This is a genomic window from Stenotrophomonas sp. C9D9, from assembly GCF_056491205.1.
The window spans coordinates 1403730-1461400 of the sequence record NZ_JBSZIF010000004.1 but is presented as its reverse complement, the minus strand read 5'-3'; the positions used below and the strand labels follow the sequence as shown (position 1 = coordinate 1461400).

At 66.7% G+C, this 57671-nt stretch carries 44 protein-coding genes and 6 pseudogenes (1 of these 50 only partly in view); 32 read left to right on the top strand and 18 right to left on the bottom strand.

Annotated elements, in window-relative coordinates:
* Positions 1 to 536, top strand: partial view of an FUSC family protein gene (locus tag ACXI0D_RS12100; protein WP_049446856.1) — the 3' portion only. 1504 nt of this gene lie to the left of the window's left edge; 536 of the gene's 2040 nt are visible here — the last part of the coding sequence; its start codon lies off the left edge, out of view; its stop codon occupies positions 534 to 536.
* 93 nt (positions 537 to 629) lie between these two features.
* Entirely contained in the window at positions 630 to 1025 is a 396-nt protein-coding gene (locus ACXI0D_RS12095; RefSeq protein WP_049446855.1) for a hypothetical protein, read from the top strand.
* A gap of 109 nt (positions 1026 to 1134) precedes the next feature.
* On the opposite strand, the gene recD is transcribed toward ACXI0D_RS12095, so the two are convergent.
* The 3 genes and pseudogenes from recD to recC all read right to left on the bottom strand — a co-directional run bounded on the left by recD (position 1135) and on the right by recC (position 10036).
* Positions 1135 to 3015 (bottom strand): exodeoxyribonuclease V subunit alpha, encoded by a 1881-nt coding sequence (gene recD, locus ACXI0D_RS12090; RefSeq protein WP_101766342.1) that lies wholly within the window; start codon positions 3013 to 3015, stop codon positions 1135 to 1137.
* On the bottom strand, positions 3012 to 6692 hold the full coding sequence (gene recB / locus ACXI0D_RS12085; protein WP_479642603.1) for an exodeoxyribonuclease V subunit beta: 3681 nt from the start codon (positions 6690 to 6692) through the stop codon (positions 3012 to 3014). The genes recD and recB overlap by 4 nt, the downstream gene beginning before the upstream one ends.
* Positions 6689 to 10036 (bottom strand): annotated as a pseudogene (recC, locus tag ACXI0D_RS12080) (exodeoxyribonuclease V subunit gamma). The gene recB and the pseudogene recC overlap by 4 nt, the downstream one beginning before the upstream one ends.
* 188 nt (positions 10037 to 10224) lie before the next feature.
* On the opposite strand from recC, the pseudogene ACXI0D_RS12075 reads away from it, so the two are divergent.
* From ACXI0D_RS12075 to ACXI0D_RS12050, 6 genes and pseudogenes are all read left to right on the top strand, one after another.
* Positions 10225 to 11010: pseudogene (locus tag ACXI0D_RS12075) on the top strand (ABC transporter ATP-binding protein).
* Positions 11010 to 11766, top strand: a pseudogene (locus ACXI0D_RS12070) (ABC transporter permease). Before ACXI0D_RS12075 ends, ACXI0D_RS12070 begins: the two co-directional pseudogenes overlap by 1 nt.
* 59 nt (positions 11767 to 11825) lie before the next feature.
* Positions 11826 to 12352 (top strand): annotated as a pseudogene (gene mlaD / locus ACXI0D_RS12065) (outer membrane lipid asymmetry maintenance protein MlaD).
* Positions 12349 to 13012, top strand: a pseudogene (locus ACXI0D_RS12060) (MlaC/ttg2D family ABC transporter substrate-binding protein). The pseudogenes mlaD and ACXI0D_RS12060 overlap by 4 nt, the downstream one beginning before the upstream one ends.
* Complete coding sequence (locus ACXI0D_RS12055; RefSeq protein WP_014039022.1) at positions 13002 to 13313, top strand: STAS domain-containing protein; 312 nt, start codon at positions 13002 to 13004, stop codon at positions 13311 to 13313. The pseudogene ACXI0D_RS12060 and the gene ACXI0D_RS12055 overlap by 11 nt, the downstream one beginning before the upstream one ends.
* Before the next feature lies 1 nt (position 13314).
* Positions 13315 to 14343, top strand: a complete 1029-nt coding sequence (locus ACXI0D_RS12050) for an MlaA family lipoprotein (RefSeq protein WP_119007397.1) — start codon at positions 13315 to 13317, stop codon at positions 14341 to 14343.
* A gap of 106 nt (positions 14344 to 14449) precedes the next feature.
* Here ACXI0D_RS12050 and ACXI0D_RS12045 read toward each other — a convergent pair whose 3' ends face one another.
* From ACXI0D_RS12045 to ACXI0D_RS12035, 3 genes are all read right to left on the bottom strand, one after another.
* Positions 14450 to 14995, bottom strand: a complete 546-nt coding sequence (locus ACXI0D_RS12045) for a glutathione peroxidase (protein ID WP_049446843.1) — start codon at positions 14993 to 14995, stop codon at positions 14450 to 14452.
* 137 nt (positions 14996 to 15132) lie between these two features.
* Complete coding sequence (locus ACXI0D_RS12040; protein ID WP_479642602.1) at positions 15133 to 15522, bottom strand: hypothetical protein; 390 nt, start codon at positions 15520 to 15522, stop codon at positions 15133 to 15135.
* 61 nt (positions 15523 to 15583) lie between these two features.
* On the bottom strand, positions 15584 to 17152 hold the full coding sequence (locus tag ACXI0D_RS12035) for a DNA recombination protein RmuC (protein ID WP_049446840.1): 1569 nt from the start codon (positions 17150 to 17152) through the stop codon (positions 15584 to 15586).
* 55 nt (positions 17153 to 17207) lie between these two features.
* Between ACXI0D_RS12035 and ACXI0D_RS12030 the strand changes: the two genes are divergently transcribed.
* The gene (locus tag ACXI0D_RS12030; protein ID WP_049446838.1) at positions 17208 to 17813 is read left to right on the top strand and encodes a glutathione S-transferase family protein; all 606 of its coding nucleotides are present in this window, start codon (positions 17208 to 17210) and stop codon (positions 17811 to 17813) included.
* Positions 17814 to 17880: 67 nt separating this feature from the next.
* Here the strand turns inward: ACXI0D_RS12030 and ACXI0D_RS12025 are convergent, their stop codons facing one another.
* Positions 17881 to 18888, bottom strand: coding sequence for a zinc-binding alcohol dehydrogenase family protein (locus tag ACXI0D_RS12025; RefSeq protein ID WP_049446836.1), 1008 nt, complete (start codon positions 18886 to 18888; stop codon positions 17881 to 17883).
* 91 nt (positions 18889 to 18979) lie between these two features.
* On the opposite strand from ACXI0D_RS12025, the gene ACXI0D_RS12020 reads away from it, so the two are divergent.
* Both ACXI0D_RS12020 and leuE read left to right on the top strand, forming a co-directional pair.
* Complete coding sequence (locus ACXI0D_RS12020) at positions 18980 to 19951, top strand: LysR family transcriptional regulator (RefSeq protein WP_049446833.1); 972 nt, start codon at positions 18980 to 18982, stop codon at positions 19949 to 19951.
* Positions 19952 to 19966: 15 nt separating this feature from the next.
* Positions 19967 to 20596, top strand: coding sequence for a leucine efflux protein LeuE (leuE, locus tag ACXI0D_RS12015; protein WP_101766349.1), 630 nt, complete (start codon positions 19967 to 19969; stop codon positions 20594 to 20596).
* A 124-nt stretch (positions 20597 to 20720) separates the two neighbouring features.
* On the opposite strand, the gene ACXI0D_RS12010 is transcribed toward leuE, so the two are convergent.
* On the bottom strand, positions 20721 to 21623 hold the full coding sequence (locus ACXI0D_RS12010) for a LysR family transcriptional regulator (protein ID WP_101766350.1): 903 nt from the start codon (positions 21621 to 21623) through the stop codon (positions 20721 to 20723).
* A 100-nt stretch (positions 21624 to 21723) separates the two neighbouring features.
* Between ACXI0D_RS12010 and ACXI0D_RS12005 the strand changes: the two genes are divergently transcribed.
* The 3 genes and pseudogenes from ACXI0D_RS12005 to ACXI0D_RS11995 all read left to right on the top strand — a co-directional run bounded on the left by ACXI0D_RS12005 (position 21724) and on the right by ACXI0D_RS11995 (position 24928).
* On the top strand, positions 21724 to 22806 hold the full coding sequence (locus ACXI0D_RS12005) for an aldo/keto reductase (protein WP_197621986.1): 1083 nt from the start codon (positions 21724 to 21726) through the stop codon (positions 22804 to 22806).
* Between the two features lie 44 nt (positions 22807 to 22850).
* Complete coding sequence (locus tag ACXI0D_RS12000; protein WP_479642745.1) at positions 22851 to 23291, top strand: hypothetical protein; 441 nt, start codon at positions 22851 to 22853, stop codon at positions 23289 to 23291.
* A 208-nt stretch (positions 23292 to 23499) separates the two neighbouring features.
* A pseudogene (locus tag ACXI0D_RS11995) lies at positions 23500 to 24928 on the top strand (amino acid permease).
* A gap of 93 nt (positions 24929 to 25021) precedes the next feature.
* Here ACXI0D_RS11995 and ACXI0D_RS11990 read toward each other — a convergent pair.
* Together ACXI0D_RS11990 and ACXI0D_RS11985 are read right to left on the bottom strand one after the other, a co-directional pair.
* The gene (locus ACXI0D_RS11990; RefSeq protein WP_049446826.1) at positions 25022 to 26263 is read right to left on the bottom strand and encodes a dipeptidase; all 1242 of its coding nucleotides are present in this window, start codon (positions 26261 to 26263) and stop codon (positions 25022 to 25024) included.
* Positions 26264 to 26440: 177 nt separating this feature from the next.
* Positions 26441 to 27610, bottom strand: coding sequence for a class I SAM-dependent rRNA methyltransferase (locus tag ACXI0D_RS11985; protein ID WP_049436108.1), 1170 nt, complete (start codon positions 27608 to 27610; stop codon positions 26441 to 26443).
* A 348-nt stretch (positions 27611 to 27958) separates the two neighbouring features.
* Between ACXI0D_RS11985 and ACXI0D_RS11980 the strand changes: the two genes are divergently transcribed.
* A complete protein-coding gene (locus ACXI0D_RS11980; RefSeq protein WP_010487446.1) occupies positions 27959 to 28921 on the top strand; it encodes a TerC family protein in 963 nt (320 codons plus the stop codon).
* A gap of 107 nt (positions 28922 to 29028) precedes the next feature.
* On the top strand, positions 29029 to 29799 hold the full coding sequence (locus ACXI0D_RS11975; protein ID WP_014039034.1) for a rhomboid family intramembrane serine protease: 771 nt from the start codon (positions 29029 to 29031) through the stop codon (positions 29797 to 29799).
* Between the two features lie 108 nt (positions 29800 to 29907).
* Here the strand turns inward: ACXI0D_RS11975 and ACXI0D_RS11970 are convergent, their stop codons facing one another.
* The 6 genes from ACXI0D_RS11970 to rpmH form a co-directional block, all read right to left on the bottom strand.
* Complete coding sequence (locus ACXI0D_RS11970) at positions 29908 to 31023, bottom strand: glycerophosphodiester phosphodiesterase (RefSeq protein WP_101766354.1); 1116 nt, start codon at positions 31021 to 31023, stop codon at positions 29908 to 29910.
* A gap of 100 nt (positions 31024 to 31123) precedes the next feature.
* On the bottom strand, positions 31124 to 32473 hold the full coding sequence (gene mnmE, locus ACXI0D_RS11965; protein WP_119007393.1) for a tRNA uridine-5-carboxymethylaminomethyl(34) synthesis GTPase MnmE: 1350 nt from the start codon (positions 32471 to 32473) through the stop codon (positions 31124 to 31126).
* A gap of 3 nt (positions 32474 to 32476) precedes the next feature.
* Positions 32477 to 35149, bottom strand: a complete 2673-nt coding sequence (locus ACXI0D_RS11960; protein WP_049446820.1) for a polysaccharide deacetylase family protein — start codon at positions 35147 to 35149, stop codon at positions 32477 to 32479.
* A 115-nt stretch (positions 35150 to 35264) separates the two neighbouring features.
* Positions 35265 to 36980 carry a membrane protein insertase YidC gene (yidC, locus tag ACXI0D_RS11955; protein WP_049446817.1) on the bottom strand — a complete coding sequence of 572 codons (1716 nt, stop codon included), beginning with the start codon at positions 36978 to 36980 and terminating at the stop codon, positions 35265 to 35267.
* Positions 36980 to 37474: a ribonuclease P protein component gene (gene rnpA / locus ACXI0D_RS11950; RefSeq protein WP_014039039.1), complete on the bottom strand. Its 495-nt coding sequence runs from the start codon at positions 37472 to 37474 to the stop codon at positions 36980 to 36982. The genes yidC and rnpA overlap by 1 nt, the downstream gene beginning before the upstream one ends.
* A gap of 5 nt (positions 37475 to 37479) precedes the next feature.
* Complete coding sequence (gene rpmH, locus ACXI0D_RS11945; RefSeq protein ID WP_005411729.1) at positions 37480 to 37620, bottom strand: 50S ribosomal protein L34; 141 nt, start codon at positions 37618 to 37620, stop codon at positions 37480 to 37482.
* A gap of 255 nt (positions 37621 to 37875) precedes the next feature.
* Between rpmH and dnaA the strand changes: the two genes are divergently transcribed.
* From dnaA to ACXI0D_RS11865, 16 genes are all read left to right on the top strand, one after another.
* A complete protein-coding gene (gene dnaA, locus ACXI0D_RS11940) occupies positions 37876 to 39207 on the top strand; it encodes a chromosomal replication initiator protein DnaA (RefSeq protein ID WP_005411730.1) in 1332 nt (443 codons plus the stop codon).
* Positions 39208 to 39482: 275 nt separating this feature from the next.
* Entirely contained in the window at positions 39483 to 40583 is a 1101-nt protein-coding gene (dnaN, locus tag ACXI0D_RS11935) for a DNA polymerase III subunit beta (RefSeq protein WP_005411731.1), read from the top strand.
* 980 nt (positions 40584 to 41563) lie between these two features.
* The gene (gene recF, locus ACXI0D_RS11930; RefSeq protein WP_014035415.1) at positions 41564 to 42658 is read left to right on the top strand and encodes a DNA replication/repair protein RecF; all 1095 of its coding nucleotides are present in this window, start codon (positions 41564 to 41566) and stop codon (positions 42656 to 42658) included.
* A 112-nt stretch (positions 42659 to 42770) separates the two neighbouring features.
* Entirely contained in the window at positions 42771 to 45230 is a 2460-nt protein-coding gene (gyrB, locus tag ACXI0D_RS11925) for a DNA topoisomerase (ATP-hydrolyzing) subunit B (RefSeq protein ID WP_014035416.1), read from the top strand.
* A gap of 67 nt (positions 45231 to 45297) precedes the next feature.
* A complete protein-coding gene (locus tag ACXI0D_RS11920) occupies positions 45298 to 46146 on the top strand; it encodes a CPBP family intramembrane glutamic endopeptidase (RefSeq protein ID WP_049446813.1) in 849 nt (282 codons plus the stop codon).
* Positions 46147 to 46217: 71 nt separating this feature from the next.
* Positions 46218 to 47024 (top strand): M48 family metallopeptidase, encoded by an 807-nt coding sequence (locus ACXI0D_RS11915; RefSeq protein WP_049446811.1) that lies wholly within the window; start codon positions 46218 to 46220, stop codon positions 47022 to 47024.
* 132 nt (positions 47025 to 47156) lie between these two features.
* Entirely contained in the window at positions 47157 to 48350 is a 1194-nt protein-coding gene (locus tag ACXI0D_RS11910) for a tetratricopeptide repeat protein (RefSeq protein WP_014035419.1), read from the top strand.
* 143 nt (positions 48351 to 48493) lie between these two features.
* Positions 48494 to 49162 carry an energy transducer TonB gene (locus tag ACXI0D_RS11905; protein ID WP_008265902.1) on the top strand — a complete coding sequence of 223 codons (669 nt, stop codon included), beginning with the start codon at positions 48494 to 48496 and terminating at the stop codon, positions 49160 to 49162.
* A 94-nt stretch (positions 49163 to 49256) separates the two neighbouring features.
* A complete protein-coding gene (gene exbB, locus ACXI0D_RS11900; protein ID WP_005411738.1) occupies positions 49257 to 50018 on the top strand; it encodes a TonB-system energizer ExbB in 762 nt (253 codons plus the stop codon).
* 61 nt (positions 50019 to 50079) lie between these two features.
* Positions 50080 to 50505: an ExbD/TolR family protein gene (locus tag ACXI0D_RS11895; protein ID WP_005421196.1), complete on the top strand. Its 426-nt coding sequence runs from the start codon at positions 50080 to 50082 to the stop codon at positions 50503 to 50505.
* 3 nt (positions 50506 to 50508) lie between these two features.
* A complete protein-coding gene (locus tag ACXI0D_RS11890) occupies positions 50509 to 50922 on the top strand; it encodes an ExbD/TolR family protein (protein WP_005411740.1) in 414 nt (137 codons plus the stop codon).
* 159 nt (positions 50923 to 51081) lie between these two features.
* A complete protein-coding gene (gene cls / locus ACXI0D_RS11885) occupies positions 51082 to 52542 on the top strand; it encodes a cardiolipin synthase (RefSeq protein ID WP_042358375.1) in 1461 nt (486 codons plus the stop codon).
* Between the two features lie 40 nt (positions 52543 to 52582).
* Positions 52583 to 52852, top strand: a complete 270-nt coding sequence (locus ACXI0D_RS11880; RefSeq protein WP_049446808.1) for a hypothetical protein — start codon at positions 52583 to 52585, stop codon at positions 52850 to 52852.
* A 9-nt stretch (positions 52853 to 52861) separates the two neighbouring features.
* A complete protein-coding gene (locus ACXI0D_RS11875; protein ID WP_014035423.1) occupies positions 52862 to 53605 on the top strand; it encodes a pyridoxine 5'-phosphate synthase in 744 nt (247 codons plus the stop codon).
* A gap of 144 nt (positions 53606 to 53749) precedes the next feature.
* On the top strand, positions 53750 to 54841 hold the full coding sequence (locus ACXI0D_RS11870) for a PA0069 family radical SAM protein (RefSeq protein WP_197622038.1): 1092 nt from the start codon (positions 53750 to 53752) through the stop codon (positions 54839 to 54841).
* Between the two features lie 42 nt (positions 54842 to 54883).
* Positions 54884 to 55504, top strand: a complete 621-nt coding sequence (locus ACXI0D_RS11865) for a hypothetical protein (RefSeq protein WP_479642601.1) — start codon at positions 54884 to 54886, stop codon at positions 55502 to 55504.
* Positions 55505 to 55515: 11 nt separating this feature from the next.
* On the opposite strand, the gene ACXI0D_RS11860 is transcribed toward ACXI0D_RS11865, so the two are convergent.
* The gene (locus ACXI0D_RS11860) at positions 55516 to 56226 is read right to left on the bottom strand and encodes a 2OG-Fe(II) oxygenase (RefSeq protein ID WP_014035427.1); all 711 of its coding nucleotides are present in this window, start codon (positions 56224 to 56226) and stop codon (positions 55516 to 55518) included.
* A 107-nt stretch (positions 56227 to 56333) separates the two neighbouring features.
* Positions 56334 to 57350 (bottom strand): class 1 fructose-bisphosphatase, encoded by a 1017-nt coding sequence (locus tag ACXI0D_RS11855; protein ID WP_014035428.1) that lies wholly within the window; start codon positions 57348 to 57350, stop codon positions 56334 to 56336.
* Between the last annotated feature and the right edge of the window lie 321 nt (positions 57351 to 57671).

Here is a 57671-nt window from a genome sequence, read left to right as displayed (position 1 = left end):
TGATGACCCGCCTGTTCCGTTCGGTGGGTGCCGAGTGGACCGCGCGCCGGCTGGTGCGGCAGGGCTGGACCACGCTGGCCGAAGCCGCCGAAGGACGTGGCCAGCAGGACCGCCAGCGCTTCGCCGCACGCATGCTCGACCTGCTGGGCCTGCTCGCCCCGCGCCTGGCGGCAACGCCGGAGGGCAGCGACATCGCCTCGGTGGACATGCTCAATGAAGCGCGCATCGGCCTGAACATCCTGCAGCTGCGCCGCGCACGATTGGAACTGCCCGAGCGCAGCCGCGAAGCGGTCGAGCACATCCTGGAAGAGATCGCCGCGCACTACCGGCGGCAGATTGCCGCGCGCAAACCGATTGTGGCCGCCGAAGCGCTGCGCGAGCGGCTGGATACCTCGCTGGGCCGGGTCGGCAGCGTGGCCGCGTGCAAGGCGCGCGACGAAGCGCTGATGGGCCTGATCGGCCTGCGCTTCGCGCTGTTCCCGGAGGCCAAGGCATTGGCGCCGGGGTTGGCGATGAGCGCGGCCGCGCAGCCGTAGCGCGATACCCTGTGCGTCCACAGACTCCGCGCCGGGGTCGGATCCTTTGCCCCCGGCGAAGGCTCTGACCCCCGCCCCGCACAGGAAGCCCCAATGAGCTACGACATGATGGTGTTCGAGGCCAGCGCCGCCCCGCGCGAGGCCGCGGCTTTCATCGCCTGGTTCGAGAAGCAGACGCAGTGGAACGAGCGCCACGAGTACGACGACCCGGCGGTCAGCAGCCCGGCGCTGCAGGCGTGGTTTGCCGAGATGGCACAGGAGTTCCCGCCGATGAACGGGCCGCTGAGCAACGACGACGATGATCGTGCCGAGGTGACCGAGTACAGCATCGGTAGTCAGGTGATCTACGGTGCGTTCGCCTACTCGGTGGCCGAGCGCGCACACGGACGGGTGCAGGACCTGGCCGAGAAGCACGGCGTGGGCTTCTTCGATGTGAGTGCCGATGAAGCAGCGATCGTGTTCCCCGATGGGCTGGTACTGATCGCGTAATGACGCAGGGTCGGATCCCTCCCGGAGGGAGGGCTCTGACCCGGAGCATGCGTGCCTCGGCGACGGGGGCCGGATCCCGTTCCCATTGGGAACGGGATCCGACCCCTCTTCAGAACAGCGTGCCCTGCACCGTGGGCTGTTCAATGCGCGCCGGTGCTTCGGCGACCGCTTCCGCACCCAGCCGCCAGGCCAGGCCACCCAACCGGCTGGCGTGGCGCTTCAGCGCGGCCTGCAGCACGTCGGCGCTGCCCGCCACATGCAGCACCTGGCGGGCGCGGGTCAGGCCGGTGTAGACCAGTTCGCGCGACAGCACGCGGCTGTCCTGGCGTGGCAGCTGCAACCATACTTCGTCGAACTCCGAGCCCTGTGCCTTGTGCACGGTCATCGCGAAGGCGCTTTCGTGCGCGGGCAATGCGGCCGGGTGGAAGGCGCGCGGCTGATCGACGCTGTCGCCGGGGAACCAGGCCACCATCGCGCCGCTGCCATCGCGCAGGCAGATGCCGATATCGCCGTTGAACAGGCGGTGCCGGTAGCTGTTCTCGGTGACCAGCAGCAGGCGCCCCTGGAAGTAGCCCGGGGTGTTGCCGGCCAGCAGCTGTTCGATGCGGCTGTTGAGCCCGCGCGCGCCCTGCGGGCCTTCGCGCAACGCGGTCAGCACGCGCAGGCGCCCGGCCTGCTGCAGGGCAAGCACTGGATCGGCTGCGTCGGCCAGTGCACGCCAGTGGCCCAGCAGGTGCTCACGCTGGCCACGCAGCGGATCGGCTTCGCCTTCGTGGAAATGCACGCCGGCCAGTTCACCACTGCGCAGCAGCTGCAGCGCGGTACTGCTGTCGCCCTCGCGCACGGCATGGGCCAGTGGTGCCAGGTCCAGCGCATTGCTCTGCCGGTAGCCGCGCTGCAGCTGCACGCGGCGCCCGGCGAAGGCGCGTGGTGTGGCCTGCGGCTGCAAGGTAGCCGGTGCCAGCAGGCCATGCAGTGCCTGCGCGTCATCGGCGCGGGTGCCGATGCCATCACCGCTGGCGCGCAGGATCGCACTGAGCACGTCGCCGGCCTCGACCGAGGGCAGCTGGTCAGGATCGCCGAGCAGGATCAGCCGGGTACCGCTGGCAATCGCGTCGACCAGCTTGGCCATCATCGGCAGATCGATCATCGAGGCTTCGTCGACCACCACCACGTCCACCGGCAGCGGATTGTCGGCGAGGTGACGGAAGCGCGGTGAATCGGGAATCACCCCGAGCAGGCGATGCAGGGTGGTGCCGGTACTGGGCAAAGTCGCGCATAGCGCCGGGTCCAGTCCTTGTTCCTGCAGGCGTTGCACGGCGACGCGCAGGCTCTCGGCCATGCGCTCGGCGGCGCGCCCGGTGGGCGCGGCCAACGCCACCTCGGGCAGCGCCTGGCCGGCATGCCGGGCCTGTGCAGCCAGCAGCAGCAACAGGCGCGCGATGGTGGTGGTCTTGCCGGTGCCGGGGCCGCCGGTGACCAGTGCCAACGGATGGCGCAGGGTCACGCCGGCGGCGCGTGCCTGATGATCCTCGCTGCCCGATGCCTGCGGGAACAGCTGCGCGAACAGCGGTGCCAGCGCGGCCATGTCCGGTGCCGGCAGCGGATGCCGACCAATGCGCTGCAGGCCGGCCGCCAGCTGGCGCTCGTACTCGCGATAGCGGCGCAGGTAGAGCAGCCCGTTTTCCAGCACCAGCGGTGCATCCTCGGCGATGGCATCGGCCTGCTCCGGCGTCGCCACCCACGGCGATGCGCGCAGCTGCGCCAGCCAGTCCTGCGCGGCAGGCCACTCGGGCACGCCTTCCAGCAACCGCTGCGGTTGTGCCGGATCGAACGCAGCGTGGCCCTGCGACACCGCCAGCGAGGCCAACGCGGCCGCCAGCGCCACGCTTTCCGGGGTGTCGTCACGCAGCCGCTGCAGGCTGGTCGCCAGTGCATGGTCGAGGGTGCGCAGCTGTCCCTTCTGGTGCAGTTCCTTCAGCAGGCTCATGCGCTGGCTCCACGGGCACGTGCGGCCAGTTCGGCCTGGGCCTGCTCGCCACCGGCGAACAATGTATCCAGCGCATCCACCAGCGCCAACGGGAAGCGGTCCACATGCACACCGTTGCCGGCGGCATCCAGGCCGCGACAGAACAGGTAGCGGATGCCGCCCATGTCGCGCTCGTAGTCATAGGCCGCGCCCAGGCGGAAACGCAACCAGCGATGCAGAGCCACCGTATAGATCAGCGCCTGCAGGTCGTACTCGCTGTGGCGCATGGCAATGGCCAGCAGGTCCGGGCTGTAGCCCGGCAGGCGGTTGGATTTGTAGTCGAGCACGTACCAGCGCCCGTCGCGCACGTAGGTCAGGTCGATCATGCCGGTCATCAGCCCTTCCAGGCGGCGGCGCTGGCCGAAGCCGCGACGCGTACTGGAAACCCCATGTGCATGCAGCACCTGCAACAGCGCCGGTACCGTGGTCGGTTCGATGGCGAAATGGAAGTCGATTTCCGCGCGGCGCTCGCCTTCGCCCAGGCTGTGCAGCGCACCGCCCTCGGGCAGCGGCACGGTGAGCGTGTGGCCCACCAGCGGCACCAGCACCGCCACGCCATCGTCCAGGTCGACGTCGGCATAACCTTCGTCGTGCAGCGCCTTGCGCAGCACCTCGGCCTGGCCCTCTGGAGCTTCCAGACCCGGCTGCCAGTCAGCCCAGGCAGCGAAGTCGACGTTCTCCATCGCTTCGTGCAGCACGTTGCCGAAGCGACTGCCCATGAAGCGCGGGTCGACCGCTGCGCTGTCCTCGGCCGCCGCAGCGGGTTCCGGCAGCGCCGGTTCCAGCGGCAGTTCCGGACCTGCGGGTTCGTCGGCGGCGGGCGCCGGCAGCTCGGTGGCGGCGGCTTCGATATCACTGCCAGCACCCGCGTCGGCATGTGCCAGCTGGGTAAAGCTGTACACCCACCAGTCGTGGGGTACGCGCCGGGTCAGGGCACGCACCGCCGGAAGGTCACCTTCCACTTCAGCTGCCAGCTGCGGCAGCGCAGCCGGTGTCTCGCTGTCATCGATGTGCACGTCGGCCTGGGCGCGCAACGCCTGCAGGTCACCCAGCAGCGGTGCCAGCCGTGTCCTGCCCAGCCCGGCCAGATCACCCACCGCGATCCACAGCGCGTGTTCGGCGCGGGTCAGGCCAACATACAGCAGGCGTGCATCCTCGGCGCGCTGCTCGCGCTCGCGCTGGGCACTGGCCGCTTCCCAGGCTTCGTCCTTGTCCAGCTTCCAGTGCAGCTGGCGCTGGCCATCGACGTGCACGGTGCAGTGCGAAGCGGTGTTCGGCGCGCCGCCGTCGATGCCGACGAAGGGCAGGAACACCAGCGGATACTCCAGGCCCTTGCTCTTGTGCAGGGTGATGATCTGCACGCGGCGCGCATCCGATTCCAGGCGCAGCAGCTGCTGCTCGTCATCCTGGTCGGCGCTGGCCATCTGCCCCTGCAGCCAGTCCAGCAGGCCATGCATGCCGAGCGCCTGCGCCGAGGCTTCCTGCAGCAGTTCGCCCAGCTGCAGGTAGTTGGTCAGGCGGCGCTCGCCATCGATCAGCGCCAGCAGGCGTTCGCCCTGCGCGGCACAGACATCGGCGATCACCGCGAACGGTCCGCCGCGCTGCCAGCGCTCGCGCCAGTGCAGCAGCTGTGCCTGGAAATCGCGTTGCAGGTCGCCCTCGCGTTCCATCGCCGCGATCGCGCTGGCCCGCTGGCCCAGCAGTACCGTGGCCAGCGCTGCACGCAGGCGGCCTTCGTCGGCCGGTTGCAGCAGTGCTAGCAGCAGCGCACGAAGATCGCGCGCTTCAAGGGTGGAAAACAGGCTCTGCTTGCCGGCCGCCACCGCAGGAATACCGACCGCGGCCAGCGCCCGTTGCACCAGCGTCGCTTCGCGATGCGAGCGCACCAGCACCGCGATGTCACCCGGCCGCACCGGATGACCACGCAGCACGGCACTGCCCGCACGCGCCTCGACCAGGATCCGGTGGATCGCCGCCACGCAGGCCTGGGTCGCTGCCTCACGCGAGGCGTCCGCACTCATCGCCTTGTCACCGCCACTACGCAGCACGCGCAGGGTAAGTGCCGTGGCGGCGTGGCCGTCGCGCAGGTAGTCCTCATCGCTGCGCACGCCACCGGGACGCACCGGCTCGAACTGGATGTCGCGTTCGAGGAAGGCGTCTTCACCACCGTTGTCGTACAGCGCCTGCAGCGCACGCAGCACAGCCGGCCGCGAGCGGAAGTTCTGGTCCAGCACCGGCGCCTGCCGCGCCACCTGCTTGGCCTTCAGGTAGGTGTGGATGTCGCCACCGCGGAAACCGTAGATCGCCTGCTTGGGGTCGCCGATCAGGAACAGCGCCGGTGCCAGGCCGAGTTCGCGCACCTCCGGCGAATCGCCGAACACGGTGTGGAAGATGCCCCACTGGCGATCATCGGTGTCCTGGAACTCATCGACCAGTGCGATGCGATACTGCGCGCGCAGCTGCCTGACCAGCGCCTGCCGCTGCGGGCCTTCCAGGGCCAGCGCTACGCCATCAATCAGATCGTCGTAGGTCTGTACCCGGCGGGTGCGCTTCAGCGCCTGCAGGCGCTGCGTGGCTTCGGCGCGAAGCGCGTGCAGGAAATTCAGCGCGGTGGCACGCAACCAGGCATCGCGTTCGGCCAGCAGCGCGACATAGCGCGCCAACGGCGCCTGCACTGGCGACGACGGCGTGCGGTCGGGGAATTTCTTGTTGGTCTTGTCGGCCAACACGTCCGGCAGCAGTGCCGGCAGGCGTTCGCTGGCCAGCAGCTCGCGCGGGTCGGCGCGCCCGGCCCAGGCCAGCAGCTGCCGCCCCAGCGTGTGCAGCCAGCCCAGCTTGTAGGACACCCCGTTGATCCACTTGTTGTCGACGGCATCGCAGAGGTCGATGAAGAACTGCTCGCCATGCTCGCGCAGCGCCAGCTGCAGTTCGGCGGCGGTGGCCTGCAATGCCGGGTGTGGATCGGCCAGCGCCACCGGCCGTGGCAACGGGTGCAGAGGCGGCGCAGCCAGCAGCGCGCGCAGATCGGCGGCCAGCGCGTCCGGGTTGGACCACAGCCAGGTCAGCGGTTCCAGCGTGGCCGGGTCGTTGGCGTGCACCCGCCACAGATCGGCGGCCAGCTCCTCCAGCAGCTCACGGTCGCTGGCCAGCAGTTCCGGCGGATCGAAGGTGTGGCCGCTTTCCAGCGCGTGCTCGCGCAGCACCCGGGTGCAGAAGCCATGGATGGTGAAGATGGACGCCAAGTCGATTTCGTCGGCGGCCACCTGCAGGCGGCGCTTCAGTGCGGCAGCGCTCTCGGTGCCCCCCTGCAGATGGCGCTGCAGCACGTCGCGGGTCAATCTCGCGTCCGGTGCTTCGCCCTCGGCCGGTTCCAGATCGACCAGGCGCGCGGCCAGCGCCAGGCGCTCGCGGATGCGCTTGCGCAGTTCCTGGGTGGCGGCATCGGTGAAGGTCACCGCCAGGATCTGGCCGATGCGCAGGCCCTGCTCCACCACCAGGCGGGTGAACAACGTGGCCAGGGTGAAGGTCTTGCCGGTGCCGGCGCTGGCTTCGATAAGGCGGATGCCGTCCAGCGGCAGGGCCAGATAGGGATCGCGGCTGAGAGATTCGATGCCGTCTCCGGCGATGGCGGTGCTCATGCGCTGCCCTCCTGGCGTGTATCAGCGCCAAGGGTTCGGCCTTCGCGTACCGCGCTGAAGACCACCTGGCTGTTGCGCAACAGGTCGGCATAGCTGGCGTCGGTGGCGAACGGGTCGGCGCCACGCAGCAGCAGCTGCCAGGCATCGCTGCTGGATTCACCCCAGCTGCGGTCGCTGCCGTGCCACTGCTTCCAGCCTTCGCTGCGCTGTTTTTCGGCTGGCGCGTTGTACAGCACCCAGCCGGTGTACGGGGCAAAGCGCAGCGGTTCACGCAGGCCACGTTGGCGCAGCTGCAGCAGTGCGCGCAGCGCGGCGCGTGCAGCAGGAACGCTCAACGCAGGCAATACGTGCGGGCCAGGACCGGCATCGCCGCCGTCGTGGAACTGCACCAGCGGCAGCGCATCGCCAGCTGCGTTGGCCAGCAGCCAGTCCAGGCCCTGGCGGATCACCGCATTGCCATTGAGGGTACCGGCGCGCAGGCGCACCAGCCCTTCGGGATGCCGATCGGCCACCCGGCCATGCAGGCGCACGCCATCGATCTCCACCTCGTAGCGGCGGCTTTCCAGCGGTTCGCCCTGCATCCAGCCCAGCAGTGCGCTGGCATACGGGCGGGTCTTCAACTGCTCCACCTCGAACTGGCGCTCGCCCAAGGGGCCGGAGGGCAGCAGGCCGCGTGCGCGCAGGCGCGGGTACAACGGCTCGGTATCGCCACTGAGCGTGGCGCGCACCACCGCCGCCTGCACGCTGCGCTTTTCCGGGCCGCGCGATGACAGCACCAGCGGCTCCAGGTCATCGACCTCCTCGACGTCGTCGGCCAGGCGCAGGCCCAGCGACTGCGCCAGGAACTGCCCGGCCGGGTCGCACAGGAAGCGGCGCAGGGTATCGAGTGCAACGTCGTCTTCCACCGCATCGTCAAGCGGCGGCGGCAACGGTGCATCGAACCACGGCTGCAGGCCCCCACGCTCGCCGGTGAGGCGACCAGCGGCCGGATGCCACTGGCGGCGATAGCTGAAGCGGCGGGATCGCCATCACCGAACGCCGCCGGCGAGAACGGCTGCAGTGCGTGGCGCACGGTGAAGTCGCGGACCGCCGCAGGCGGATCGAGGTGATACGCGGCCGCGGCATCGATCAGTTCACTGACCAGCACCGACGGCTCGCGCACGCTGCCATCGCGCGGATCGGCACCGAGGTAACTCAGGTAGAACACCTCCTGCGCGGCAGCGAACAGCTGCAGGAACAGGAAACGGTCATCCTCGCGGGTGGAGCGGTCGCCCGGACGGCGGCGCGGCGTGTCCAGCTCGGCAGTGAGCTGGTTGAGACCGGCCGCCGGGTCGCGGCGCGGGAAATCGCCATCATTGAGACCGAGCACGCAGATCACCCGGAACGGCAGCAGGCGCATCGGCACCATGCGGCCGAAGCTGATGCCACCGGTCAGCAGCGGCGCGCGCGTATCGGCCTCGCCCAGCGCGCCGGCGAAGTGCGAACGCACCACCTCCGGTGGCACACCGTCTTCGAAACCGGCCTTGGCGGCATCGTCGGCGAACTGGTTGAGCAGCTTGCGCAGGCGCTCCAGCGCACGCTGGCTGTTGGGCGAGCTGGGCGCGGTCGGCAGCAGCGCGTCCAGCAGCGACAGCAGGCGCTGTCGCCACTGCGCCGGCGTCAGCAGCTCGCCGAGGCGGCGCTGGTAGATCGCCAACACGCGCAGCAGGCGCAGCAGCCGGTCGAGCGCTTCCAATGCGCCGCCCTCCAGCTCGATCCACGGTGCAACACCGGCCAGGTCGGCCTCGCTGCCGGTCGCGTGACCGAGCACCAGGCGGTCCAGCGCGAACTGCCAGGTGTAGGCGTCGTCGGCCGGTGCCTGGTGCTGGTTGCGGTGCTTCGCATCCAGGCCCCAGCGTGCGCCGGCCTGCTGCAGCCAGCCATGCAGGCGGTCGAAGTCCACCGCTTCCAGACCGGCCGCTTCGGCCAGTGGCGCGCTGGCCAGCAGGTCCAGCACTTCATTCAGGCCGAAACGCGAGACCGGCAGGCCCAGCAGGTGTACGAACACACCGGCCAACGGCTCGCCCGCCAGTGGACTGCTGTCGGCCAGCGCATAGGGAATGTGCTCTTCCTCGCCGCCACGGCCACCGAACACCGCTTCCAGGTACGGCACATAGGGATCGATGTCCGGCGCCAGCACCGCGATCTCGCGCGCCTGCAGCGGCGGATCGAAGCGCGGGTCCTGCAGCAGGCTGCGCAGCTGGTCGTGCAGCACCTGCAACTCGCGCAGGCGGGTATGGCAGGCATGCACCTGCAGGCTGGGGTCGTCGCGACGCAGCCCGTCGCGCAGCTGCCCCGAAGGCAGTGCACGGCGATGGAACAGGTCGCGCTGCAGGCGATGCAGCAGGCTGTCGGACAGGCCACCTTCGTCCAGGGTCGGCCGGGTGTCCTCCTCCGGATCGGAATAGGCCGCAATCTCGCCGGCCGGGTGCACCACCTCGTAGCTGCCCAGCACCGCCATGAAGTCGCGGCCGGCCGCGCCCCAGGCTTCCAGCAGGCGGTTCTCACCGGCCGCTTCACCGAAGGGATCGGGCGCGCCACTGCGCAGGCGCTCGGCCAGCGTCTGCAGGTCACCCCAGTACGACTGCACGGGGGTAGGCATATAGAAGTGCAGCTCGCCCACCCGCGCCTGGGTGGCCATCACGCGCAGCACGTCGGGCGAGATGTTGAGCGTCGCGAACGCGGACATGCGCGGCGGCAAGCCCTGTGGCAATGGCTGGCCGGCGCCCTCGAAGCGGTCCAGGTAGGCCTGGATGCGGCGCGCGCGGTAGTCGTGACCACCGGCGATGGTGCGCCAGAGGATCGCCTGCGGGTCGGCCGGGTCGGCGCCGGCCTCCCAGCGCAGCAGCCAGTCGCGGCGCCAGGCCTGCGGTACTTCTCGAACACCGACGCCAGTTCACCGGCCAGCGCCCACGGCTTCAATGCGTCGCCACCGGCAAGATAGGACTGCAGCGCGCGCATCGGTGGCTGCGCCAGCAGCGCCGGGTCGCGCAGTGCCTGGTACAGCTTCCAGTGCAGGCCGGCCGCGTCCAGGTCGTCGCGTTCGCCCGGCACATTGGCGTTGAGTGCACGGGCAACGAACTCGCCCGGGTCAGGAACTCGAGATCGGCAGCCACGCCATACTCGGCAGCGAGTGTCGCTCCAGCCAACGCCGCATCGCCACCTGCGGGATCAGCACCACCTCCGGCGCCAGCAACGGCTGGCCCGGAACCGGGCGCACGCATGTTGCGCGCCAGCAGCGCGGCCAGCACGTCCAGGGAGTTGGAATGGTAGAGGCGGAAATCGCTGCCCGGGTCACTCATCATGCACAGTGTGCAGACGGCAGGCAGTATTCAATGGCCGGCCCATCGCCGGTACGGATTGTTCCGGGCTGCCAGCCGATTGTCCCGGCCTGGCAAGGGTCTTGCCGTGCCACAATACTGGACCGTCCAGTCTGCTTATGTTCAGCCGACGGGCCCGATCCTTCGATGTCTAAAAAACGTTAATGGTGCCCATGTCGGCTTCCACCTCCAGTCTGGTGCAGTTATCGAACGTCCGCATCGACCGGAGCGGGCGCACGATCCTGCGCGACGTGTCGCTGCAGGTGCCCAAGGGCAGCATCACCGCGGTACTGGGTCCGTCCGGCAGTGGCAAGTCGACCCTGCTGGCGGCACTGACCGGCGAACTGCGTCCGTCGCCGGCGAGGTCACCCTGTTCGGCAAGCCGATTCCGCATGACAGCGGCGCGCTGCTGGAGATGCGCAAGAGCGTGGGTGTGCTGCTGCAGGGCAATGGCCTGCTGACCGACCTCACTGTGGCCGAAAACGTCGCGCTCCCGCTGCGTACGCATACCCGCCTGCCGACCGCCGTGCTGCGTCGGCTGGTGGAAATGAAGCTGCATGCGGTGGGCCTGCTGGCCGCGGCCGATGCCTGGCCGCGCGAACTGTCCGGCGGCATGGCGCGCCGCGTGGCGCTGGCCCGCGCGCTGGCGCTGGACCCGCCGCTGATGATCTACGACGAGCCGCTGACCGGGCTGGACCCGATCGCCTCGGGGGTGATCATGAGCCTGATCCAGCGCCTCAACCACATCCTGGGCCTGACCAGCATCATCGTCAGCCACCACGTGCACGAGACCCTGCCGATCTGCGACCAGGTCATCGCCATTGCCAATGGCGGCATCGTGTTCCAGGGCACGCCCGAGGCGCTGCAGTCCAGCCAGGACCCGCTGCTGCGGCAGTCCGCATGGCCAGCCCGATGGCCCCATTCCGTTCGATGCCGCGCCGCGCGCGAGGGTCGCCTGATGCCGTTCGTCCAAGCCACCCGCTCGCTGGGCCGCGCCGGCCTGTTCTCGCTGACCGTGCTGCGTGGTTCGCTGCCAACCCGTGATTTCCTGGCCGAGCTGACCCGCGAGATCTACAAGATCGGCGCGCGCTCGCTGCCGATCATCGCTGTCGGTGGTGCCTTCGTCGGCCTGGTACTGACCCGAGGGCTACCGCACTGCGTGGTCCACCACCTTCGGGCTGGCGCGACCCGCGCCGTCGACCCTGCTCGGCGTTGCGCTGTACCGCGAACCGGCGCCTGTGCTGACCGCGCTGCTGTTCATCGGCCGCGCCGGCAGTTCGATCGCCGCCGAACTGGGCCTGATGCGCGCCACCGACCAGATCAAGGCACTGGAGCTGATGGCGATCGACCCGGTGGCCAAGGCCGTGGCGCCGCGCTTCTGGGCGGCGGTGCTGACCGTGCCGCTGCTGACCGGCATCTTCTGTTCGCTGGCGATCAGTGCCAGCTACTTCGAAGCGGTGCACGTGCTGGGCCTGGACAATGGCGTGTTCTGGTCGGCGCTGCGCAACAGCGTCGATTTCTGGGATGACTTCGGCGTGGCGATGCTGAAGTCGGCGATCTTCGGCGGCACCGCCGCGCTGGTCGCCGCCTACGTTGGTTTCCACGCCGAGCCGACCATCGAGGGCACCTCGGTGGCGACCACCCGTGCGGTGGTCAACGCCTCGCTGCTGGTGCTGATGTTCAACTTCGTGCTGTCGGCAATGTTGTTCACCTAACCCCTCCACCGGCGGTGCGCAGGCGCGCGAGGCCACCACGACTCGATCAGGTAATCCACATGGCCATCCGCGGTCCCAGACTCGAATTCTCCGTCGGCGCCTTCCTGCTGCTGGCCCTGGCCTCGCTGATGGTGCTGGCCTGGTGGCCTCGACCAACCAGCGCTGGAGCTGGGGCAGCCAGGGCTACGAGCTGAAGGCGCGCTTCTCCCAGGTCGGCCAGCTGCGCAAGCAGGCGCCGGTGAAGATCGGCGGCGTCACCGTCGGCCAGGTCGCCTCGATCCACCTGGATCCGGTGAAGTTCGAGTCCATCGTGACCCTGCGCATGGACAGCAAGGTCAAGGACCTGCCGGCGGACACCTCGGCCGGCATCTTCACCAGTGGTTTGCTGGGCGAGAGCTATATCGGTCTGCAGCCGGGCGGTGACCCGGACGTGCTCAAGGCCGGTGACGAGATCGTCTTCACCCAGCCGGCGGTTGACCTGATCCAGCTGGTCGGCAAGTACATGTTCAGTGGCGGCGCCGGTGGTGGCGCAGGCCAGAAGCCCAACGATGGCGCGCAGGCGCCTGCAACGGAACCGCAACCATGAAGATGAAACTGATCCCGGCCCTGCTCGCCTCGACGCTGCTGCTGGCCACGCCGTTCCTCGCCCAAGCCCAGGCCGCCGCCCCCGCCGCTGCCGCGACGCAGGGCCAGGCCGGCAAGGTGGTGATCGATGCCAGCACGCGCATCCTCACCACCCTGCAGCAGCGCCGGAGCGTGTTCAGCAGCAACCCGGCCAGCCTGCGCAGCTACATCGACAGCGAATTGAACCGCACCTTCGATCGCGACTACGCCGCGCGCCCTGGTGCTGGGCCCGCACGCCCGCGGCGCCTCGGATGCCGACATCAAGCTGTTCGCCCATGCCATGGCCGACAGCCTGATGCAGCGCTACGGTTCGACCCTGCTCAACATCCAGGGCAAGCCGAGCTTCCGCCTGAAGGGTGAGAGCCCGCTGCCGGGCAACCGCGGCGTGCGCGTGAGCACCGAACTGGTGCGCGCCGGCAGCGAACCGACCCCGGTCGAGTACTGGATGCGCAACGTGAACGGCCAGTGGAAGATCTTCGACGTCAACATCGAAGGCATCTCCTACGTGCAGACCTTCCGCAACCAGTTCGACACCCCGCTGCGCCAGAAGGGCATCAAGCAGGTGGCCAGCGAGCTGCACAGCGGCAGCATGCAGGCCGGGCCCGCGGGCAATGGCAAGTAACGCGCTGGCGCTGCTGGAAGGCGACACCCTGCGCCTGCGCGGGGTGCTCGACCGTGCCGCGGTGATCGCGCTGTGGCCGCAGCTGCAGGCCCTGCCGGCCAAGCTGGCGCGGCTGGAGCTGGGCGAGGTCGAGCGCGTGGACAGCGCCGGCCTGGCCCTGCTGGCCGAACTGGCGGCCCGTGCACGCAAGGCCGGCCATGCACTGGCCATTTCCGGCGCGCCGGCCGGCTACAACGAGCTGAGCGCAGCCTACCGGCTGTCGCCCGACCTGGATTTCAACGCTACTTCTGCTGCGAGCTGACATGAACGTCGTACGCACTTTCCCCCTGATTGTCCTGGCCACCGCCCTGACCGCCTGTGCCGGCAAGCCCGCGCGCAGCGATGCGCCGGTCGCCAGCACCGTGGTTGCGCCCAGCCCTGCTGCCGAAGCGCCTGCCGCAACGGCCGATACCGGCGTGGTCGACGCTGCTCCGGTCGCCCCCGTGGCCAATCCTTCGGCGCCCGCCACATCGTCGCCGACGGCTGCGCCGCAGGGCGCGGAGGCCACCGCACCGAAGACCGCACCGAAGACCGCAGCGTCCACCGCCGCCGCTGGCGACGATGATTTCGATGCCCTGTATGGCGGCACCGGCAACACCGGCAGTGCGGCGGCCTACGATCCGTGGGAACCGTTCAACCGCAAGGTCCACAAGTTCAACAACGCGGTCGACCGCGGCGTGGCCCGTCCCCTGGCCACCGCCTATACCCATGTGGTGCCGCGCTTCGCGCGTACCGGCGTCAGCAACTTCTTCAGCAACCTGCGTGCGCCGGTGACCATCACCAACCAGCTGCTGCAGGGCCGTGGTGCCGACGCGTGGGACAGCCTCGGCCGCTTCCTGATGAACAGCACGCTGGGCATCGGTGGCCTGTTCGATCCGGCCAGCAAGGCGATGGTGCCGCGTCGCAATGAAGACTTCGGACAGACCCTGGGTGCCTGGGGCTGGCGTCGTTCGCGCTACGTGGAACTGCCGTTCTTCGGCCCGCGTACCGTGCGCGATGTGTTCGGCCTGGCCGGTGACATCCCGCTGTCGCCGATGCGCCGAATCGAGGAAGACAAGATCCGCATCGGCCTGCAGGGCCTGCAGCTGGTCGACACCCGCGCACAGCTGCTGGCGATCGACGATCTGCGCGACACCGCAGTGGACGAATACGCCCTGGTCCGCGATGCCTGGATGCAGCGCCGCAACTACCAGATCGAGAACGATCTGCGCAGCAAGCGCGACCGCGGCCACGACGATGCCAATTCGCCGATCCCGGTCGATGCGATGCCAATGCCGCAGTGGACCCACTGAGTCCGGTCTGCAGCGCATGAAAAACCCCGCCTCGGCGGGGTTTTTCTTTGGCGCTGCGGGTGGGGTCGGAGCCCTTTCCCGTGGAAAGGGATCCGACCCCGGCCGATCAGGCCGCCAGTGCCGCCTCGATGGCCTCGCGCAGGCGCGCATCATCGGCGGCCACGTCCGGCGCAAAGCGGGCGACGACCTTGCCATCGCGGCCGACCAGGAACTTCTCGAAGTTCCACAGCACCGCCGGTGCCGGATGGATCGGGATCTCCTTGCTGGCCAGGCGCTCGCGCAGCGGGCCTTCGCCGATCGACTGCGGCTGCGCAGCGGTCAGCTGCTGGTACAGCGGGTGGGTGTCGTCACCGGCCACGCTGATCTTGGAGAACATCGGGAAACTGACATCGTAGGTGAGCTGGCAGAACTGCTGGATCTCGGCCTCGCTGCCCGGCTCCTGGCCGAGGAAGTTGTTGGCGGGGAAGCCCAGCACTTCCAGGCCCTGCGCGTGCTTTTCCGAATACAGCGCCTGCAGGCCTTCGTACTGCGGGGTCAGGCCGCACTTGGAGGCAACGTTGACCAGCAACAGCACCTTGCCCTGGTAGTCGGCAAGCGAGGACGGCTGGCCGTCGATGGTGGTGAGGGAAATGTCCTGGATCGGGGTGCTCACGCGGGGGCTCCGGCTACGTCGGGGAATGGCCCACCAGCATAGCGCCGCGCGACGCCGGTAGTGCCGGCCGCTGGCCGGCAATGCTGCGATCGTTCCCGGGGGTTCATGCGGTTGCCGGCCAGCGGCCGGCACGACGATCAGTCCACGCAGATCGTGCCCTGCGCCTTGCCGTCATCGATGCGCTGGCGGCACCCGAAGTTCTGGCGGGCATCACGCTGGCAGGTACCGGACGCCACAGCACCGGGCGCCACCTCGCCCCCGGCCAGGCACTGGCCCGTGCAGTCACTCTTGCGGCTGCAGGCCTTGCCGGCGTCGGCATAGGGAATCACGCACTGCTCGCGCTGCAGGCGGCCGAGCCGCTGCAGGGTGCCGCCGGCGGCCTGGCAGTCGACGTCACGTGCTTCGCGGTAGGCCTCGCTGGCTTCCGGCGTGGGAGCGGCCGTGGTGGTGTTGGCAACCGGGGGCGTGCTGCTGCACGCAGCCAGTAACGCAGCGAGGAGAAGAACGGCACAGGAGCGGAAGCGCATGTCGATACCCGCCACGGACCCAGGGCGCCCAGCATAGCCAGGCGCAGGTGCACGGGACGTGTCAGCCCGCATTGCCGTCCTCCTCCTCCTCCGGCGCGCCCAGCTGCTGCATCGGGTCCGGGGTCAGCTCCGGTGGCAGCGCGCGCTTGGCCTTGCTGCCCAGTTCGGCAAGCCGACGGGCGCGGCTGATGGCCGACTGCGGCGAATCGATCAGGCGATTGCGCGCATCGGCGTAGGCCTTGCCGGCATCATCCAGCTTCTTGCCCATGGCGGTGAAGTCCTGCAGGAACCCGGTCAGCGCGTCCAGCACCAGGCCACCGGCTTCGCTGATCTTCAGCGCCTGCTTCTGCACCTTGTCGCGCGTCCACAGGCGCTCGGCCACGCGCAGCAGCGCCATCAGGGTGTTGGGCGAGGCGAACACCACGCGGTTGTCGAAGGCGAACGCCTGCAGGCTGCCATCGGCGCCCAGTGCGGCCGACAAGGCACCTTCGATGGGAACGAAGGCGATGGTGATGTCCAGCGTCTCGCTGCCCAACGCCTTCGGATAGTTCTTCTCGCCCAGGTCCTTCACGTGCTGGCGCAGCGCAACCGCGTGCCGGCGCAAGGCGTCTTCGGACTGCTCCGGGGTGGTGGCATTCATGGCTTCCTGCCAGGCGATCAGGTTCACCTTGCTGTCGATCACCACGCTGCGCTCGTCGGGGAACTGCACCACCACGTCCGGTCGCAGGCGCGCACCTTCGTCATCCACGGCATGCTTCTGCCGCTGGTAGTGCACGCCCTCTTCCAGGCCCGATCCGCGCAGTACGTTGTCGAGCATCAGCTCGCCCCAGTCGCCGCGGACCTTGGCATTGCCCTTCAGCGCGTTGGTCAGCGCCGAAGCCTGCGCGGCCATGTCCTGGTTGAGCGTCTTCAGTTCGCCCACCGCACCCAGCAGGCTGGCGCGCTGCCGCGCTTCCTCGCCATACAGGGTATCGACGCGGGTGCGGAAGTCGCCCAGCTTGTCGGCGAACGGCTTGAGCAGTCCCTCGATATCCGCGCGCGACTGCACCGTCGCCTGCCGCACGTTCTTCTCGAACTGCTGCCCACGTTCGTCGAACACCTTGCCGGCCAGTTCGGCGAAGGCGCCGGACAGCTTTTCCTTGGCCGTATCGAGATAGCTGCGCAGTTCGGCACTGGCGCGTTCGGAGTGCTGCAGATTGGCCACCGCGCGGGCATGTTCACCGTGCAGCTGCTGGTAGCGCTGCTGCGCCTGCTGCAGTTCGCTGCTGGTGTCCGCAACGGCAGCGCGCGCCTGCGCCAGGGCCGCTTCACGTTCGGCCAGCTGTGCTTCGCGGCTGGCCGACAGCGCCGCTTCGCGCTCCACCCGGGCGGTCAGCGTAGTGACGGCCTGTGCGTGCTGCTGGCTGCGGCTCCGTTCGTTTTCCAGTTCAGCGCCCAGCGCATCGAGGCGGCCGCGCAGCTGGCCGGCATCGACCAGGGCGAGGCGATGCTGTTCGCGCTCGCTGTCCAGTTGCCGCTGCAGTTCGCCGGACGGTGCACCGCCGGCACTGCGACGCCACAGCAGCAACAGCGTGACCAGGGTCGCCAGCAGCAGGACCACTGCCAGGATCAAGAGGACTTCGATATTCATGCGATCAGTTTAGCCCCGCTGCGCTAGGCTGGGTCGGTCCGCCCCGGAAGCCCCCATGCTCGCTCTGTACGGAAAGCCCACCTCCATCAACGTGCGCAAGGTGTTGTGGCTGTGCGCCGACCTCGACCTGCCACTTCACCACGAGCCAGAACCGCCTGCGGACCTGCTGGCCACGTTGAACCCGAACCGGCAGGTGCCGGTACTGCGCGATGGCGACTTCGTGCTGTGGGAATCCAATAGCATCTGCCGCTACCTGGCCGTACGCGCTGGCCGTGACGACCTGCTGCCCGGTACGGCGCAGGACCGCGCCCGGGTCGAGCAGTGGATGGACTGGCAGGCCAGCGACCTCAACAGCGCCTGGCGCCATGTATTCATGGCGCGTGTGCGCCAGCATCCGGACTATCCGGATGACGCCCGCGCCGAGGCCAGCCTGGCGCAGTGGAACCGCTTGATGGGCGTGCTCGACACACAGTTGGCCGGTGGCCATTCGCACGTGGCGGGCAACACCTTCACTCTGGCCGACATCGTGCTCGGGCTATCGACCCAACGCTGGCGCAGCACGCCCGGCAACAAGCCCGTGCTGCCACACGTCGCGGCGTGGTTCGAACGCCTGCGACAGCAGCCGGGTTTCACCGAACACGTCGACAACGGCGTGGGCTGAGGCAGGGGTCAGATCCCTGTCCCAAGGGGAAAGGGATCTGACCCCAAGGGCGCGGGAACAACCGGTGTTACCAGCCTTCCAGCACGATCTTGCCCTTGGCGCGGTGGCTTTCAAGCAGCGCATGGGCGCGCCGCAGGTTGGCCGCGTCGATGCGGCCGAAGTGCTCGCCCAGGGTGGTCTGCAGCACACCGGCATCGATCAGCTCGGCCACCCGGTTCAACAGGTCGTGCTGGCGCTGCATGTCGGCGGTGCGGTACAGCGGCCGGGTGAACATCGACTCCCAGTGCAGGGACAACGCCTTGCGCTTGAGCGCCATCACATCGACCTGGCCGGGATCATCGATCAGCCCCAGCTGGCCCTGCGGCGCCAGCAGTTCCACGATCTGCGCGTAGTGCTGGTCGGAGTGGGTCAGGCTGGCCACGTGCTGCACCTCGCTGATGCCCAGCCGCGCCAGGCCCTCGGCCAGCGGCAGGCTGTGGTCGATCACGTGATGCGCGCCCATCGCATACACCCAGTCCTGGGTATCCGGACGCGAGGCGGTCCCGATCACAGTCAGTTTCGTCAGCTTCCGCGCCAGCTGCACCAGGATCGAACCAACGCCACCGGCAGCACCGATCACCAGCAGGGTCTGGCCCTCGCCACCGCCCTCCGGGATGCGCAGGCGATCGAACAGCAACTCCCACGCCGTGATCGCGGTCAGTGGCAGTGCGGCGGCGGCGGCATCGTCGAGGCTGGCCGGCTTGCGGCCGACGCTGCGCTCGTCCACCAGCTGGTACTCGGCGTTGCTGCCCGGGCGGTCAATCACGCCGGCGTAGTAGACCGCATCGCCAGGCTGGAACAGGGTCACCTCGCTGCCCACCGCCTCGACGATACCGACCGCATCCCAGCCCAGCACGCGCGGGCCGTCGGTGGCCATGTTGCGGCGGACCTTGGTGTCGACCGGGTTCACCGCCACCGCACGTACCGCCACCCGCAGGTCGCGCGGGCCGGGCTGCGGCAGCGCCAGGTCGATGTCGATCAGGGCCCGGGCATCATCGATCGGCAGGCCGGCGTGGGTGTAGGCAATGGCGCGCATGGCAGCGGTCCAGTGGGAAAGGAGGCGACAGGTTGCGCCGCGCGCACCCCCGCAGAAAGGTGCAGAATCGGGCAGCACTTTCACTCCAACAATGAAGATGATCCGCTTCGACGACCTGCAGCTGTTCGTCCGCACTGCCGCGCTGGGCAGCTTCTCCCAGGCCGCCCGCGAAGCCGATCTGCTGCCCGGCCAGGTCGCCGCGGCGGTAGCACGGCTGGAACGCGAGCTGGACCTGCGCCTGTTCGTGCGCACCACCCGCAGCCTGCGCCTGACCGGCGAAGGCGCGCTGTACCTGCCCTATGCACAGGAGGTACTGGCGACCCTGCGCGAGGGCCAGGCCCGCGTGCAGGGCGAAGACGCCGAACTGCACGGCACCCTGCAGCTGTCGGCGCCGTCGGACTTCGGCCGCAACCTGCTGCTGCCGTGGTTGAGTGCGTTCCGCGCCGCGCACCCGCGGCTGCGCCTGCACCTGCGCCTGTCCGACGAGGTGGCCGACGTGTTCCGCGACCCGGTCGACGTGGCCATCCGCATCGGTCACTTCGACGACGCCAACTACGTCGCCCTTCCGCTGCTGGAAGGCAACCGGCGCGTGCTGGCCGCCTCGCCCGGCTATCTGCAGCGGCGTGGCACGCCCACGCGCCTGGAGGATCTGCGCGAGCACGACTGCTTGGTCTATCAACTCAATGGCCGCGCCTACGATCGCTGGTCCTTCGAGGTCGACGCACGCCGCACGGTGATTCCGGTGCGCGGCCCGCTGGTCTGCGACGACGCCGACGTGGTGCGGCGCTGGGCGGTGGCCGGCGAAGGCATCACCTACAAGTCCTGGCTGGACCTGCGCGAAGACGTGCGGGCCGGGCGCCTGCAGCTGCTGCTCGACGGGGTTGGCAGCAGCATCCCGCTGCAGCTGGTATGCCCGCACCGCAAGCAGTTTTCGCCTGCGGTACGGCAACTGCATGCGCAGCTGCGCCAGCACCTGCAACCGCTGCTGTCTGGCATGCCCGATGGCCTGACCCGCCCACTGTCGCCAACGGCGGCACTGGCCGACAATGGCGGCCCCCCGTAACAAGAGAACGCCGCCATGCCGTGGATGGGCATCCAGGACCTGTGGACGTTTCTGGTCGCCGTGCTGGTGTTCCTCGCCCTGCCCGGCCCCGGCACCTTCACCCTGCTCACCGCCACCGGCCGTGGTGGCGTGCGCGGCGGCTATACCGCGCTGGCCGGCCTGCTGGTCGGCGACCAGATCCTGATGTGGCTGGCGTTGGCCGGCGTGGCGGCGCTGCTCAAGGCCAACCCGCTGGTGTTCCACGCAGTGCAGTACCTCGGTGCGGCCTACCTGGTATGGGTCGGCATCAGCCTGCTGCGAACGCCCAAGCACGAGGGCGGTGACGCTGGCCCGATCCGCATGCAGCCGGGCCGCTACTTCCAGCAGGCGATCCTGGTCAGCCTGCTCAACCCGAAGGCGATCCTGTTCTACATGGCCTTCCTGCCATTGTTCATCGATCCCAAGGCACACCAGGGCATCGCCACATTCGCCGCGCTGGCCGGCATCATCCTGGTGGTCAGCATCGCCTACTGCTCGATGCTGATCGGCGTGGGCAACCTGGCCCGCCGCCGGTTGATCCAGCATCCGCGGGTCAGCGATGCGCTGCGCCGGGTGGCCGGCCTGTTCCTGGTGGGGTTCGGCATCCGGTTGGGGCTGAACGGCTGATACCGCAGACGAGCAGGCTCGGCGCTACATCTGCCAACCAAGGTTGGCATCTACCAGAGCGCGGGATCCGGTAGTCGCCGACCCTGGTCGGCGCTGGCGCCGTCGGCGTTCATGAGGCGGGTCTCTACCCGCCGTGCAGTTCCGCGCGCAGGTGATCAATGAACACCCGCAGCTTCGGCGCCATATGCTCGCGGGCGGGGTAATACAGGTGGAAGCCTGGGAACGGCGGTTGCCAGTCCTGCAGCACCGCCTGCAGGCGCCCTCTCGCCAGATCATCGGCCACCAGTGACGCGAACCCCTGCGCCATGCCGAGCCCGCCCAGCACGGCGGCATAGGCCAGTTCGGCATCGTTGAACACCAGCCGCCCATCAACCTCCACTTCCATGTCGTGGCCATCGCGACTGAACTCCCAGGGCATCAAGCGGCCGTTGGCACGACGGTGGACGATGCATGCATGGCCCTGCAGATCGTGCGGGCTGGCCGGAATGCCGTGCTGCGCGAAGTAGCTGGGCGTGGCCACCACCACCTGCCGTTCCGGCGGCCCGATCGGTACCGCGATCATGCCGCGCGCCAGTGATTCGCCGAGGCGGATGCCGGCATCGAAGCCTTCGGCCACCAGATCGGTCAACGCCGGCTCCACGCACAGCTCCACATCCACCTGCGGGTAGCGCGCCAGGAACGAGGGCAGTGCCGGCAGCACCCGGCGCTCAGCGACGATCCTCGGCAGGGTGATGCGCAGCTTGCCGGCCGGAACCGCGCGCGCGCTGTCGAGATCTGCGAACGCCGACTCGATCTGCTCCAGCCCGCCGCGTACACGCTCGAGGAAGCGCGCACCGTGTTCTGTCAGGCCAACCCGGCGCGTGGTTCGTTGCAGCAGGCGCACCCCCATCCGCGCTTCCAGCGCGCGCACGCTCTGTGACAGCGCCGAGGTGGAGATGCCCAGCGCATCGGCGGCGCGGGTGAAGCTGGCATTGTCGGCGACGTGGACGAAGGCGACCACCGCCGACAACGGTGCGGAGGGATTCATTGTGAAGCCAACCTTCATGGTGAGTCCGGTTCCATCCAGTTTATCCACAGGATCGGGCGGCAGATGCTGTGCCTCCCGGCGGGATGCCCGCCTTCCTGTGATGGAACCTGTCATGTCGCTGGACCACTACCGCCTGCTCGGCCGCTCCGGCCTGCGAATCAGCCCGATGGCGCTGGGCACGATGACCTTCGGCGCCGATTGGGGCTGGGGTGCGGACGAAGCCGAGGCCCGCCGCATCTTCGACAGCTACGTCGAACGCGGGGGCAACTTCATCGATACCGCGAACAACTACACCAATGGCAGTGCCGAGACCCTGCTCGGCCGGTTTGCCCGGGGCCAGCGCGACCGGCTGGTGATCGCCAGCAAATACACCCTCGCTACCGTGCCCGGTGACCCCAATAACGCCGGCAACCATCGCAAGAGCATGCTGCGCTCGGTGGAGGACAGCCTGCGCCGGCTGGGTACCGACTATCTGGATCTGCTGTACCTGCATGCCTGGGACGACACCACCGGCGTGGACGAGGTGATGCGGGGCTTCGACGACCTGGTCCGCAGCGGCAAGGTGCTCTACGCCGGCATCTCCGATACGCCGGCCTGGCAGATCGCGCGCATGCAGACCCTGGCCGATCTGCGTGGCTGGTCACCATTGGTAGCGCTGCAGATCGAGTACAGCCTGATCCAGCGCAGCGTCGAACACGAACTGCTGCCGATGGCCGAGGCCCTGGGTCTGGGCGTGGTGGCGTGGTCCCCCCTGGGCAGCGGCGTGCTGACCGGCAAGTACAGCGCGGCTGACCTGGCCAGCACCGAGTCGCTGCAGGCCACGCCGGGCGGATCGCGCCGCAGTGTGGCCCTGATCAATGGCGCGTTGACACCGCGTTCGCTGCAGATCGCCGGGGAAGTTGCAAAGATCGCGGCCGATCTCTCATGTTCGGCGGCCCAGGTCGCGCTGGCCTGGCTGCTGCAGCGACCTGGCGCAGGCGCGCTGCCGATCATCGGCGCCCGCACCCTGGCGCAGTTCGAGCACAACCTGGCCGCACTGGAGCTGGCGCTTCCCGCCGAGGCGCTGGCCCGCCTCGATGCGATCAGCATGGTGGCGCCGGCCTTCCCGCACGATTTCCTGCAGATGCCGTTGCCGCGCATGCTGATGAGCGGCGGTACACGCCTGCGGCCACGCGGAGGCTGAGGCCGTGGCAGGGAGGGCGGGCTATGCTGGCCCTCCCTTCTCGAATGGATGCGCGCGGATGGTCCGGTTGGCTCGCTGCACCCCTGCCCTTGCTGCTGCTGGCCGGCACTGCGTCTGCCGGCACCGCGCAGGACCATCGTTGCCTGAGCGGCGGTCGCAACGACAGCATCCACCTGGAATGGCGCTGGCTGGAGGATGGCCAGGCCGACGTGCGTTACGCCGGGCACCACGAACGCCTGCTGCTGTGCCGGGTTTCGATGGAGACCACCGTGCTGGCCGAAGACCGCCCGTACCAGTTCGACAGCGTCTGGGAAGAGCGCATCAACGGGCGCCTCAACGGCCGCTACCTGCTGAGCACGCAGGGCGCGCTGGTGCTGGACCTGAGCTACGAGCGTACCCGCGACGGGCGTCGCACCACCTTCCACGATGACGTCGAGGCCTGGCAGGAAGACGGCTGCCACTGGCCTGGCAGGGAAGTGGCGTGAACTACAGGGACAGGGTTCCAGACACCCGGGGGACCTCGAGTAAATTCGAATTCTGCTGACAATTGTGCCGATTCCGGCAGCATGCCCGGAGTGCAAGCGCATCGATGACGCATCTGACCCACGTATGACCCCCGTCAGTGGTAATGCTGCGCTGCGTTCGGTCACACTCGGGAACTTGTCGTTCTTAGTCACCCCTTCCGAGGCCTGCATGTCCCTGTTCCGGCGCAAGTCCCTAGATTCCGTCACCGTCCACGAAGCCGGCAGGCGCCTGATCCCGACGCTCAGCTGGCCGCACCTGATCGCGCTGGGCATCGGTGCCATCGTCGGCACCGGCATCTACACGCTGATCGGCGTCGGTGCCCAACCTGGCCGGCCCGGCGGTGCTGATCTCCTTCGCCATCGCCGGTGCGGTCTGCGCCTGTGCGGCGCTGTCCTACGCCGAGCTGTCGACGACGATGCCGGCCGCCGGCAGTGCCTACACCTACAGCTACAGCGCGCTGGGCGAGGTGTTCGCCTGGGTGGTGGGCTGGAGCCTGATCCTGGAGTACTCACTGGTGGTGAGTACGGTGGCGGTGGGCTGGTCCGGCTACTTCGTCGGCTTCCTCGAATGGGTCCACACCCAGTTCGGCTGGAACGTGCACCTGCCAGCCTGGCTCGCAGCCGGCCCGCACGTGGAAGGCGGCATGATCAACCTGCCGGCGATCGTCATCACCTGGCTGGTGGCCGGCATGCTGATGGCCGGCACCAAGGAAAGCGCCACCCTCAATGCCATCCTGGTGGTGTTCAAGCTGATCGCGCTGGCCATCTTCGTGGCCGTGGCCCTGCCCGCCTTCGACAGCGCCAACCTGCAGCCGTTCATGCCCTATGGCTTTGCCAAGTCGATGGGCCCTGATGGCGTCGAACACGGCGTAATGGCGGCGGCAGCGATCATCTTCTTCGCCTTCTACGGCTTCGATGCGATCTCCACCGCCGCCGAAGAAACCAAGAACCCGGGCCGCGACCTGTCGATCGGCATCATCGGCTCGATGATCGGCTGCACCATCGTCTACGTGCTGGTCGCGCTCGCGGCCGTTGGTGCGATGAGCTATGCAGTGTTCGGCCACAGCGCCGAGCCGCTGGCGCTGATCATGCGCCAGCTGGGTCACCCGACCGCGGCAATGGTGATCGGCGTGATCGCGATCATCGCGCTGCCGACCGTGCTGCTGGCCTTCCTGTACGGCCAGAGCCGCATCTTCTTCGTGATGAGCCGCGATGGCCTGCTGCCGCGTGGCCTGTCCAAGGTCAACGCGCGTACCGGCACGCCGGTGGCGACCACGCTGTTCACTGCGGTCGTGGTGTCGGCGCTGGCCGGCGTGGCACGCCTGGACGAGATCGCGGCACTGGCCAACGCCGGTACCCTGGCCGCGTTCACTGCAGTGGGCGTCTGCCTGGTGGTGCTGCGCCTGCGCGAACCGAACCGCGAGCGCAGCTTCCGTACACCGGCTGCTTTCGTGGTTGGCCCGCTGGCCGCGCTGGGCTGCATCTACCTGTTCCTCAGCCTGCCGCACAGCACGCAGCTGTACTTCCTGCTGTGGAACGCGGTCGGCCTGGTGCTGTACTTCCTGTACAGCCGCCGCCACGCGCTGATCGCGAAATAACCGGTTCACCGGTAGTGCCGGCCGCTGGCCGGCAACTCGGATCCTGTTGATACGGGCAATGCCGGCCAGCGGCCGGCACTACCGCAGGGCGTTTCACCCGCCCTGTTTTGCCGCGTAATCCTGCGCCTGGCGCATCACCCGCAGCAGGTTGCCGCCCCAGATGCCGGCAATCTGCTTCTCGGTATAGCCCTTGCGCAGCAGCCAGGCGGTGATCTTCGGCAGCTGGCTGACATCGGGCAGGTCACTCAGGCCGCCGCCACCATCCCAGTCCAGCCCGATCCCCACGTGCTCGGGGCCGACCACCTTGAGGATGTGCTCGAAGTGGGCGAAGAAGTCGTCCAGGCTGGCATGCCGCACCGGGTGCTCATGGTCCAGTGCCTGTTCGGCTTTCAACAGGGCCACGCCCTGCTCGATGCCCATCCCTTCCCAGCCGCCCAACTGCTTGCTCAGCGCTTCTTCGGCCTGCTTGCGCTCGGGCGTCTTCGCGGTGTCGATCAGGTAGCCGCCATACGCGTTCACCTGGATCACGCCACCGGCCTTGGCCAGCTTGCGCAGGCGCGCGTCATCCAGATTGCGCGGGTGGTCATACACGGCCTTGGCCGAGCTGTGCGACAGCACGAACGGCACCGGCATCATCGCCAGCAGGTCGTCGAACACCGCGTCCGAGGCATGCGACTGGTCGATCACGATGCCCAGCTTCACCGCTTGCCGCACCAGGTCCTTGCCCGCCGGGCTCAGGCCCTTCCACTCCGCGCCCTTGGGGTCGGTGGCCGAATCGGCGAACTCGTTGTTGGCGAAGTGCACGGTGCTGAGCAGGCGCAGGCCGGCGCGGTGGTAGAACGAAAGCAGGCTCGGGTCTTCCACCAGCGGGCTGGCGTTTTCCATGCTGATGTAGACCACGCGCTTGCCGGCGGCCTTGATCCGCGCCGCGTCATCGGCGGTCAGCGCCAGCGCGAAGCGCTCGGGATTGGCCGCCAGCATCTCGCGGATTTCCATCAGCCGCTGCAGGCCATGGTCACGCTCGGCCAGATGGGCGGCAGCGGTACGGTCGCCCTGATCGGTGTAGATCGCCCAGAAGCCACCGTCCAGCGCGCCTTCGACCATGCGCGGGTAGTCGACCTGCGAAAGCGCGTTGCGGTCGTGGCGCTGCTCAATGTCGAAGCCGCTGCGACCAAAGTTAGCCGGCGTATCCAGATGGCTGTCGAGGGTGACCAGGCGCTGTTGCAGCGCCTTGGCACGGGCCAGCTCCTGCGCGCTGAACTCAACGGCGTGGACGGACAGCGGCGCGCACAGCGCCAGGGCAAGCACAACGGACAGGTGGCGCAACGAAGGCATGGGCTCTCACCGCGAATGGGAAGAGCCCGACCATAGCGCTGCGGCCAGCGCTTTTGTAGAGCCGAGCCGCGCCCCTCATCAATGGGGCGCCACTTTCACGAACGCATCGCAATGCGCGGAAAGCTGACCGCCGGGCAGTGGACATGATTCATGCCCGGCGAACGCAGAAGCCGACCGTCAGTCGACCACGCGGCAGAACACGGCCTTCAGGTAACGCGATTCCTGCACGTGGGCCATGAACGGATGGTCCGGGCCGGCGCCGGCTACCTTCAGGATCTGGATCGTGCGGCCGGAGAAGTACGCCGCACGACGCAGCATGTCGAGGAACTGGTCCTCGGCCACCAGGCCGGTGCAGGAGAACGTGGCGAACAGGCCGCCCGGCTTCACCACGCCCAGCGCCAGCTTGTTCATGTCCAGGTACTTCTTCAGCGCAGTGATCACCTGGTCGCGGTCACGGGTCATCTTCGCCGGGTCCAGGATCACCACGTCGTACTGCTCGCCACGATTGGCCGCATCGCGCAGCCACGGGAAGATATCGGACTGGACGAACTTCGGGCGCACGTTGTTCAGGCGCGAATTGCCCTTGGCGATCTGGATGACGTCTTCATCGATGTCGATGCCGACCACGTCCGAGGCGCCGCGCGCCGCCGCATACACCGCAAAACCGCCGGTGTTGCAGCACAGATCCAGCACGCTCTTGCCTTCGACCTGCTGGCTCAGCCATTCGCGGTTCTCGCGCTGGTCGGCGAAGAAGCCGGTCTTGTGCGCACCGGCCGGGTCGGCGCGGAACTTGATGCCGTACTCGGTGATCACCGACGCTTCGGTGGTGGTGTTGCCGTGGAAATCGAAGCTTTCCTGCTTCTGCACGTGCTCGTCGGCGAAACTGTGGAAGCGGCAGCCCGGGAACTGCTCGCGCAGGGCGTCGTAGATCCACTCACGGTGGCGGAACATGCCGGCGGCGAAGAACTCGACCACCACCAGGTCGCCGTAGCGGTCGACCACCAGGCCGGACAGGCCATCGCCTTCGCTGTGCACCACGCGCCAGGCGTCGGACACCGCATCGAGCTTGAGCACCTCACGGCGCAGCGACACCGCCTGGGCGATCTTGCGCGAGAACCAGCCGGCATCCACCGGCACGTTCTGGTCGGTCTCGAGGATGCGCACGGCAATGCGCGAATGCCCATTGTAGAACCCGCGGCCAATGAACTCGCCATCAATGCCGACCACGTCGACGATGGAACCGGGCTTGGGCCGGACGGTCGGCTTCTCGACCAGTTTCTGGAAGATCCACGGGTGGCTGGAGCGCCACGCGTTCTTGAGGCGGACAATCGGAAGGGGGGTATTCATCCACCTATTGTAAACCGGGCGCCGGGGTCAGATCCCCGCAGGGGCTCTGGCCCCGGCCGGCATGCCAACCAAGGTTGGCGTCCACCAGAGCGGGGACCCCGGTCACCCGGTATTTGACGGCAGCCCGGCCAGGCCGCAGAATCGGCGCCAGAAGGGGAGTAGCTCCCAGACGTTGTCGCCGTCATTTCGAGCCCGCAGGCTCCGGTGCAACGGCAGTTCCAGCCGACTGGAACTGCGAGCGAGACCTTCGCCGTACTGGCGAAGCTCTGTCCCTGGATCCCCTCCCGATCCTCCGTTGCAGATCCTCGCCGTCCGGCCTGGCATTCATCTTTCCAACGGACATTCCCAATGCAGACGATCGGTAACGTGTGGTTGTGGGGCGGCTTCGCAGCGGTGGTGGTCATCGCCCTGCTGGTCGACCTCGTGTTGATGCGCCATGGTGGACCGCACAAGGTCACCTTCAAGGAGGCCCTGTGGTGGTCCATCGGCTGGGTCGCGCTGGCCCTGCTGTTCAATGCGGGCCTCTGGTACTACCTGAATGAGACCGCCGGCCAGGTCGTGGCCAACAAGGTCGGCCTCGAGTTCCTGACCGGCTACCTGGTCGAGAAGGCGCTGGCGGTCGACAACATCTTTGTCTTCCTGATGATCATGAGCTACTTCGCGGTGCCGGAGGAGCAACGCCAGAAGGTGCTGATCATCGGCATCCTGGGCGCGATCGTGCTGCGTACGATCATGATCTTCGCCGGAAGCGTGCTGATCAGCCAGTTCCATTGGCTGCTCTACGTGTTCGGTGCCTTCCTGCTGTTCACCGGCTGGAAGATGTGGTTCGCCGCCGGCCAGGAGCCGGACCTGGAGACCAACCCGGCCCTGCGCTGGATGCGCAAGCACCTGCGCCTGCTGCCGGACTACGCCGGCAACGCACTGAGCGTGAAACGCGATGGCGTGCGCTGGTTCACCCCGCTGTTCGCGGTGCTGATCCTGATCGCGGTCACCGACGTGATCTTTGCCGTGGACAGCATCCCGGCGATCTTCGCGATCACCACCGACCCGTTCATCGTGCTCACCTCCAACGTGTTCGCGGTGCTGGGCCTGCGTGCGATGTTCTTCCTGCTGGCCGGCATGGCCGACCGCTTCCACCTGCTGCCGTACGGCCTGGCGCTGGTACTGGGCTTCATCGGCATCAAGATGATGATCATCGACCTGTTCAAGATCCCGACCCCGGTCTCGCTGGGCGTGGTCGCCGTGATCATCGCCGCCACCGTGGTGCTGAGCCTGAAGTACCCGCCGAAGGAAGGCGAAGGCCAGGCCTGAACCTGACCGGCTGAACGGCGCGGCCGGTGGGATTGTCCCGCCGGCCGCCCCCCACTCTCCCGCCGCGGTGGCCTTGGTTTCGCGCCAGCCACCGCCATTGCTGAGGTATGGACAACAACGCGCCCCTGCCCGCCGGCGACGTGCCGGCCCCCCGCAATGACCGCTCGCGCATCCTGCGGGCGTTCAATGTCAGCCTGGCCGCCGTGCTGGTGCTGGTGGCCGTGTTCGCCCTGCAAGGCACGTTCGACTGGCGACCGTGGGCGGTCGCACCGCTGGAAGCCAAGGGCCTGCTCGGCCTGATCGGCGGGCCGATGCTGCATGCCTCGGTCGAGCACATCGCCGCCAACAGCATCGCCATCCTGATTCTTGGCACCCTCGCCGGCAGCGTCTATCCGAAAGCCACCGTGCGCGCCCTGCCCCTGCTGTGGCTGGGTTCGGGCCTCGGTGCGTGGATGCTGGGCAATCCGGGCAGCGTGCATCTGGGCGCCAGTGGCGTGACCCATGGCCTGATGTTCCTGCTGGCCAGCCTGGGCCTGCTGCGCCGCGACCGTGCGGCGATCGCCACCGGCCTGATCGGCATGCTGTTCTACGGCGGCATGCTGATGACCATCCTGCCGCACGCCGACGGCGTGTCCTGGCAGTCGCACATGGGCGGGGCCTTCGCCGGCATCATCGCCGCGCTGCTGTTCCGCAACGCCGATCCGCTGCCGCCGCGCCAGCGCTACAGCTGGGAAGACGAAGAAGACGAGGCCGAGCCGCTGGCCGATGACGAGCTGGAGCCGCCGTCACCGCAGCGCGTGCCGGTGCTGTGGCAGCCGCGCGAGGGCCAGGACTACGTGGTGATCCCGTTCCGCCGCCCGGACGAGCCGCGCGGCTGAGCGATGGTAGTGCCGGCCGCTGGCCGGCAACCTCATGAACCGGTAGTGGCCGACCTTGGTCGGCACTCCTGCCGTGTGCCAACCAAGGTTGGCATCTACCAGAGTCCGTCAGTTCGCCGCATTCGCCGCCGTGCCCATCCCGTCCACCGCCTGCCGGCCGAGCGCAGGATCATCGGTGAAGAAGGCATCGATGCCGGTCGCAAGGTAGGCGCGCATCTCGGCGATCGAGCCTTCCGCGTTGCGCGCAGTGTCGGCACCCTTGCGCAGGTTGCTGGGCTGGAAGTGGTTCTCCGGGCGGAAGGTGTACGGAATCACCATCAGTCCGGCCGCGTGTGCATCACGTACCAGCGATGTCGGCGTGCCCAGCGCGCCCTTGGCATCCAGCGGAATGATCGAGCGCAGCTCGGGGCCGATGCCATCGGCGTAGCCGGCGATGTCCTTCAGGCCGGCCGGGGTCATCATCTGTGCGTAGGTCAGCGTGCCGCCGGCCTTGGCGATGTCGGCCGGCTGGGTATCGCCCTTCCACAGCAGCTGCAGCAGGCGGATGTTGCTGCCCCGGCCGATCTTGCCGTGCAGGTAGCGCAGGTTGGCGGTCTCGAACGACTGGATGGTGACCGGACCGACGTTCGTATACGCGTTGCCACGCAGCGCGGCCAGCAGCTTGTCCTCCATCGGCAGGCCGATGGACTGGAAGTAGGTCGGGTGCTTGATCTCCGGCACCAGGCCGATGCCGCGGTTGGCGCGCCCGGCCTGCTGCACCAGGAAGGCCAGGATCTCGTCCAGGCTGGCGATGCGGAACTGGCCGTCGTAGGCGGTGCTGCGCAGTTCCGGCAGGCGCTCACGTGCGTACAGGGTCTTCAGCTCGGCCAAGGTGAAGTCTTCGGTGAACCAGCCGTCGACCTTCTGCCCGTCGATCACCTTGCTGGTGCGGCGGCTGGCGAACTCCGGATGCGAGGCGACGTCGGTGGTGCCACCGATCTCGTTCTCGTGGCGGGCCACCATCACCCCGTCCTTGGTCATGACCAGGTCCGGTTCGATGTAGTCGGCGCCATCGGCGATGGCCTGCGCATACGAGGCCAGGGTGTGCTCGGGCAGCAGTGCGCTTGCCCCGCGATGGCCGTAGACCGACACCTTGGGTGCGGCCGGGGTGGAGGATTCAGCACTCATGGCCACCGATGGTGCCACGGCCAGCGACAACAGCAACGCACAACCCCACGACTTCACTGCGACTTCCCCAAGCGGTATGTGATGGGCGTCAGTATGAGGCGGCAATGTGACAGGTGGGGGACTGGGGTCGGATCCCCGAAGGGGCTCCGACCCCTGCCTACTTCCCGATGCAGAAGCTAGAGAAGATCCTTCCCAGCAGGTCATCGGCACTCATCTGCCCGGTGATCTCGCCCAGTGCGTCATGCGCCAGCCGCAGTTCCTCGGCGGCCAGCTCCAGATGTTCATGCGCCAGCTCACCGTCGGCGCGCTGTGCATGCTCCTGCGCACGCTCGATCGCATCCACATGGCGCGTGCGCGCGGAGAATTCGCCGTCCACCTGCTCGCCTGCCCCGGCCGAGGCGATCGAACGCAGGCGCGCGTGCAGATCTTCGAGCCCGGCGCCGGTGGCGGCCGAGACGAACACGCGGTCCGGATCGTCCAGCGCCGGCAGCACATCCAGCAGGTCCGACTTGTTGTGGATGTAGACCTTGTGCGGCACCGCCGCCACGGCATCGCCCAGCACCACTTCACCGGCCGCCGGATCGCGCGCATCCAGCACGATCAGCGCCAGGTCGGTGCGCTCGATTTCCACGTGCGCTCGGCGCATGCCTTCACGTTCGATGGCGTCGCCGCCGTCGCGCAGGCCTGCGGTGTCGACCAGGGTCAGCTCCAGGCCATCCAGACGGATGGTCTCGCGCAGCGTGTCGCGGGTGGTGCCGGCGATGTCGGTGACGATGGCGCGCTCGCTGCCGGCCAGCGCATTGAGCAATGAACTCTTGCCGGCATTCGGCGGGCCGATCAGCACCGCATGCAGGCCATCGCGCAGGCGGCGGCCGCGCTCGGCGTCCCGCCGCAGCAGGACAAGATCGCCGCGTGCCTGCTCCAGCCCACGCCGCACCTGTGCCCCCCCGAGCGTATCCAGTGGTTCGTCGGCAAAGTCGATGGCCGCTTCCACATGGATGCGCAGCAGCACCAGCTGCTCGACCACGGCGTCGATGCGGCGCGAGAACACACCATCCAGCGAACGGCGTGCAGCGCGCGCGGCACGGTTGTCGCCCGCGGCGATCAGGTCGGCGATGGCCTCGGCCTGGGCCAGGTCCAGCTTGCCGTTGAGGAACGCCCGTTCGCTGAACTCACCAGGCCGCGCCTGGCGCGCACCGAGCGCGATGCAGCGCGCGACCAGCTGCTGCAGCAGCACCGGGCTGCCGTGACCCTGCAGTTCCACCACCTCTTCGCCGGTGAAGCTGTTCGGCGCCGGGAACCACAGCACGATACCATCGTCGATCACCTCATCGTCGGCATCGCGCAGGCGTGCGTAGTGCGCATGACGCGGGCGCAGCGCGGGCGCACCCAGCGCGTTGGCGATGGCCGCAGCGCGCGGGCCGGACAGGCGCAGCAGGCCGACGCCGCCGGCACCGGGTGCGCTGGCGATGGCTACGATGGTGTCAGTGCGAAAGGTATCGTCCATCGCTCAAAGCTTCTCCAGCTGCGCGCGCGCCTGTGCAGCACCGCTGCCCTGCGGCTGCAGCGCCAGGTAGGTGGTATAGGCCTGCTTGGCCTTGGCCTTGTCGCCTGCGTTGAAGTAGGCATCGCCCAGGTTCAGATGGGCGACCGCGCGCGACGGATCGATCTTCAGCGTGTTCTCCAGCCAGCGCGCCGCTTCGGCGTAGCGCTGCTGACGGTAGTAGACGAAGCCGAGGTTGTTCGCCGCCTGGGCGAAATCGGGGCGCAGCTTCAGCGCTTCGGTGAACTGCGCGGCCGCTTCGTCGTACTGCTTCTCGCGGTACAGCTGCAGGCCGCGGTCGTTGGCCTGCTGCGCGCGCTGGCGGTCGGACGCCGGGCCGGCGGTGGGCACCACCAGCTTGGCCTTGCCACCCTGCAGGTCGGCCACGGTCACCGGCGCCTGGCTGCCCTTGGCCTCGCTGGCCGCATCCACCTTGTTGTTCAGCGCGATCGCATCGGCGGTCAGCTGGCGCGTATCGGCGTTGAGGAATTCCTGGCTGTCCGGCACCTGGAACACGAACTCACCGCCCTGCGAGCCGGGCAGGCTGCCGAAGGCCGGGGTCTGGTGCGAGACCGCCGAAACTGCCGGTGCCACGTAGGCGGCCAGCTCGGTACCGGTGATCAGGCCGTCGCCGTTGAGGTCGCCCTTGCCGGCCAGCGCCTGCAGCAGCACCCAGGTGAATACCGAGTGGCCGTTGGGGCCGGCATCGGCCACCTGCTGGTCGGCACCACCGGCGGTCAGCATCTGCCGCGCGCTGCGACGCGCGTTCTCGCGCAGGAACGACGACGACGAGGGGCCACCACGGGTCAGGCCCAGGCCGCTGTAGCAGGCATCCATCACGAACATCACATGCTTGGCCTGCATGCTCTCGGCGATGTTCTGGATGTCGGTCATCGCGATGGCGTCGGTAGCGAATTCCTTCGGGTCCGAATCGACCGGAATGATGTAGCCGAGGTCGCGCCCGGAGGCGAGCTGGCGGGTCGCGCCATGGCCGGCGAAGAACACGAACACGCGGTCGTTCTTGCCGGTGCGGTCGTCGGCCAGGCGGTCGTGGAAGGCGGCCAGGATGTTGTTGCGGGTCGCCTGCTCGTTCTTCAGCACGATCACCTGCGAGGACGGGAAGCCGAACTGCCCGGTCAGGGTATCGGCCACCGCCTGTGCGTCATGGCTGGCGTATTCCAGCTTCGGCCACTTGGCATAGTTGTCGATGCCGACCACGATCGCCCAGGACTTCTCGTAGCCGGTGGTGACCGTGGCGGCACCGGCATCACCCTTGCGCGCACGGGCAACGGTGAAGTCGCGGCCGTTCCAGCCGGCGAACTGGTAACCATCGGCGATCAGCCGGTCGAGGATCTGCGGCAGCGCCTTCACCGCACGATCGTGGATGTCGTGGAACAGGATGATGCCGCGCTGTTCCTTGTTCACCTGGTCGAGTACGCGTTGCACGATCGACTCCGGCACCGGGTCGGCCCAGTCCATCGAGTCGATGTTCCACATGATCGACTTCAGCCCGGCCTCGTTGAGCAGTTGCAGGCCCTCGGCATTGCGCGCGCCGTACGGGAAGCGGAACAGGGGCGCGCGCTTGCTGTCGACATCCTTCAGCAGCGTGTCGGTGTCGAGCACCTGCTGGCGCAGCGCGTCACCGGTGGTGCGCGACAGCTGGGCGTGGGTCAGGCTGTGGTTGCCGACCGCATAGCCCTCTTCCATCAGGTTGCGGCTGATCTTCGCCATCGGGCCGAGGCTGACCTTTCCGTCGGCCTCGACCTTGCCCAGGTTGCGGCCCACCTCGAAGAACACGCCCGGCACGTCGTAGCGCTTGAGGATGGCCACCACTTCATCGGTATAGGCCTTGTGCGGGCCATCGTCGAAGGTCAGCACCACGGTCTTGGCCGGCAGGTCGCGGCCGAAGATCTCGCGGTCGCTGTCCTTCATCGACATCGGGTACGGCTCGATCACGCCATAGTCGCGCAGGATCGCTTCGCGGCTGTAGTCCTTGTGCAGGTGGGCGATGTAGTCGTCCCACTTCTCGCGCTTCAGTTCGATGGCGCGGGTGCGCTCGAAGCGGCTGAAGATGCGGGTCAGTTCCTGGTTGTAGTTGCGCTCGATCTCATCGAGCGCCTCCAGGTCCTCACCGATGCGCTGGTGCAGTTTCACCGCCGGCAGCGACGAATCAGTGCCGACCCGCTCATGCAGATCACGCAGCACTTCGCGGAAGGCCAGGCGATCGGCATCGAACAGTTCCGGCGCAGATTCGATGTAGTCCAGCACGGTGCCGAGGGTGGCGAAGCGCTGCGGACTGGAACCGCGCAGCAGGGTGTCGAACTGCGCGGCGATCGCCGTGCGCTGTTCCAGGCCATCGTGGAACAGCTGCTGGCCGACGCGCGTGGAGGTGCCGCGGTCGGCGGCCGACTGCTGTTCCTCGTCGGCCAGCAGCACGATGATCCGGCGGTAGCCGTCGAGCTGCTTCTGCAGCGCCGCCAGCAGCGGTGCAGCGGCCGGATCGGCGGCCGCCGCGGCCTGCGCGCTCGGCTGGGTGACGGTGGTCGTCGGTGCCTTCGCGTCCTTGTCGCCACAGCCGGCAACGACCAGGGTCAACAACAACGAGGGCAGGAACAGGCGGAACGACGACGCACGCGGCATGGCGGACTCGATGGATGCAGGAACAGTGTGCCGGCGATTCTAACGCCGCATGCGAAAAGCCCGCCTTGCGGCGGGCTTCTGCGGGGGCCAGCCGGCCAGCAGCCGGCTCTACCGATTACTTCTTCTTGACCGGGGCCGGCGCGGTGGTGGCCGGGACCGGCTCGCCGCCATGGCGCTTGGTCATCCACCACTGCTGCAGCAGGCCCAGGCCGCCGTTGACCACCCAGTACAGCACCAGGCCGGACGGCATGAAGGCCATCATGACGCCGAACACCAGCGGCATGAACTGCATCATCTTCTGCTGCATCGGGTCCATGCCCGGTGCCGGGGTCAGCTTCTGGGTGAACCACATCACCGCCACGTTGATCACCGGCAGGATGAAGTACGGGTCGCGTGCGGTCAGGTCCTGGATCCAGCCGAACCAGGGCGCCTGGCGCAGTTCGACCGATTCCACCAGCACCCAGTACAGAGCGAAGAAGATCGGCATCTGGATGAGGATCGGCAGGCAGCCGCCCATCGGATTGATCTTTTCCTTCTTGTACAGCTCCATCATCGCGGTCTGGAACTTCTGGCGGTCGTCGCCATAGCGTTCCTTCAGCTGCGCGATGCGCGGCTGGAAGCGGCGCATCTTGGCACCGCTCTTGTACTGGGTCGCCGACAGCGGGTACAGCACCAGCTTCAGCAGCACCACCAGGCCGACGATCGCCCAGCCCCAGTTGCCGACCAGCTTGTGCACCTGGTTCAGCACCCAGAACAGGCCCTGGCCGATCACCGCCATCATCGAGAAGCGGCTGTAGTCGACCACCCGGTCCAGGCCCGGCACGTCTTCCTTGGCAATCAGGTTCACCAGCTTCGGGCCGACCCACAGGCGGGCCTCGGTGCTGGTGGACTGGCCCGGGGCCACGGTGAAGGCCGGGCCACGCGCTTCGATCAGGTCACGACCGGCCACCTGCGACAGCACGTAGTGTGCGGTCTGGTCCTTCTGCGGGATCCAGGCGGTGAAGAAGTGGTGCTGCAGCATCGCCAGCCAGCCGCCGGTGATGTTCTGGTTCAGCGTGCCATCGTCCAGGTAGTCCTTGAACGCACGACGCTGGTACTTCTTGTCGTTGTCGTACCAGGTGGCGCCGTTGAAGCTGAACGAATCCGGGTTGGTCATGCTCCGCGACAGGATGGTCGGGGTGCGGTCCAGGGTGCGGTAGACATAGCCGTTCCACGGTGCGGCACCGGCGTTGCTGACTTCGTCCTTGAAACGCACGGCGTACTCGTTGCGCGAGACGGTCAGGGTGCGCTTGATGGTCACGCCGTTGTCGGCGGTCCACACGAACGGGATCTGCAGTTCGTTCTGGCCCTTGGCCAGCACGAAGTCGCGGGTGTCACCGACCAGCTTGAAGCCGTCAGCGCCGGGAACCGGGGTGTTCTTGTCTTCGCTGGCCCAGCCACTGATCGCGCTGTACGGATGCGCGGGGTCTTCGGTCAGCAGGCGTACCGGCGGGCTGCCTTCGTCCTTGGTCTGCGGGAACTGCAGCAGCTCGGCATCGAGCACGCGGCCGCCGTCCAGTACCAGGCGCAGCACGTCGGTGGTGACGGTCACGCGCTGGCTGGCCGGGGTGGCGCTGGCCTGGGCCTGCACAGCGGCCTGGCCCGGGGCACCCGGGACCTGCGCGCTGGGGATGCTGCCCGGGGTCGCGCCCGGAACACTCTGTGCAGCAGCCGGGGCCGACGTGGTCGTCGGTGCCGGGGTCGGAGCAGCCTTTTCACGGCTCCACTCCATCCACAGCAGCACGGCCACCATCAGCCAGGCAAAAATGAGGAATACGCGGGTCTGGTTCATCAGCGGACAGGCTCGGCGGGGCCGGGACGCGATGCCGGCTCGGTCAAAGAAGGAGTTGCGATGCCATCAGGCGGCGGCATTGTGCCGTCCACGCCCGGCGCGGGCAATGCACGCAGGCGACGCAGCAGGCGCAGGAAGGCCTGGCGGATCTCGTCGTTGCTGGCGGAACGCGCAGCACTACGAGCCACGACGACGAAGTCGCCTGGCTGGATGTCGGTACGTGTCTGACGCAGGATGTCGCGCAGGACGCGCTTGATCCGGTTACGCCCAACGGCGTTCGGATCAACCTTGCGGGAAACCGCCAGACCCAGCCTGGCCGGCCGGTCAGCCGGCAGCCAGTGCAGGGTCATCAGCGGATCGGACACACGGCGGGCGCCGTTGAAGACCGTTGAATATTCGGCACGCGTGCGAACCCGCGCAGAGCGAGGGAATCGCTTGCGCGGGTCTGCAGTATTCACTGTCGAAGGGATTGCGTCTGCCGCGAGGTGCGGCATGGCAATCAGGCGCTCAGGACTTTGCGGCCCTTGGCGCGGCGACGCGACAGGATCTTGCGGCCGTCAGCGGTCTTCATACGGGCACGGAAGCCGTGGTCGCGCTTACGCTTGAGGTTGCTGGGCTGGTAGGTGCGCTTCGTGGCCATTGGGGGCCTCTCGTATGAATGGGACGGAAAGAACCGGAAATTCTAGAGAGGTACCCTACCCCGCGTCAACCCCTGGCAGCTACGCGAATTCACTGGGCTGTGCAATAGCTGTGGATGTTTTTGTGAATAAGTAGGGGACAAGCATTCCGAAGGCGGGCGCTCGGTGGTAGTCTGAGCCATCCATTTCCCCCCTTTCCGGCCTGTGTTTGGGCGCCTTGTCGCGTCCATGCCCCGGCCACCGGACGATTATTGCTGATGGATGCCTGGTCCCGTAGTCTCGAGCGCCTCGAAGCGGAGTTCCCGCCGGAAGACGTTCATACCTGGTTGAAGCCGCTGCAGGCCGATCTGCGCGTGGACAGCCTGGTGCTGTATGCACCGAATGCCTTCATCGTCGACCAGGTCCGCGAGCTGTACCTGGCCCGGATCCGCGAACTGCTGGCTCATTTCGCCGGTTTCAGCGACGTTTTTCTTGAAATCGGCTCGCGCCCGCGTCCCGTGGAGGCGCAGAACGCGCCGGTTTCCACGCCCTCGGCGCATGTGTCCAGCGAACCGCAGGTGCCCTTCGCCGGCAACCTGGACAATCACTACACGTTCGCCAACTTCGTCGAAGGCCGCAGCAACCAGCTGGGCCTGGCCGCCGCCTTCCAGGCAGCGCAGAAGCCGGGCGACCGGGCGCACAACCCGCTGCTGCTGTACGGAGGCACCGGCCTGGGCAAGACCCACCTGATGTTCGCCGCCGGCAACGCGATGCGCCAGGCCAATCCGGGGGCGAAGGTGCTGTACCTGCGTTCGGAGCAGTTCTTCAGCGCGATGATCCGGGCCCTGCAGGAAAAGACCATGGATCAGTTCAAGCGCCAGTTCCAGCAGGTGGACGCGCTGCTGATCGATGACATCCAGTTCTTCGCCGGCAAGGACCGCACCCAGGAAGAGTTCTTCCACACGTTCAACGCGTTGTTCGATGGCAAGCAGCAGATCATCCTGACCTGCGACCGCTATCCGCGCGAAGTCGAGGGCCTGGAAGCGCGCCTGAAGTCGCGGCTTGCCTGGGGCCTGTCGGTCGCGATCGAACCGCCGGACTTCGAGACCCGCGCCGCGATCGTGCTGGCCAAGGCACGCGAACGCGGTGCCGAGATTCCCGATGATGTTGCGTTCCTGATCGCCAAGAAGATGCGCTCCAACGTGCGCGACCTCGAAGGTGCGCTCAATACCCTGACCGCCCGCGCCAATTTCACCGGCCGCGCGATCACTACCGAATTCGCCCAGGAAACCCTGCGCGACCTGCTGCGCGCCCAGCAGCAGGCGATCAGCATTCCCAACATCCAGAAAACCGTTGCCGACTACTACGGCCTGCAGATCAAGGATCTGCTGTCGAAGCGTCGGACCCGCTCGCTGGCCCGCCCCCGCCAGGTCGCCATGGCCCTGACCAAGGAACTGACCGAGCACAGCCTGCCCGAGATCGGCGACGCCTTTGCCGGTCGCGATCACACCACGGTGCTGCATGCCTGCCGCCAAATCCGGACCCTGATGGAAACCGACGGCAAGCTCCGCGAGGACTGGGACAAGCTGATCCGGAAGCTGAGCGAATGATGCACGGATGCCGATGAGGCGTCATCGCACAAAACGGTGCAGAATCCGGTAGCAAGCGCGGGACACGTTGTGGATAAAAATGGCGCTTGAAATCGCGCGAGATTTATCCACAGCTTTCCCCACCCCCTGGGGGTCGGTAATACAGAGGGTTTCGAGGTCTGAAATTCTTTTATTTACAAAGACTTAGCGTTGTTTTCCAGCGATTCTGTCTCTACCAGCACCACCAAGCTTTTGATTTATTCCACATTTTTTAAAGCATAGGGGCACGGAACCACATGCGTTTCACACTGCAGCGCGAAGCCTTTCTCAAGCCGTTGGCACAGGTCGTCAACGTGGTCGAACGCCGCCAGACCCTTCCGGTTCTGGCCAATTTCCTGGTCCAGGTGCAGAACGGCCAGCTGTCGCTGACCGGTACCGACCTGGAAGTGGAGATGGTGTCGCGGATCGCGGTTGAAGATGCCCAGGACGGCGAAACCACCATCCCCGCCCGCAAGCTGTTCGAGATCATCCGCGCGCTGCCCGACGGCAGCCGGATCACCGTCTCGCAGACCGGTGACAAGATCACCGTGCAGGCCGGCCGCAGCCGCTTCACCCTGGCCACCCTGCCCTCCAACGACTTCCCGTCGGTTGACGAAGTGGAAGCCACCGAGCGTGTGGCCATCGGCGAAGCGACCCTGAAGGAACTGATCGAGCGCACTGCGTTCGCGATGGCCCAGCAGGACGTGCGCTACTACCTCAACGGCCTGCTGTTCGATCTGCGCGGCGATGCCCTGCGTACCGTCGCCACCGACGGCCACCGCCTGGCGCTGTGTGAAACCGATCTGGCCAAGCCCAGCGGTTCCAAGCGCCAGATCATCGTGCCGCGCAAGGGCGTAACCGAACTGCAGCGCCTGCTGGAAAGCGGCGATCGCGAGATCGAGCTGGAAGTCGGCCGCAGCCACGTCCGGGTCAAGCGCGACGATGTCACCTTCACCTCGAAGCTGATCGACGGCCGTTTCCCGGACTACGAAGCGGTGATTCCGATCGGCGCCGACCGCGAAGTGAAGGTTGATCGCGAAGCGCTGCGTGCCTCGCTGCAGCGTGCCGCGATCCTGTCCAACGAGAAGTACCGCGGCATCCGCGTGGAAGTCTCGCCGGGCAACCTGAAGATCAGCGCGCACAACCCGGAGCAGGAAGAAGCCCAGGAAGAGATCGAAGCCGACACCACGGTCAGCGATCTGGCCATCGGCTTCAACGTGAACTACCTGCTGGATGCCCTTTCCGCCCTGCGCGATGAGGAAGTCATCATCCAGCTGCGCGACTCCAACTCCTCGGCGCTGGTGCGTGAATCGAGCAGCGAGAAGTCGCGACATGTGGTGATGCCGCTGCGTCTCTGACCGCAGCGTTGTTCCACGTGGAACCGAAGGACGCCCGGGATCTTCCCGGGCGTTTTTTTTAGGTTCCACGTGGAGCATTGAAGGCGAACCATTGAGCTGGATCCTGTCCAGCCGGAAGTTCCCCGTCGGTGGATGCTTGATGGCTCCCACTGATCCTTCCGCGACGGTTGCACTGGAGACGCTGGATAGCGGGCCATGTGTGCATGGATCACTCCGAATCGCTTTGAGCTGCAGCCGCAGGATGCTTAGATCGAGCTTCCATCTCCTGCGACCCCATCAGCCAGCGGTTGGAACGCGACTCTGAAAGTTCGCAGCCCTTCTGGAAACGCCACTGTCCACAGCCCTGGTTCTGGGCAGATCGGGGCAAGCCTAGCTTCTAAATCTGGGTATAAATCTAAAGCATGGTGGTGATGGTAGGGCCAGATTTCGTGGAAAAATGCATTATCTAACTGATTTAAAAGAAATTTATGCATCTGAAACCCCCTGTATAGAGGCACCCCAAGCTGGGGGGGAACCTGTGGATAGTTTTAAGGGCAAGGTAAAAGGCCTTTTTTATCCACAGATTGCCCATACCTTGTGTATAAGTCATACATGGCCGCTGTGGACAGCGTGAAACGAATTTCTTGAAATCTGTGGAACCGTCCAAGAGAGGGCGTCGTAGATTTCAAGAAATCTGCGGGTCATGCAGAGCGACTGCCGAAGTGGTGTTGTGCACGTGGGGCGCGATGAGCCGTGAAATCGTTGAATTCTGAGGGTCTACACCCTGCCACCCACTGCAGATTTGAAGATTTCGAGGACAGTTCAGGGCTGTGATAGCGCCCCGCGTTGAGGCGGCGCCACGTGGAACACGCGATCCGGATCCGGCCATGTTCAGCCCATCAGCTCGGCAGCCGCTTCGGGCCGTGTCGGCTTGACCGATGCAGTAAGCTGATGGATTCCCTGTCCCTCTACCGCCCCGTGCGGATGGTCCTTCGCGCCCCATGCTTATCCGCCGCCTCGCCCTGCACCAACTGCGTCGCTTCAGTGCGGTGGATCTGTCGCCCCAGCCAGGATTGAACCTGCTGACCGGCGACAACGGTGCCGGCAAGACCAGCGTGCTCGAGGCCCTGCATCTGATGGCTTATGGGCGCAGCTTCCGAGGTCGTGTCCGCGATGGATTGGTGCGCCAGGGCCAGGAAGCGCTGGAGATCTTCGTGGAATGGGACGAACAACGTGCCAATCACCCGCCGCACCGCCGAAAGGCCGGCCTGCGCCACAGCGGGCAGGACTGGAAGGGACGTTTGGACGGTGAAGACGTGGCGCAGCTTGGCAATCTGTGCGCAGCGCTTGCGGTCGTCACGTTTGAGCCAGGCAGCCATGCGTTGGTCAGCGGTGGTGGTGAACCCCGCCGCCGCTTCCTCGATTGGGGCTTGTTCCACGTGGAACCTGATTTCCTGTCCCTGTGGCGTCGGTACTCGCGGGCACTGAAACAGCGCAATGCCCTGCTCAAGCAGGGTGGCCCGTCGCGGATGCTGGATACCTGGGATCACGAACTCGCCGAAGCCGGCGAACCCCTGACCAGCCGCCGCCAGCACTACCTGGAGCGTCTGCAGCAGCGCGCCGTGGCTCTGGCTTCCAGCCTGGCCCCGCAACTCGGCATCCAGGCCCTGGAACTCAGCCCGGGCTGGCGTCGGCACGAGCTCCCTCTGGCCGATGCCCTGCTTCTGGCCCGGGAACGTGACCGCCAGGCCGGGTACACCTCGGTCGGCCCGCACCGCGCAGACTGGAGCGTGGATTTCCACAGCATTCCTGGTCGCGATGCGCTGTCCCGCGGCCAGGCCAAGCTGACGGCATTGGCCTGCCTGCTGGCGCAGGCTGAGGACTATGCCGAGCAGCGCGGCGAATGGCCGGTGATCGCGCTGGACGATCTGGCCTCGGAGCTGGATCGCACCCACCAGGCGCGGGTTCTGGAGCGCCTGCTCAATGGACCGGCACAGATCTTCATCACCGCCACCGAAACGCCGGCGGCGCTGGAAGAACTGACCCACATCGCCCGGTTCCACGTGGAACATGCACAGATCGTGGCTGTGCCATAGTGGGCACACCAGGGCCGCTCGACCCCGGCTGGTATAATTCGGGTTGGAATCCTTTCATTCTCGGCGCATCGCTCCAAGCGGTGGCCGACCTGCGGAGCCTACGGCAAGCGCAATGAGCGACGAACAGAACACCCCGGCAAACAACGGCAATTACGACGCCAACAGCATTACCGCCCTGGAAGGCCTGGAGGCTGTCCGCAAGCGTCCCGGCATGTACATCGGCGACGTGCATGACGGCACCGGTCTGCACCACATGGTGTTCGAGGTCGTCGACAACTCGATCGACGAAGCGCTGGCCGGCCACGCCGACCACGTTGCAGTGACGATCCACGCCGACGGCTCGGTCTCGGTATCCGACAACGGCCGCGGTATCCCGACCGGCAAGCACGAGCAGATGAGCGCCAAGCTCGGTCGCGAAGTGTCCGCCGCCGAAGTGGTCATGACCGTCCTGCACGCAGGCGGCAAGTTCGACGACAACAGCTACAAGGTTTCCGGCGGCCTGCACGGCGTCGGCGTCAGCGTGGTCAACGCGCTGTCGCAGAAGCTGCTGGTGGACGTGTTCCAGAACGGCTCCCACTACCAGCAGGAATTCAGCAACGGCGCAGCCGTGACCGCACTGGCCAAGCTGGAAGCCACTACCAAGCGTGGCACCACCGTGCGCTTCTGGCCGTCGACCGTCGCCTTCCACGACAACGTGGAATTCCACTACGACATCCTGGCCCGCCGCCTGCGCGAGCTGTCGTTCCTGAACTCCGGCGTCAAGATCGTCCTGGCCGACGAGCGCGGCGATGGCCGTCGCGATGACTTCCACTACGAAGGCGGCATCCGCAGCTTCGTGGAGCATCTGGCCCAGCTGAAGACTCCGCTGCACCCGAACGTCATCTCGGTCACCGGCGAGCACAACGGCATCGTCGTGGATGTGGCGCTGCAGTGGACCGACTCCTACCAGGAGACGATGTACTGCTTCACCAACAACATTCCGCAGAAGGACGGCGGTACCCACCTCGCCGGCTTCCGCGGTGCGCTGACCCGTGTGCTCAACAACTACATCGAGCAGAACGGCATCGCCAAGCAGGCCAAGATCAACCTGACCGGCGATGACATGCGCGAAGGCATGATCGCGGTGCTGTCGGTAAAGGTGCCGGACCCGAGCTTCTCCAGCCAGACCAAGGAAAAGCTGGTCAGCTCCGACGTGCGCCCGGCGGTGGAAAACGCCTTCGGCGCGCGCCTGGAAGAGTTCCTGCAGGAAAACCCGAACGAAGCCAAGGCGATCGCCGGCAAGATCGTCGACGCCGCGCGTGCACGTGAAGCGGCGCGCAAGGCCCGCGACCTGACCCGCCGCAAGGGCGCGCTGGATATCGCCGGCCTGCCGGGCAAGCTGGCCGACTGCCAGGAAAAGGATCCGGCGCTGTCCGAACTGTTTATCGTCGAGGGTGACTCGGCAGGTGGCTCGGCCAAGCAGGGCCGCAACCGCAAGAACCAGGCGGTGCTGCCGCTGCGCGGCAAGATCCTCAACGTGGAACGCGCACGCTTCGACCGCATGCTGTCCTCCGACCAGGTCGGTACGCTGATCACCGCCCTGGGTACCGGCATCGGCCGTGACGAGTACAACCCGGACAAGCTGCGTTACCACAAGATCATCATCATGACCGACGCCGACGTCGACGGCGCCCACATCCGCACCCTGCTGCTGACGTTCTTCTACCGTCAGATGCCGGAGCTGATCGAGCGCGGTTACGTCTACATCGGCCTGCCGCCGCTGTACAAGATCAAGCAGGGCAAGCAGGAGCTGTACCTGAAGGACGACCCGGCGCTGGACAGTTACCTGGCCAGCAGTGCGGTGGAAAACGCCGCGCTGGTGCCGGCCACCGGCGAACCGGGCATCGAAGGCCTGGCGCTTGAAAAGCTGCTGCTGGCCTATGCCGCCGCGCTCGATTCCATCGAACGCAACGCCCACCGCTATGACCGCAACCTGCTCGAAGCGCTGGTCGATTTCGTGCCGATGGACATGGACAGCCTGCGCAATGCCGGCGAAGGCGAAGGCCTGGATGCGCTGGCCAAGCGCCTCAACCAGGGCAGCCTGGGCAGCCCGCGTTTCAGCCTGGAACTGCAGGACGCCAACGAGGAGCGCCCCGCCGCCGTGCTGGTGACCCGTCGCCACATGGGCGAGCAGCACATCCAGGTGCTGCCGATGTCGGCGTTCGAAAGCGGCGAGCTGCGCGCGATCCATCAGGCCTCCAAGCTGCTGCACGGCCTGGTGCGCGAAGGAGCGACGATTTCCCGCGGCGCCAAGTCGATCGAAGTCGACAGCTTCGCCAAGGCGCAGAACTGGCTGCTCGAGGAGGCCAAGCGCGGCCGTCAGATCCAGCGATTCAAGGGTCTGGGTGAAATGAATCCGGAGCAGTTGTGGGATACCACGGTGAACCCGGAAACCCGTCGCCTGCTGCAGGTGCGTATCGAAGACGCGGTCGCCGCCGACCAGATTTTCAGCACCCTGATGGGCGATGTGGTCGAACCGCGTCGCGACTTCATCGAAGACAATGCGCTGAAGGTCGCCAACCTGGATATCTGACACAATCGGGACCTGGCCGGTGCGCGGGGAGCTGCACCGGCCTTCGTCCCTTGAACGCAGGTACCTGATGTCCGCATCCGCCCCGGTCTCCGCCGCCCCGCCTCCGGTTCCGCCGGCGTCTACCCCGCCGCGCGCCGTGGCACCGTTGGCAGGTTTCTTCATCGACCTGGGCATCGCCGCCGTCACGCTGGTCGGCCTGAGCATGGTCACTGGCCTGTTCTGGGGCTTCTACCGTGCGATCGTGGTCAGCCGCGCGAACGCCGCGGCCAATGGCGGCGCACTGACACCCGATGCCGTCGGCACGGCAGTGGGCCAGCCCGGTGCCCTGGCGCAGATCCTGATGGCCCTGATCGCCACCGGTGGCGCCGCACTGCTGCTGTACTTCTGGCGCCGCCCGGCGAACGCCGGCGAACGCCTGGCCTCGCGACAGGCGCTGCAGCGGCCTTCCACCTGGGGCTGGACCCTGCTGGTGGCCACGCTGATCGTCCTTGGCAGCAACGGCATCGCCTTCCTTTCCAAGCAGTTCGGCATCGAGCCGGTGCCCACCAACGTGGAACTGATGCAGAGCGCGATCGCGCGCTTCCCGTTGTTCCTGGTGTTGTTTGCGGTCGTCCTCGCCCCCGCCTACGAAGAGCTGCTGTTCCGCCGTGTCCTGTTCGGGCGCCTGTGGCAGGCCGGTCGCCCCTGGCTGGGCCTCATCCTCAGCAGCCTGGCGTTCGCCCTGGTCCATGAAGTGCCCGGTGTCAGCAAGAACTCATTGCTGGGCATGGCGCAGCTGTGGCTGGTGTACGGCGGCATGGGCGCCGCCTTCTGCTGGCTGTACCGGCGCACCGGCACGCTGTGGGCAGCGATCACCGCGCACGCACTGAACAACGCTGTCGCCCTTGCCGCGATGGTGTTCCTGGGGTCAACGTAAGGCCGTGCCCGCTTGACGAAAGATTAAGCAGGTAGGCTACACACTGCGCACATGAACACGGGGGCGGACCCATGAAACAACTGCTGCTGGCTCTAGTCATCACCACCGTGGTCAGTGCCTGTGCGACCACCACCTCGCCAACCGGAAGACGGCAGATGGTCGGCGGCGTGTCGCAGGCACAGCTGGACCAGCTGGGTGCGCAGGCGTTCGCCGAGACCAAGCAGAAAGAGAAGATCAGCACTGATGGCCGCCAGAACGGCTATGTGCAGTGCGTGGTCAATGCCCTGGTCGCGCAGTTGCCGCCTCAGTACCGTGGCGTACGGTGGGAGACGGCCGTGTTCGTCGACAAGGAACCGAACGCCTTTGCCCTGCCTGGCGGCAAAGTGGGCGTGAACACCGGCATCTTCACCGTCGCCAAGAACCAGGACCAGCTGGCTGCCGTGATCGGCCATGAGATCGGCCATGTCATCGCGCGTCACCACGAAGAACGCATCACCCGCCAGATGGGCGCGCAGACCGGCCTGGCCGTGCTGGGCGCGCTGGCTGGTGCCGCCTATGGCGATGGCGCCGCCAGTACGGTCAACCAGCTGGGCGGGATGGGCGCGCAGACGGCCTTCCTGTTGCCGGGCTCGCGGACCCAGGAAAGCGAGGCAGACGTGATTGGCCAGCGGCTGATGGCGCAGGCCGGATTCAACCCGGCCCAGGCCGTGGACCTGTGGCAGAACATGATGGCCGCCAGCGGCGGTCGCAGCCCGCAATGGCTGTCCACCCACCCCGATCCGGCCAACCGGATCCAGGAGCTGCGACGTGATGCACCGGGCCTGACGCCGGTCTATCAGCAGGCGCAGGCGGCCGGGCTGCGGCCAAAGTGCGGATGAGTGCGCAGTTCTATGCTGTATTGCAGCACATAAAACGATTTCTCACGCCATCTGTTTCTGATACGTTTGGCGGCTCAGATTTTTCTGACAGTCCGACTTTGCCGCTATCCGGCGGTTCGATCGAGGTGAACGATGATTTTCCGTAACCACAAAGCTGTGCTTTCCGTCCTCGTCGCGACCGCCCTGACCGGCGCCGTGGTCACCGATGCCTTTGCGCAGTCCTCGCGTTCCTCCGACCGTGGCAGCCGCGGCGGCAGCAGCAAGCAGGCCAAGGCCGAACCGCTGTACCCGAACGCGACCCGCCAGGAGCCGACCGCCAAGGCCTCGGCCAAGATGGGCAGCAAGCTGCAGAAAATGATCGACAGCTACAACAAGGAAAAGTTCCCGGAGACGCGCGAACAGGCTGACGCGATCCTGGCCGACAGCGCTTCCAACGAGTACGACAAGTCGCTGGCCGCGCAGCTGGCCTCGCAGGCCGCGTACCAGACCGACGACGTGCCGGGCGCCATCGCGTATCTGAAGCAGGTGATCCAGTTCAACGGCCTGGACAACAACGGGCACTTCCAGTCGATGCTGATGCTGGGCCAGCTGCAGCTGCAGGAAGACAAGACCGCCGAAGGCCTGGCCACCCTGGACAAGTACTTCGCCGAGAGCAAGTCGACCAAGCCGGAAGAGCTGATCGCCAAGGGCCAGGCGCTGTACCAGCTGGAGCGCTACCAGGAAGCGATCCCGGTGCTGAAGCAGGCCATCGCCGGCGCCGCCGAGCCGAAGGACAACTGGAACCAGCTGCTGATGGCGGCCCTGTCCGAAGCCGGCCAGACCGGCGAGGCCGTGCAGGCCGCGGAAGCGCTGGCGGCCAAGAACCCGACGGACAAGAAGGCCCAGCTGAATCTGGCCAACATGTACATGCAGGCTGACCAGATGCCGAAGGCCGCCGCGGTGATGGACAAGCTGCGCAGCAGCGGCCAGCTCACCGAAGAGCGCGAGTACAAGCAGCTGTACTCGATCTATGCCAACACCGAGAACAAGGAAAAGGACGTCATCGCGGTCATCAACGAAGGGTTGCAGAAGGGCATCCTGAAGCCGGATTACCAGGTCTACCTGGCGCTGGCCCAGTCCTACTACTACTCCGACCAGGTGCCGCAGGCGATCGATGCGTGGCAGAAGGCCGCCCCGCTCTCCAAGGACGGTGAGACCTACCTGAACCTGGCACGCGTCCTGCATGCCGAAGGTCGCGTCCCCGAGGCCAAGCAGGCCGCCCAGCAGGCGCTGGCGAAGGGCGTGAAGAACCAGGCTGATGCCAAAAAAATCATCAACCTGAAGTAAGTAGGAATAACGCCTGAATGCCTGCTCAGTTGATGCGCAGGCGCTCAGGATTGGTATAAGCTTGGAGGTTCCTGCGGTGTCATGCACCGCTGATCAGGGATCCCGCCCCCGGGATTCCGGCCCCACTATTGAGCTCTTGGCGCATGACGGAACAACTAGTCGTTCACCGGTACGAACAACCCGATGACAAGGGGCTGAGCTGGCCTCGCATCGTCGGCATCGCGTTTGTAATCGCCCTGCATCTGGCCGCCTTCATGATGCTCCTGATCCCCGCTGTGGCCCCCAAGGCCGTGGCTGAGAAGGAGCGTAACGTCATGGTGACCATCGTCGACGCACCGCCGCCGCCGCCCCCGCCGCCGCCGCCGCCGCCGCCGACCGATACTCCGCCGCCGCCGGTGAAGAATCTGTCGCCGCCGAAGCCGTCGCCGGTCCCGCCGCCGCCGCAGGCGCCGGTCGTGGACGTGCCGGAACCGCGTCCGAACGACATCGTCACCCCGCCGTCGCCGCCGTCGCCGCCGGCTCCGCCGACCTCGATCGAGGCCAGCGTGGACATCTCGTCGAAGGCCATGAATCCGCCGCGCTACCCGCCGGCAGCCTTCCGCGCTGGTATCCAGGGCGAAGTGATCCTGATCATTGATGTCGATGCCAGCGGCAACGTCACCAATGTCACGGTGGAAAAGTCCAGCCGTAACCGCGACCTGGACCGTGCTGCGATGGAAGCGGCTCGCAAGTGGCGCTTCAACGCCGCTGAATCTGGCGGTAAGAAGGCGGCAGGTCGCGTTCGCGTCCCGGTCAACTTTGCGCTGAACTGATGCGCCCGGGTGGCCGCCTGGCCACCCCCGCTCCCAGTTCGATTGTTTAGCTTAGCTACACCCTTTATCACCACACACAACAAAGGTAAGCGTCATGCTGCAGGAAATTTTCATCGCCGCTGCTGCCGGGGGCAATCCGTCCAACGCCCTGTCGCAGATGGGCTTCGAGCACCTGATCCACGAAATGACCACCAAGCCGGGTGATTTCGCGGTTTCCTGGGTCGTGCTGCTGACCCTGATCGCCATGTCGGCCATGTCCTGGTACTGGACCGTCATCAACATCTTCCGTGCCACCCGCCTGAAGAGCGCCGCTGATCGCGTCGTCAGCCTGTTCTGGGACACCCCGAACGCGCAGGACGCCATCCGTGCGATGGAAGAACAGCCGGCTTCGGAGCCGTTCTCGAAGATCGCCCTGGACGCTGCCCAGGCAGCTGCCCACCACCAGCGCGCTGAAGGCGGTGCTACCGGCGGCGTCGGTGAGAACCTGAGCCGTTCGGAGTTCGTCGACCGCGCTCTGCGTCAGGCCGTCACCCGCGAAAGCAACAAGCTGCAGTCGGGCATGACCCTGCTGGCCACCGTCGGCGCAACCGCTCCGTTCGTCGGTCTGCTGGGTACCGTGTGGGGCATCTACGGCGCGCTGATCAAGATCGGTGCCACCGGCTCCGCTTCGATCGACGCCGTTGCCGGCCCGGTGGGTGAAGCGCTGATCATGACCGCGATCGGTCTGTTCGTCGCAATCCCGGCCGTGTTCGCCTTCAACTTCTTCAGCAAGATCAACAGCGCGACCATCAGCAAGTTCGACACCTTCGCGCACGACCTGCACGACTTCTTCGCCACCGGTTCGCGCGTCCGCTAATTGCGGCGCGCGTCACCCAGCGACGAAGTAAGTAGTCACCAAGATCTAGACGGAGCCCGTTATGGCTTTCAGTAGTGGTAACAGCGGCGGCCCCATGGCCGACATCAACGTTACGCCCCTCGTGGACGTGATGCTGGTGCTGCTGATCATCTTCATCATCACGGCGCCCCTGATGTCCCACAAGGTCAAGGTGGATCTGCCGGAAGCCAACCTGATCCAGAAGCCGGAAGATGCTGAAAAGCGTCCGAACCCGATCACGCTGGCAGTCAAGGAAGACGGCTCGATCTACTGGAACGACGAAGAAATCAACAAGCAGACTCTCGAGTCCCGCTTGGCGACCGCCGCCCAGCAGACCCCGCAGCCGCCGCTGAACCTGCGTGGTGACCGCACCACCAAGATGCGCGTCATCAACGACCTGACCAAGGTCGCGCAGGAGCAGGGCATGCTGGACGTCGGCTTCGTCGCGACCAAAGAAAAGGGGCAATAAGCCATGGCATTCAGTAGTGGTGGTGGCAAGGGCCCCATGGCAGACATCAACGTCACGCCCCTCGTGGACGTGATGCTGGTTCTGCTGATCATCTTCATCGTGACCGCGCCGATCATGACGTACCCGATCGCCGTGGACCTGCCGCAGCGCGTGCTCAACCCACCGCCGCAGCTGGTCGAACCGCCGCCGCCGATCGAACTGAAGATCGACGCCAGCAACCAGGTCTCGTGGAACAACAGCCCGATCAATACCAGCGAGCTGCAGCAGCGGATGGAGCAGGAGGTCCAGCGTGACCCGACCAACCAGCCGGAACTGCGCATCGACGCCAGCCCGGATTCCGAGTACGACGTGATGGCCAAGGTTCTGGCCGCCGCGAAGAATGCTCAGATGAAGAAGATCGGTTTTGTGCAGCAGTAAACGCTACACCGCAACACAACAGTCATGACGCGACTGCAGACGCCCCTGGAAACAGGGGCGTCTTTTTTGTGCCCGAGGGGTCCCATCGGGGTCAGATCCCTTTTCCTGCGGAAAAGGGACCTGACCCCAACAGGCAGCATGCGCCGCTATGATCGGCGGATGCTCGCCCTCTTCGACTCCCTGCGCCATTGGCTCGACGGCATCGCCCACCTCGGCACGATCCTGGCGGTGGCCTATCTGCTGTACCTGTTCGCGCTGGCGGGCTGGATCATGCTGCAGAAGCGCGAGCCGGTGGCCACGCTGAGCTGGATCCTGTCGTTGGCGCTGCTGCCCTACCTGGGGCTCTTCATCTACTACCTGCTGGGCCCGCAGAAGGTGAAGCGGCAGCGGCTGCGCCGTGGCCGCGCCCGCTCGGGCATGGAGCACTACAGTGACGTCTGCCCGCCGGATTCGGACTGCACCGAGCTGGCCAAGGTTGCCCAGGCCACCACCGGGCTGGCGCCCAGCAGTGCCACCGAGGTGACCTGGCTGGTCGACGGCGCAGCCACCTACGCCGCGCTGCTCGACGCGATCGCGCAGGCGCGCGACCACGTGCACCTGGAGTACTACATCTTCAATCCCGACCACGCCGGCACCGCTCTGCGTGATGCCCTGGTCGAGCGTGCGCAGGCCGGTGTGCAGGTGCGCCTGCTGCTGGATGCGGTCGGCTCCTCCGCCCTGCCCCGCCGCTTCCTGCAACCCCTGCTGGATGCCGGCGGTGAAGCGATCTGGTTCCACCCGCGGCAGCTGCTGAAGCCGTTCAAGCGCCCGTGGCTGAACCTGCGCACGCACCGCAAGCTGGTGATCGTCGACGGTCGCCTCGCCTTCACCGGCGGCATCAACATCACTGACGAGGAAGACGAGAGCCGCAGGCCAGACGCCTACCGCGACCTGCACATGCGTATCCGCGGCCATGTGGTGCGCAGCCTGCAGCTGGTGTTCGCCGAGGACTGGCTCTACGCCAGCGGCCAGGACCACTCCCGTTTCGACATCGCCCGCCTGTGGCCGGCCGACATGCCGCTGCGCGCGGATGGACCGATCAGCGCACAGGTGCTGGTGTCCGGGCCCGACTCGGGCTGGGAGACCATCCATCGCCTGCATGTGGCGGCGATCCAGGAAGCGCATGAGCGGGTGTGGCTGGTCACGCCCTATTTCGTGCCGGGCGAAGCGGCGCGGATGGCACTGACCTCGGCTGCACTGGGCGGCCTGGACGTGCGCCTGCTGGTACCGAAGATGAGCGATTCCTGGTTCGTCACCCAGGCCGCACGCTCGTACTTCGACGAGCTGTTGCATGCTGGCGTGAAGATCTACGAATACGGCCCGCGGATGCTGCATACCAAGGCGTTCATTGCCGATGACGATGTCTGCATTGTCGGCAGTGCCAACTTCGACCATCGCAGCTTCCGGCTGAACTTCGAGCTGTCGATGATGATCAGCGACCGTGACCGTGTCGCCGCGCTGGCCGAACTGCTGCAGGGCGAATTCGACCGCGCCACTCGGGTGCATGACCAGGCCGGCCGCTCGCTATGGCTGCACCGCCTGCCCGAGGCCTTCGCCCGGCTGGCCTCGCCGCTGCTCTGACGCAGCGCTACACTGCGGCGATCATCCGGGGAGCCCGACTATGTACTGGTTGTACCTGCTGCTGGCGCTGGGCTGCTTTGCCTTCGCGCTGAAGACCCCGAGCGCGGGGTTGATGACCCTGTGCCTGCTGGCTGCCCTGGCCTTCCTGCTGGCCTGGGTACGCGGCCGCTACGTGGCCCGTTTCGGCGACCTGCAGCGTGACCCGGCCACCCTGATCGATGCCGAAGAGCTGCGCCGCCTGCGCGAACAGGCCCAGGCCCGCCGCAGCGACGACCACAACGACCACGACCCATCCCCTCTTTCCAAGTAGTCCCGTTCCATGACCCAGCTCAGCGTCAACGTCAACAAGATCGCCGTCCTGCGCAATTCGCGCGGCGGCGCCGAACCGGACGTGGTGCGCGCCGCCCAGGCCTGCCTGGATGCCGGTGCACATGGCATCACCGTGCACCCGCGGCCGGACCGCCGCCACATCACCGCCGAGGACGTGCTGGCCCTGTCCACGTTGACCCGCGCGCGTGGCGTTGAATTCAACATCGAAGGCAATCCGTTCGCGCCGCCGCGCGAGGGCTACCCGGGGCTGCTGCCGCTGTGCGAACAGACCCGCCCGGCGCAGGCCACCCTGGTACCCGATGGTGATGGGCAGATCACCTCCGACCACGGTTTCGACTTCGCGCGGGATGCCGAGCGGCTGCGCCCACTGATCGCCGAACTGAAAGCGATGGGCTGCCGGGTCAGCCTGTTCGTCGACGCGGGCAACCCGCTGCTGGAGCAGGCGGCCGACGTGGGTGCGGACCGCATCGAGCTGTATACCGGGCCCTATGCGGAGGCGCATGCGGCTGGCGACGCCGACGCGATGCTGGCGTTGTTCGCCACTGCCGCCCGCCGCGCGCAGGCCGTCGGCCTCGGCGTCAATGCTGGCCACGACCTGTCGCAGGACAACCTGCGCGACTTCCTGGCCCATGTGCCGGAGGTGCTGGAGGTGTCGATCGGCCACGCGCTGATCGGCGAGGCGCTGTATGACGGGCTGGATGCCACCGTGCGCGGGTACCTGGCGCTGCTCTGACCCCTCCCCTGTAGAGTCGAGCCATGCTCGACTCCATTTCCCATCCGTCCGGAGGCAGTCGAGCATGGCTCGCCTCTACGAGGGGGCTGAACCCTTCAGGCGGCCGTCGCAGCCATTGAGACGGTGGCGACGTACCCTGCCGCAATGGGTATTGCGATCAAGGGCCGAGGTTCCACGTCCCACCTTGCCGGGCGCTTTGAAAGCACCGTCAGCGAGGCGGTGGACGACGGCTGGGCGGTCGACGAGAGCGAGGAATTCCTCGCCCCGCGCCTGCGCACTGAAGTGCGCGCCGAAACCGCGCGCAGCATCATCACCCGCAACAACTCGCCGGACGTCGGCTTCAGCCAGTCGGTGAATCCGTACCGCGGTTGCGAGCACGGGTGCTCGTACTGCTTTGCACGCCCCTCGCATGCCTATCTGAATCTGTCGCCGGGCCTGGACTTCGAGACCAAGCTGTTCGCCAAGACCAATGCGCCGCAACTGCTGCGCAAGGAACTGTCAAAGCCGGGTTACGTGCCGCAGCCGATCGCGCTGGGCATCAACACCGATGCGTACCAGCCGATCGAACGCAAGTTCAAGCTGACGCGCCAACTGATTGAAGTGATGCTGGAGACCAAGCATCCGTTCTCGCTGATCACCAAGAACGCACTGGTCGAGCGCGACATCGATCTGCTCGCGCCGCTGGCCGCGGAGAACCTGGTCAGCGTGCATTTTTCGGTGACCTCGCTGGATCCGCATCTCTCCGCGAAGCTGGAACCGCGCGCATCAGCGCCACATGCACGGCTGCGCGCGATGAAACGCCTGCATGACGCTGGCATTCCGGTCGGTGTGATGGTGGCGCCGGTGATTCCGTGGATCAACGACAGTGAGCTGGAAGCCGTGCTGGAGGCCGCACACGATGCAGGTGCGAGCACCGCCGGCTACGTGCTGCTGCGCCTGCCGCTGGAAGTGGCACCGCTGTTCCGCGACTGGCTGGATACGCACCATCCCGATCGCGCTGCGCATGTGATGAGCACCATCCAGCAGCTGCGTGGCGGCAAGGACTACGACAGCCGGTTCGGCACCCGCATGCGCGGCCAGGGCGTATATGCCGATCTGTTGAACAACCGCTTCAAGCTGGCGCGCAAACGGTTGGGATTCAATGCACAGAACAGCCACTGGCCGAAGCTGGATTGCAGCCGGTTCCAGAAGCCGCTGCCGCCGAAGAAGGATACGCCGCAGGGCAGTCTGTTCTAGGACGCTGGACCGCAGTGCGACCCACCGGTAACAATCCAAGCCTTGCCGCATCGCCTGGTGTTGTACACGATGAAATGCAGTCACTGCTTCCGTGCCAGTGGTCTTCTTCTATGCCTTGCGACCCTGCAGGTCCAGGCCCGCGCCCTGCACGAATGCATCGTCGTTCCGCAGGCCACGGTCGTCACTGACATGCCGGCTGGCCTGGACGAGTTCGAACAGCGTTTGTGGACAGCAAATGCGGGTCAGGTGGTGAGCAAGGGCACCGACACCCTTCTTCTGCTTCACCTGTTCTCGGAATCACCGGGCGTGATGGATTCCCAAGAGTTCACCAAGGTCACCGGTATCCTGAAGGGATACACTCCGTCCGCTGAAGGGATTCCGGAGGTGCTCGACGCACGCATGACCAGTGGTGGCGCGGGCTTCGCGCACAAGGGAGACTACTGGTTGTCCGATTCGGCGGATATCGAGCTACATCGACCGCACAAGCGCGATAGTCCGATGGAAGTCAAAGTGACGTCTGTCGGATGGAACAGCTATCGAAAAGAAGACCGTTCCTTCTATCTCCAGTTCACCTGTCAACCCAGGGAAATCCCCGTCGAGAAGCTCAGTGCCTGGCAAGGTGGCAACGGCAATCTCTGGCGGTCTTTTGGACCGACCAAGTAGCTGCGACAGTCTCACCCTCCCCCAAACAACTTCTGCGCACTCTGGAACAGGATCCAGCTGGTCGCGATGAACTTGTCGCCACCCTGTGGCCGGTTGCCACGATGGGTGTGGGTGAATGCCGTCGGGGCGATCAGCAGGCTGCCGGTGCGCGGCGCGATCTTGCGCCCCTGGAACAGGAATTCGGTCTCGCCTTCGTCGAAGTCGTCGTTGAGGTACAGCGTCCACAGTACGTGCCGGTGCAGGGTCTCGGCCTGCGCATCCTTCGGGTACAGCTCGCAGTGCCAGTACGGGTAACCGCCCTCGCCTGCCGCATACCACTGCAGGTTGATCGCGCCCGGGCGCAGGCAGGTGCGGGCCAGATCGGCCAGCTGCTGCGGCGGCATGTCGGGGAAGTCCTCGGCAGACAGGCGTCGCGGTTGGCCGTTGCTGTCCTGGATCTGCAACATCAGCGGCGCAATCAACGCCTGTGGATAACGGCGTAGATAAGTCAGCAGGCCGTTGAACACCGCAATCTGCAGCTGCTGATCAACATCCTGCCAGCCGTCCAGGCCACTGATGCGCAGATCCTTGCTGTGCTTGAGTTCCGGGAACACGCCACTGCCCACCGCACCGGGCTGCAGGCCACGCGTGGCGCGCAGGCGTTCAACGATGGCGGCGCAGACCTCGCTGGGGACGGCGTTGTGGATGACTTCGATAAAATCGACCGGGCCCTGCTCGTGCATGCGTGCATTCCTTAGGCGGCAACGGCTTGATGGTGCCGTTTGCCGCCCTCGGTGTCACCCCACGGTCATGTCATCGTTCTGCCACGACCGCTGTCGGAGGAACTGCCTCAGCCCTGCGCGTCGTCGTGCGCGTGGTGGTAGCGCACGGCCTCGGCCACTTCCTCGCGCGAACCGAGGAACACCGGCACGCGCTGGTGCAGCTGGTCGGGCTGGATGTCGAGGATGCGCTCGCGGCCGGTCCAGGCAGCGCCGCCGGCCTGTTCGACCAGCAGGCCCATCGGATTGGCTTCGTACATCAGGCGCAGCTTGCCGGCCTTGGACGGATCCTTCTTGTCCCACGGGTAGATGAAGATGCCGCCGCGGGTCAGGATGCGATGCACGTCGGCCACCATGCTGGCGATCCAGCGCATGTTGAAGTTCTTGCCGCGTGCGCCTTCCTTGCCCGCCAGCAGGTCGCCGACGTACGCCTGCATCGGCGCTTCCCAGTGACGCTGGTTGGACATGTTGATGGCGAATTCCTGGGTAGCCGCCGGAATCTGCATGTTCTCGGTGGTCAGCACGAACTCGCCCTTCTCGCGATCGAGGGTGAAGGCGTGGGTGCCATGGCCGACGGTCAGCACCAGCTGGGTGCTGGGCCCATAGATGCAGTAACCGGCGGCGATCTGCTTGCTGCCCGGCTGCAGGAACGCGTCATCGCCCGGCAGTTCGACGTTGGTCGGGCAGCGCAGCACCGAGAAGATGGTGCCGACGGAGACGTTGACGTCGATGTTGGAGCTGCCATCGAGGGGATCGAACAGCAGCAGGAAATCACCGCGCGGATAGATGTCCGGCACCGGCTGGCTGTGGTCCATTTCCTCCGAGGCGCAGGCGGCGAGGTGGCCACCCCAGGCGTTGGCCTCGAGCAGGATCTCGTTGCTGATGACGTCCAGCTTCTTCTGCGCTTCACCCTGCACGTTGCCGGTACCGGCGTCGCCGAGCACGCCACCGAGGGCGCCCTTGCTGACGGCGATGGAGATGCTGGTGCAGGCGCGGGCGACGACCGCGATCAGCTGGCGCAGGTCGGCATTGATGCGGCCGGCGTGCTGTTCCTGGATCAGGAAGCGGGTCAACGAAGTACGGGACATGAGCGGGCAGGTCTCGGCAGCGGGAAAACGCCTATTGTCGCCCGTATGGCGGGGCCGTGCGTGAGCGCGGGAAGGCGTAATCGTTTCCAGATGCGTTGCGCTCGTGGCGCCTTCCTTTTGTCGAGGCGCGTGGAAGGGGGAGGCGATGCAGGACACGCTGCAAGTACGTCCATGTAAGCTCGATGGCGCCATCCATGGCGCCAACGGTCCTGCATCACCTCCCCCTCCCACGCGCTTCAGGGTTCGCCGCGAGCGCGGTGGGGATGGCAAAGGCAAGAGCAAGAGCAAAAAACAAAGGCGCCTTTCGGCGCCTTTGTCTTC

Excerpts from the sequence above, each read along its gene's own strand:
- ACXI0D_RS12095 (WP_049446855.1), top strand. The coding sequence starts at position 630 with ATGAGCTACGACATGATGGTGTTCGAGGCCAGCGCCGCCCCGCGCGAG.
- recD (WP_101766342.1), bottom strand. The coding sequence starts at position 3,015 with ATGAGCCTGCTGAAGGAACTGCACCAGAAGGGACAGCTGCGCACCCTC.
- recB (WP_479642603.1), bottom strand. The coding sequence starts at position 6,692 with ATGAGCACCGCCATCGCCGGAGACGGCATCGAATCTCTCAGCCGCGAT.
- ACXI0D_RS12055 (WP_014039022.1), top strand. The coding sequence starts at position 13,002 with ATGGCAAGTAACGCGCTGGCGCTGCTGGAAGGCGACACCCTGCGCCTG.
- ACXI0D_RS12050 (WP_119007397.1), top strand. The coding sequence starts at position 13,315 with ATGAACGTCGTACGCACTTTCCCCCTGATTGTCCTGGCCACCGCCCTG.
- ACXI0D_RS12040 (WP_479642602.1), bottom strand. The coding sequence starts at position 15,522 with ATGCGCTTCCGCTCCTGTGCCGTTCTTCTCCTCGCTGCGTTACTGGCT.
- ACXI0D_RS12035 (WP_049446840.1), bottom strand. The coding sequence starts at position 17,152 with ATGAATATCGAAGTCCTCTTGATCCTGGCAGTGGTCCTGCTGCTGGCG.
- ACXI0D_RS12030 (WP_049446838.1), top strand. The coding sequence starts at position 17,208 with ATGCTCGCTCTGTACGGAAAGCCCACCTCCATCAACGTGCGCAAGGTG.
- ACXI0D_RS12025 (WP_049446836.1), bottom strand. The coding sequence starts at position 18,888 with ATGCGCGCCATTGCCTACACCCACGCCGGCCTGCCGATCGATGATGCC.
- ACXI0D_RS12020 (WP_049446833.1), top strand. The coding sequence starts at position 18,980 with ATGAAGATGATCCGCTTCGACGACCTGCAGCTGTTCGTCCGCACTGCC.
- leuE (WP_101766349.1), top strand. The coding sequence starts at position 19,967 with ATGCCGTGGATGGGCATCCAGGACCTGTGGACGTTTCTGGTCGCCGTG.
- ACXI0D_RS12010 (WP_101766350.1), bottom strand. The coding sequence starts at position 21,623 with ATGAATCCCTCCGCACCGTTGTCGGCGGTGGTCGCCTTCGTCCACGTC.
- ACXI0D_RS12005 (WP_197621986.1), top strand. The coding sequence starts at position 21,724 with ATGGAACCTGTCATGTCGCTGGACCACTACCGCCTGCTCGGCCGCTCC.
- ACXI0D_RS12000 (WP_479642745.1), top strand. The coding sequence starts at position 22,851 with ATGGATGCGCGCGGATGGTCCGGTTGGCTCGCTGCACCCCTGCCCTTG.
- ACXI0D_RS11990 (WP_049446826.1), bottom strand. The coding sequence starts at position 26,263 with ATGCCTTCGTTGCGCCACCTGTCCGTTGTGCTTGCCCTGGCGCTGTGC.
- ACXI0D_RS11985 (WP_049436108.1), bottom strand. The coding sequence starts at position 27,610 with ATGAATACCCCCCTTCCGATTGTCCGCCTCAAGAACGCGTGGCGCTCC.
- ACXI0D_RS11980 (WP_010487446.1), top strand. The coding sequence starts at position 27,959 with ATGCAGACGATCGGTAACGTGTGGTTGTGGGGCGGCTTCGCAGCGGTG.
- ACXI0D_RS11975 (WP_014039034.1), top strand. The coding sequence starts at position 29,029 with ATGGACAACAACGCGCCCCTGCCCGCCGGCGACGTGCCGGCCCCCCGC.
- mnmE (WP_119007393.1), bottom strand. The coding sequence starts at position 32,473 with ATGGACGATACCTTTCGCACTGACACCATCGTAGCCATCGCCAGCGCA.
- ACXI0D_RS11960 (WP_049446820.1), bottom strand. The coding sequence starts at position 35,149 with ATGCCGCGTGCGTCGTCGTTCCGCCTGTTCCTGCCCTCGTTGTTGTTG.
- yidC (WP_049446817.1), bottom strand. The coding sequence starts at position 36,980 with ATGAACCAGACCCGCGTATTCCTCATTTTTGCCTGGCTGATGGTGGCC.
- rnpA (WP_014039039.1), bottom strand. The coding sequence starts at position 37,474 with ATGCCGCACCTCGCGGCAGACGCAATCCCTTCGACAGTGAATACTGCA.
- rpmH (WP_005411729.1), bottom strand. The coding sequence starts at position 37,620 with ATGGCCACGAAGCGCACCTACCAGCCCAGCAACCTCAAGCGTAAGCGC.
- dnaA (WP_005411730.1), top strand. The coding sequence starts at position 37,876 with ATGGATGCCTGGTCCCGTAGTCTCGAGCGCCTCGAAGCGGAGTTCCCG.
- dnaN (WP_005411731.1), top strand. The coding sequence starts at position 39,483 with ATGCGTTTCACACTGCAGCGCGAAGCCTTTCTCAAGCCGTTGGCACAG.
- recF (WP_014035415.1), top strand. The coding sequence starts at position 41,564 with ATGCTTATCCGCCGCCTCGCCCTGCACCAACTGCGTCGCTTCAGTGCG.
- gyrB (WP_014035416.1), top strand. The coding sequence starts at position 42,771 with ATGAGCGACGAACAGAACACCCCGGCAAACAACGGCAATTACGACGCC.
- ACXI0D_RS11920 (WP_049446813.1), top strand. The coding sequence starts at position 45,298 with ATGTCCGCATCCGCCCCGGTCTCCGCCGCCCCGCCTCCGGTTCCGCCG.
- ACXI0D_RS11915 (WP_049446811.1), top strand. The coding sequence starts at position 46,218 with ATGAAACAACTGCTGCTGGCTCTAGTCATCACCACCGTGGTCAGTGCC.
- ACXI0D_RS11910 (WP_014035419.1), top strand. The coding sequence starts at position 47,157 with ATGATTTTCCGTAACCACAAAGCTGTGCTTTCCGTCCTCGTCGCGACC.
- ACXI0D_RS11905 (WP_008265902.1), top strand. The coding sequence starts at position 48,494 with ATGACGGAACAACTAGTCGTTCACCGGTACGAACAACCCGATGACAAG.
- exbB (WP_005411738.1), top strand. The coding sequence starts at position 49,257 with ATGCTGCAGGAAATTTTCATCGCCGCTGCTGCCGGGGGCAATCCGTCC.
- ACXI0D_RS11895 (WP_005421196.1), top strand. The coding sequence starts at position 50,080 with ATGGCTTTCAGTAGTGGTAACAGCGGCGGCCCCATGGCCGACATCAAC.
- ACXI0D_RS11890 (WP_005411740.1), top strand. The coding sequence starts at position 50,509 with ATGGCATTCAGTAGTGGTGGTGGCAAGGGCCCCATGGCAGACATCAAC.
- cls (WP_042358375.1), top strand. The coding sequence starts at position 51,082 with ATGCTCGCCCTCTTCGACTCCCTGCGCCATTGGCTCGACGGCATCGCC.
- ACXI0D_RS11880 (WP_049446808.1), top strand. The coding sequence starts at position 52,583 with ATGTACTGGTTGTACCTGCTGCTGGCGCTGGGCTGCTTTGCCTTCGCG.
- ACXI0D_RS11875 (WP_014035423.1), top strand. The coding sequence starts at position 52,862 with ATGACCCAGCTCAGCGTCAACGTCAACAAGATCGCCGTCCTGCGCAAT.
- ACXI0D_RS11870 (WP_197622038.1), top strand. The coding sequence starts at position 53,750 with ATGGGTATTGCGATCAAGGGCCGAGGTTCCACGTCCCACCTTGCCGGG.
- ACXI0D_RS11860 (WP_014035427.1), bottom strand. The coding sequence starts at position 56,226 with ATGCACGAGCAGGGCCCGGTCGATTTTATCGAAGTCATCCACAACGCC.
- ACXI0D_RS11855 (WP_014035428.1), bottom strand. The coding sequence starts at position 57,350 with ATGTCCCGTACTTCGTTGACCCGCTTCCTGATCCAGGAACAGCACGCC.